This window comes from Ensifer sp. Root278, from assembly GCF_001429285.1.
Classification (GTDB): Bacteria; Pseudomonadota; Alphaproteobacteria; order Rhizobiales; family Rhizobiaceae; genus Ensifer.
In genome coordinates this window covers 280,399-336,651 of sequence record NZ_LMJJ01000023.1, presented here as the reverse complement: position 1 = coordinate 336,651, position 56,253 = coordinate 280,399, and the positions used below count along the sequence as shown (strand labels likewise).

Annotated in this window: 53 protein-coding genes and 1 riboswitch (2 of these 54 cut by a window edge); of the genes, 33 read left to right on the top strand and 20 right to left on the bottom strand. The window is 63.2% G+C overall.

Annotation, left to right across the window (positions count from 1 at the left end; genetic code table 11):
• On the bottom strand, positions 1–612 hold the start of the coding sequence (locus ASE60_RS18000) for a HAMP domain-containing sensor histidine kinase (protein ID WP_057251904.1). The gene continues 759 nt to the left of window position 1, outside the view; 612 of the gene's 1,371 nt are visible here — the first part of the coding sequence; its start codon is at positions 610–612; its stop codon lies off the left edge, out of view.
• The gene (locus ASE60_RS17995; RefSeq protein WP_057251903.1) at positions 609–1,283 is read right to left on the bottom strand and encodes a response regulator transcription factor; all 675 of its coding nucleotides are present in this window, start codon (positions 1,281–1,283) and stop codon (positions 609–611) included. The genes ASE60_RS18000 and ASE60_RS17995 overlap by 4 nt, the downstream gene beginning before the upstream one ends.
• A 292-nt stretch (positions 1,284–1,575) precedes the next feature.
• Here ASE60_RS17995 and ASE60_RS17990 point away from each other — a divergent pair, with 292 nt between their 5' ends.
• The 7 genes from ASE60_RS17990 to ASE60_RS17960 all read left to right on the top strand — a co-directional run bounded on the left by ASE60_RS17990 (position 1,576) and on the right by ASE60_RS17960 (position 9,272).
• Positions 1,576–3,069 carry a patatin-like phospholipase family protein gene (locus ASE60_RS17990; RefSeq protein ID WP_162261307.1) on the top strand — a complete coding sequence of 498 codons (1,494 nt, stop codon included), beginning with the start codon at positions 1,576–1,578 and terminating at the stop codon, positions 3,067–3,069.
• A gap of 225 nt (positions 3,070–3,294) precedes the next feature.
• Entirely contained in the window at positions 3,295–4,554 is a 1,260-nt protein-coding gene (locus ASE60_RS17985; RefSeq protein WP_057251901.1) for an ABC transporter substrate-binding protein, read from the top strand.
• 111 nt (positions 4,555–4,665) lie between these two features.
• Positions 4,666–5,589 (top strand): sugar ABC transporter permease, encoded by a 924-nt coding sequence (locus ASE60_RS17980; RefSeq protein ID WP_057251900.1) that lies wholly within the window; start codon positions 4,666–4,668, stop codon positions 5,587–5,589.
• Positions 5,590–5,593: 4 nt separating this feature from the next.
• Positions 5,594–6,460, top strand: coding sequence for a carbohydrate ABC transporter permease (locus ASE60_RS17975; RefSeq protein WP_057251899.1), 867 nt, complete (start codon positions 5,594–5,596; stop codon positions 6,458–6,460).
• A gap of 4 nt (positions 6,461–6,464) precedes the next feature.
• Entirely contained in the window at positions 6,465–7,526 is a 1,062-nt protein-coding gene (ugpC, locus tag ASE60_RS17970; protein ID WP_057251898.1) for a sn-glycerol-3-phosphate ABC transporter ATP-binding protein UgpC, read from the top strand.
• Entirely contained in the window at positions 7,513–8,286 is a 774-nt protein-coding gene (locus ASE60_RS17965) for an SUMF1/EgtB/PvdO family nonheme iron enzyme (protein WP_244495653.1), read from the top strand. The genes ugpC and ASE60_RS17965 overlap by 14 nt, the downstream gene beginning before the upstream one ends.
• Positions 8,265–9,272, top strand: coding sequence for a ScyD/ScyE family protein (locus tag ASE60_RS17960; RefSeq protein WP_057251897.1), 1,008 nt, complete (start codon positions 8,265–8,267; stop codon positions 9,270–9,272). The genes ASE60_RS17965 and ASE60_RS17960 overlap by 22 nt, the downstream gene beginning before the upstream one ends.
• A 109-nt stretch (positions 9,273–9,381) precedes the next feature.
• Here ASE60_RS17960 and ASE60_RS17955 read toward each other — a convergent pair whose 3' ends face one another.
• From ASE60_RS17955 to ASE60_RS17945, 3 genes are all read right to left on the bottom strand, one after another.
• The gene (locus ASE60_RS17955) at positions 9,382–10,455 is read right to left on the bottom strand and encodes a GH25 family lysozyme (RefSeq protein WP_057251896.1); all 1,074 of its coding nucleotides are present in this window, start codon (positions 10,453–10,455) and stop codon (positions 9,382–9,384) included.
• 178 nt (positions 10,456–10,633) lie between these two features.
• Positions 10,634–12,181 carry a radical SAM protein gene (locus tag ASE60_RS17950; protein WP_057251895.1) on the bottom strand — a complete coding sequence of 516 codons (1,548 nt, stop codon included), beginning with the start codon at positions 12,179–12,181 and terminating at the stop codon, positions 10,634–10,636.
• Positions 12,178–16,293, bottom strand: a complete 4,116-nt coding sequence (locus ASE60_RS17945) for an adenylate/guanylate cyclase domain-containing protein (protein ID WP_057251894.1) — start codon at positions 16,291–16,293, stop codon at positions 12,178–12,180. The genes ASE60_RS17950 and ASE60_RS17945 overlap by 4 nt, the downstream gene beginning before the upstream one ends.
• Positions 16,294–16,464: 171 nt before the next feature.
• Here ASE60_RS17945 and ASE60_RS17940 point away from each other — a divergent pair, with 171 nt between their 5' ends.
• Positions 16,465–18,150 (top strand): amidohydrolase family protein, encoded by a 1,686-nt coding sequence (locus tag ASE60_RS17940; protein WP_057251893.1) that lies wholly within the window; start codon positions 16,465–16,467, stop codon positions 18,148–18,150.
• A gap of 41 nt (positions 18,151–18,191) precedes the next feature.
• On the opposite strand, the gene ASE60_RS17935 is transcribed toward ASE60_RS17940, so the two are convergent.
• From ASE60_RS17935 to thiO, 4 genes are read right to left on the bottom strand one after another with little or no spacing between them, the layout of a single operon-like run.
• Complete coding sequence (locus tag ASE60_RS17935) at positions 18,192–18,797, bottom strand: thiamine phosphate synthase (protein WP_057251892.1); 606 nt, start codon at positions 18,795–18,797, stop codon at positions 18,192–18,194.
• On the bottom strand, positions 18,794–19,567 hold the full coding sequence (locus ASE60_RS17930; RefSeq protein ID WP_057251891.1) for a thiazole synthase: 774 nt from the start codon (positions 19,565–19,567) through the stop codon (positions 18,794–18,796). The genes ASE60_RS17935 and ASE60_RS17930 overlap by 4 nt, the downstream gene beginning before the upstream one ends.
• A gap of 3 nt (positions 19,568–19,570) precedes the next feature.
• Positions 19,571–19,768 (bottom strand): sulfur carrier protein ThiS, encoded by a 198-nt coding sequence (thiS, locus tag ASE60_RS17925; protein WP_057251890.1) that lies wholly within the window; start codon positions 19,766–19,768, stop codon positions 19,571–19,573.
• Positions 19,765–20,736 carry a glycine oxidase ThiO gene (gene thiO / locus ASE60_RS17920; RefSeq protein ID WP_057251889.1) on the bottom strand — a complete coding sequence of 324 codons (972 nt, stop codon included), beginning with the start codon at positions 20,734–20,736 and terminating at the stop codon, positions 19,765–19,767. Before thiO ends, thiS begins: the two co-directional genes overlap by 4 nt.
• Before the next feature lie 160 nt (positions 20,737–20,896).
• A riboswitch (TPP riboswitch) is annotated at positions 20,897–21,017 on the bottom strand.
• Positions 21,018–21,405: 388 nt separating this feature from the next.
• Between thiO and bioB the strand changes: the two genes are divergently transcribed.
• From bioB to ASE60_RS17895, 5 genes are read left to right on the top strand one after another with little or no spacing between them, the layout of a single operon-like run.
• A complete protein-coding gene (gene bioB / locus ASE60_RS17915) occupies positions 21,406–22,422 on the top strand; it encodes a biotin synthase BioB (RefSeq protein ID WP_057251888.1) in 1,017 nt (338 codons plus the stop codon).
• A complete protein-coding gene (locus ASE60_RS17910; RefSeq protein WP_057251887.1) occupies positions 22,419–23,564 on the top strand; it encodes an 8-amino-7-oxononanoate synthase in 1,146 nt (381 codons plus the stop codon). The genes bioB and ASE60_RS17910 overlap by 4 nt, the downstream gene beginning before the upstream one ends.
• A complete protein-coding gene (bioD, locus tag ASE60_RS17905) occupies positions 23,561–24,199 on the top strand; it encodes a dethiobiotin synthase (protein WP_057251886.1) in 639 nt (212 codons plus the stop codon). The genes ASE60_RS17910 and bioD overlap by 4 nt, the downstream gene beginning before the upstream one ends.
• Positions 24,196–25,464: an adenosylmethionine--8-amino-7-oxononanoate transaminase gene (locus tag ASE60_RS17900; protein ID WP_057251885.1), complete on the top strand. Its 1,269-nt coding sequence runs from the start codon at positions 24,196–24,198 to the stop codon at positions 25,462–25,464. Before bioD ends, ASE60_RS17900 begins: the two co-directional genes overlap by 4 nt.
• Entirely contained in the window at positions 25,461–26,450 is a 990-nt protein-coding gene (locus tag ASE60_RS17895; RefSeq protein WP_057251884.1) for a beta-ketoacyl-ACP synthase III, read from the top strand. Before ASE60_RS17900 ends, ASE60_RS17895 begins: the two co-directional genes overlap by 4 nt.
• A 63-nt stretch (positions 26,451–26,513) precedes the next feature.
• Here ASE60_RS17895 and ASE60_RS17890 read toward each other — a convergent pair whose 3' ends face one another.
• Positions 26,514–27,515, bottom strand: coding sequence for a LacI family DNA-binding transcriptional regulator (locus ASE60_RS17890; protein ID WP_057251883.1), 1,002 nt, complete (start codon positions 27,513–27,515; stop codon positions 26,514–26,516).
• Positions 27,516–27,811: 296 nt separating this feature from the next.
• On the opposite strand from ASE60_RS17890, the gene ASE60_RS17885 reads away from it, so the two are divergent.
• The 4 genes from ASE60_RS17885 (at position 27,812) to ASE60_RS17870 (ending at position 32,046) form a co-directional block, all read left to right on the top strand.
• A complete protein-coding gene (locus ASE60_RS17885) occupies positions 27,812–28,744 on the top strand; it encodes a sugar ABC transporter substrate-binding protein (protein ID WP_057251882.1) in 933 nt (310 codons plus the stop codon).
• A gap of 118 nt (positions 28,745–28,862) precedes the next feature.
• Positions 28,863–30,425, top strand: coding sequence for a sugar ABC transporter ATP-binding protein (locus ASE60_RS17880; protein ID WP_057252110.1), 1,563 nt, complete (start codon positions 28,863–28,865; stop codon positions 30,423–30,425).
• A gap of 1 nt (position 30,426) precedes the next feature.
• Positions 30,427–31,440, top strand: a complete 1,014-nt coding sequence (locus ASE60_RS17875) for an ABC transporter permease (protein ID WP_057251881.1) — start codon at positions 30,427–30,429, stop codon at positions 31,438–31,440.
• A 135-nt stretch (positions 31,441–31,575) separates the two neighbouring features.
• Positions 31,576–32,046: an RbsD/FucU domain-containing protein gene (locus ASE60_RS17870; RefSeq protein ID WP_057251880.1), complete on the top strand. Its 471-nt coding sequence runs from the start codon at positions 31,576–31,578 to the stop codon at positions 32,044–32,046.
• 57 nt (positions 32,047–32,103) lie between these two features.
• Here ASE60_RS17870 and ASE60_RS17865 read toward each other — a convergent pair whose 3' ends face one another.
• Genes ASE60_RS17865 through ASE60_RS17855 form a run of 3 tightly spaced genes read right to left on the bottom strand, consistent with a single transcriptional unit; the run spans position 32,104 to position 34,542 of the window.
• Positions 32,104–33,048, bottom strand: a complete 945-nt coding sequence (locus ASE60_RS17865; protein ID WP_057251879.1) for a U32 family peptidase — start codon at positions 33,046–33,048, stop codon at positions 32,104–32,106.
• A 7-nt stretch (positions 33,049–33,055) separates the two neighbouring features.
• Positions 33,056–34,033, bottom strand: a complete 978-nt coding sequence (locus tag ASE60_RS17860) for a peptidase U32 family protein (protein ID WP_057251878.1) — start codon at positions 34,031–34,033, stop codon at positions 33,056–33,058.
• On the bottom strand, positions 34,024–34,542 hold the full coding sequence (locus ASE60_RS17855; protein WP_057251877.1) for an SCP2 sterol-binding domain-containing protein: 519 nt from the start codon (positions 34,540–34,542) through the stop codon (positions 34,024–34,026). The genes ASE60_RS17860 and ASE60_RS17855 overlap by 10 nt, the downstream gene beginning before the upstream one ends.
• Before the next feature lie 127 nt (positions 34,543–34,669).
• On the opposite strand from ASE60_RS17855, the gene ASE60_RS17850 reads away from it, so the two are divergent.
• A complete protein-coding gene (locus tag ASE60_RS17850) occupies positions 34,670–36,181 on the top strand; it encodes a UbiD family decarboxylase (protein WP_057251876.1) in 1,512 nt (503 codons plus the stop codon).
• The gene (locus tag ASE60_RS17845) at positions 36,178–36,756 is read left to right on the top strand and encodes a UbiX family flavin prenyltransferase (protein WP_057251875.1); all 579 of its coding nucleotides are present in this window, start codon (positions 36,178–36,180) and stop codon (positions 36,754–36,756) included. Before ASE60_RS17850 ends, ASE60_RS17845 begins: the two co-directional genes overlap by 4 nt.
• Here ASE60_RS17845 and ASE60_RS17840 read toward each other — a convergent pair.
• From ASE60_RS17840 to ASE60_RS35230, 4 genes are all read right to left on the bottom strand, one after another.
• Positions 36,753–37,445 (bottom strand): NnrU family protein, encoded by a 693-nt coding sequence (locus tag ASE60_RS17840; protein WP_057252109.1) that lies wholly within the window; start codon positions 37,443–37,445, stop codon positions 36,753–36,755. The two genes, ASE60_RS17845 and ASE60_RS17840, sit on opposite strands and share 4 nt — an antisense overlap.
• Before the next feature lie 10 nt (positions 37,446–37,455).
• The gene (locus tag ASE60_RS17835) at positions 37,456–37,884 is read right to left on the bottom strand and encodes a hemerythrin domain-containing protein (RefSeq protein ID WP_057251874.1); all 429 of its coding nucleotides are present in this window, start codon (positions 37,882–37,884) and stop codon (positions 37,456–37,458) included.
• A 229-nt stretch (positions 37,885–38,113) separates the two neighbouring features.
• The gene (locus ASE60_RS17830; protein WP_057251873.1) at positions 38,114–38,797 is read right to left on the bottom strand and encodes a DUF1326 domain-containing protein; all 684 of its coding nucleotides are present in this window, start codon (positions 38,795–38,797) and stop codon (positions 38,114–38,116) included.
• Between the two features lie 279 nt (positions 38,798–39,076).
• Complete coding sequence (locus ASE60_RS35230; protein WP_089044838.1) at positions 39,077–39,232, bottom strand: hypothetical protein; 156 nt, start codon at positions 39,230–39,232, stop codon at positions 39,077–39,079.
• Positions 39,233–39,355: 123 nt separating this feature from the next.
• On the opposite strand from ASE60_RS35230, the gene ASE60_RS17825 reads away from it, so the two are divergent.
• The 6 genes from ASE60_RS17825 (at position 39,356) to ASE60_RS17800 (ending at position 44,977) form a co-directional block, all read left to right on the top strand.
• A complete protein-coding gene (locus ASE60_RS17825) occupies positions 39,356–39,913 on the top strand; it encodes a cytochrome c oxidase subunit 3 (RefSeq protein ID WP_057251872.1) in 558 nt (185 codons plus the stop codon).
• Positions 39,914–39,918: 5 nt separating this feature from the next.
• Positions 39,919–40,197, top strand: a complete 279-nt coding sequence (locus tag ASE60_RS17820) for a cytochrome C oxidase subunit IV family protein (protein ID WP_057251871.1) — start codon at positions 39,919–39,921, stop codon at positions 40,195–40,197.
• A gap of 170 nt (positions 40,198–40,367) precedes the next feature.
• Complete coding sequence (locus ASE60_RS17815; RefSeq protein ID WP_057251870.1) at positions 40,368–40,820, top strand: cytochrome c; 453 nt, start codon at positions 40,368–40,370, stop codon at positions 40,818–40,820.
• 24 nt (positions 40,821–40,844) lie between these two features.
• Positions 40,845–42,191, top strand: coding sequence for a nitric-oxide reductase large subunit (locus ASE60_RS17810; RefSeq protein WP_057251869.1), 1,347 nt, complete (start codon positions 40,845–40,847; stop codon positions 42,189–42,191).
• 63 nt (positions 42,192–42,254) lie between these two features.
• Entirely contained in the window at positions 42,255–43,067 is an 813-nt protein-coding gene (locus ASE60_RS17805) for a CbbQ/NirQ/NorQ/GpvN family protein (RefSeq protein WP_057251868.1), read from the top strand.
• A gap of 8 nt (positions 43,068–43,075) precedes the next feature.
• Positions 43,076–44,977 (top strand): nitric oxide reductase activation protein NorD, encoded by a 1,902-nt coding sequence (locus tag ASE60_RS17800; RefSeq protein WP_057251867.1) that lies wholly within the window; start codon positions 43,076–43,078, stop codon positions 44,975–44,977.
• Positions 44,978–45,056: 79 nt separating this feature from the next.
• Here the strand turns inward: ASE60_RS17800 and hemN are convergent, their stop codons facing one another.
• The gene (hemN, locus tag ASE60_RS17795) at positions 45,057–46,409 is read right to left on the bottom strand and encodes an oxygen-independent coproporphyrinogen III oxidase (protein WP_057251866.1); all 1,353 of its coding nucleotides are present in this window, start codon (positions 46,407–46,409) and stop codon (positions 45,057–45,059) included.
• 222 nt (positions 46,410–46,631) lie between these two features.
• Here hemN and ASE60_RS17790 point away from each other — a divergent pair, with 222 nt between their 5' ends.
• From ASE60_RS17790 to ASE60_RS17775, 4 genes are all read left to right on the top strand, one after another.
• On the top strand, positions 46,632–46,910 hold the full coding sequence (locus ASE60_RS17790; protein ID WP_093235290.1) for a DUF2249 domain-containing protein: 279 nt from the start codon (positions 46,632–46,634) through the stop codon (positions 46,908–46,910).
• 143 nt (positions 46,911–47,053) lie between these two features.
• Positions 47,054–48,433 (top strand): hypothetical protein, encoded by a 1,380-nt coding sequence (locus ASE60_RS17785; protein WP_057251864.1) that lies wholly within the window; start codon positions 47,054–47,056, stop codon positions 48,431–48,433.
• Positions 48,414–48,944: a DUF2249 domain-containing protein gene (locus tag ASE60_RS17780; protein ID WP_057251863.1), complete on the top strand. Its 531-nt coding sequence runs from the start codon at positions 48,414–48,416 to the stop codon at positions 48,942–48,944. Before ASE60_RS17785 ends, ASE60_RS17780 begins: the two co-directional genes overlap by 20 nt.
• A complete protein-coding gene (locus ASE60_RS17775) occupies positions 48,931–49,257 on the top strand; it encodes a metal-sulfur cluster assembly factor (RefSeq protein ID WP_057251862.1) in 327 nt (108 codons plus the stop codon). The genes ASE60_RS17780 and ASE60_RS17775 overlap by 14 nt, the downstream gene beginning before the upstream one ends.
• A gap of 68 nt (positions 49,258–49,325) precedes the next feature.
• Here the strand turns inward: ASE60_RS17775 and ASE60_RS17770 are convergent, their stop codons facing one another.
• Positions 49,326–50,549 (bottom strand): NnrS family protein, encoded by a 1,224-nt coding sequence (locus tag ASE60_RS17770; RefSeq protein ID WP_057251861.1) that lies wholly within the window; start codon positions 50,547–50,549, stop codon positions 49,326–49,328.
• Positions 50,550–50,889: 340 nt separating this feature from the next.
• Here ASE60_RS17770 and nirK point away from each other — a divergent pair, with 340 nt between their 5' ends.
• The 3 genes from nirK to ASE60_RS17755 all read left to right on the top strand — a co-directional run bounded on the left by nirK (position 50,890) and on the right by ASE60_RS17755 (position 53,917).
• Entirely contained in the window at positions 50,890–52,026 is a 1,137-nt protein-coding gene (gene nirK, locus ASE60_RS17765) for a copper-containing nitrite reductase (protein ID WP_057251860.1), read from the top strand.
• A gap of 100 nt (positions 52,027–52,126) precedes the next feature.
• Complete coding sequence (locus ASE60_RS17760; RefSeq protein WP_057251859.1) at positions 52,127–53,044, top strand: SUMF1/EgtB/PvdO family nonheme iron enzyme; 918 nt, start codon at positions 52,127–52,129, stop codon at positions 53,042–53,044.
• Positions 53,045–53,218: 174 nt separating this feature from the next.
• Positions 53,219–53,917 carry a Crp/Fnr family transcriptional regulator gene (locus ASE60_RS17755; RefSeq protein ID WP_063891491.1) on the top strand — a complete coding sequence of 233 codons (699 nt, stop codon included), beginning with the start codon at positions 53,219–53,221 and terminating at the stop codon, positions 53,915–53,917.
• A gap of 402 nt (positions 53,918–54,319) precedes the next feature.
• Here the strand turns inward: ASE60_RS17755 and ASE60_RS17750 are convergent, their stop codons facing one another.
• Positions 54,320–55,123 carry a class I SAM-dependent methyltransferase gene (locus ASE60_RS17750; protein ID WP_057251858.1) on the bottom strand — a complete coding sequence of 268 codons (804 nt, stop codon included), beginning with the start codon at positions 55,121–55,123 and terminating at the stop codon, positions 54,320–54,322.
• 105 nt (positions 55,124–55,228) lie between these two features.
• On the opposite strand from ASE60_RS17750, the gene ASE60_RS17745 reads away from it, so the two are divergent.
• Positions 55,229–56,253: the 5' portion of an ABC transporter substrate-binding protein gene (locus tag ASE60_RS17745; RefSeq protein ID WP_057251857.1), read on the top strand. The gene runs 109 nt beyond the window's last position; the window shows 1,025 of its 1,134 coding nt (coding positions 1–1,025); its start codon is at positions 55,229–55,231; its stop codon lies off the right edge, out of view.

The window sequence follows — 56,253 nt, the reverse complement described above, 5'->3', positions numbered from 1 at the left end:
TGCATGCGAGGCGGCGTGTGACAGGCCCGACAGCATCCTGCGAACGACGATCGGCGTGACCACCACGGTCGCAAACGCCAGAAGCAGCAGCATCGGCACGAAGATCGTGAGGAAGGCGCCGGTCGTGCTGAGCAGAAGGCGGCTCAAGGTCAGCTCCCCTTCTGTGCCGCTGAATATCTGGACGCTGCCGGCCGGGGACTCGAGCCATTTGACAACGGCTTCCGGGCGCGCGTTCTTGTCCGGGGAAAGCCTGAAGCGGGCGTCGTTCATGTGCTCGAGGCCGGCGGTCGCAAAGGCGAAGGCGTCGGGCACCTCTCCTTCGGAGAGACTGTATCCTTCCTTGTCACGCACGATGAACCAGATGTTCCCCGCCTGCTGACGCAACCGGGTCAAGTCAGGCGTTTCCTGAAGGACGAGGTCGCCGTTCTGATTGCGGGTGATGGCATCCTTTAAGACGTCGACATTGCCGTTCTCGTAGCCGTCAATGAGATAGCCGGTCACCCAGAGCAAACCGACGGCAATGGCGATCACGACCAGGGTCGCGACCGTCTCGAACAGCACCAGCCAGCCGACGAGACGCCATTTGAACGAATGCGAAGCGCTGCCGCTCATGAGCCTTCCCGCAAGAGGTAGCCGACGCCGCGGATGCCGTTGATGATCACGCCGGCGTCCGCCTGCTGCAGCTTGCGGCGGACGCGCGAGATATGGGTGTCGAGTGCGTTGGACTGGATTTCGTCGTCGAGGCCGAACACCGCTTCCATCAAGGCGGCGCGCAGCACCATCCGGCCCATGCGGCGGGTGAGGGTTTCGAGCACCAGAAGCTCGCGCCGCGGCATTTTCAGCGATGTGCCGGCCACGCTTGCCTCGCAATGCGCGAGGTCGAAGGAGAAGCGCCCGGCCGTGACTATGTCGGACTGCACAGGGATCGGCCGCCGCGCCAACGCCCGCAGTCGCGCCAGCAGCTCCTCAAAGGCAAAGGGTTTGCCGATGTAATCGTCGGCCCCACCATCGAGCCCTGCAACCCGGTCGGCGAGGTCGTCGAGTGCGGTCAGCACCAGCACGGGCACGTTGTTGCCGCGCGCCCGTATCTTGGGGATGAGCGAGAGCCCGTCACCATCCGGAAGCTTGCGGTCGAGCACGATGACATCGTAGACCGCATCGCGCAGGATCAAGGCCGCTTCGGCGAGGTCGCGCGCATGATCCGCGATCATCCTGTGATTGCTCAACGCCGCCCTCAGCGCATCCGCGAGTTCCTTCTCATCCTCGACCAGCAAGACCCGCATGATTGCGCTTCACCTCGTGCAAATGTCGTTACGCGCGCGCAACGTAGTGCCGCTTCATTGAGGGAACCTGTCATTCGTCCTATGGGGCAAATGCTGGTTCGATCGGTATCTTCAAAGAGGGCGTTCCTTCCGTAGGATGCCGCAAGCTAATCCCGATCGCCAGCATTGCACAATCATTCGTTGCGAGCGCGGCGCATGACATGCTGTCTCAATGTTGATCCTTAGGCTGTGCGACAATCGCTCGTGGGCATGCGTTCCGCGAGATATCGCCAAAGGGCCTGGATCAGGACGCATGAAAATCGGGAACCGAAGGTGGCGTTCGCGCCACGCACATGGAGATCGACCCGGCCGCAACCCAGCCACGGGGTGGGCTGCGGCGATCCATTCCTCAAGGCTTCTGCAGTACGCGGTTCTGGCATTCGCGCTTGCCATGGCTGGCTGCGTCGGCCCGGACGTGACGCCGACGAACAGGCGGCTGGAATTGACGACCGGAGCCGTCCCGCTGCAGCAACCGACGCCGGATGCCGACGACACGGGTATCATTCTTGCGTTTTCCGGGGGCGGCGCCCGCTCGGCTGCGTTCGGCTATGGTGTGCTGTCGGCTCTGGCGGAGGCGCCATCGCCAGGGGTAAGAGGACGCAAGCTCGCGGACGAGGTTGCCGTCGTCGCCGGCGTTTCTGGCGGGGCGGTGCTTGCGTCGTACTTCGCACTTTACGGCCGCCCAGGCCTCGCCGACTTCCGCGAGCGCTTTCTCGGGCGAAACGTCGAGGCGTCGCTCCGGTTGTCGTTTTCGCCGGGGAACATCCTGCGCGGCTATCAGGGCGGGGTGAACGACCGGTCCGGCTTGCCCGCCTGGCTTGATGCGAACCTGTTCAAGGGCGCAACGCTCGGCACGGTGGCGCGCCCGGGCCATCCGCGCCTGGTGATCCATGCGACCGACCTCTACAACCGCGCGCCGTTCATCTTCGACCGTGAATCTTTCACTGCCATTTGCAGCGATTTTGACGACTATCCGCTCGCCTATGCTGTCGCGGCCTCGGCCGCCGTCCCGGTCGTCTTTGCGCCCTTGACCTTGCAGAACTTCCGGACGGGTTGCGAGGCGCTGCCTGAAAAGGCTGCCCCGGTTGCCGGATCACGCGCAGCGGGTTCGCTTGTCGCAAGCGAGTACGCCGACGCCCTTCGGCGATACGAAACAGCAAAAGACCTGAACTACCTCAAGCTCTACGACGGCGGTCTGGTGGATGGCGTCGGAACACAGAGTCTGTTGCATCTGATGGTGCGGTCTGCACCCGAACCCATTCCCGAGGAGCGGGCCCAGCGCTTGAGGCACGTGATCGTCATCGTCGTGGATGCCTCGACCCGGATCGGAGGGGATCTGTCGAAAACCGTCGATAGCCCCAAGGCGCCGGACGCGATTGTCGCGGCCATCGACGCGATGATCAACATTCCCAATCTCCAGAGTTTCGATGCCTTCCGCAATCATCTGCCGGCATGGCGCGACAGGTTCGTGAAGTGGCGTTGCGGTAACGGGAGGGCGAAACGGAACTGCGGCGATCTCGATGTCGACGTCGTCCGGCTGGCCTTGACCGACATCGTCGACCCGCCGGTGGCACGGCGGATCATGACGCTCCACAACAGACTGACATTGGATGCGAAGGATGTCGATTTCCTGTCGGGCCTCGGCCGGCGGCTGCTTATCGAACATCCCGGATACCAGCGATTCCTGGACCGCATCAGGCGGGGCACCACGGATGGGCGTATCAGCGCCTTGTCGAATTGGCGCTGAGGCAATCTCAAATAACAGTAAATACTAATACAACCTCTCTGAATAAGGCTTTCGATGTGATAAACTCATCGCGGGAGCAACAGCCGGCTTAGGAGATGCCGGCCTCCGTTTCATCTCGCAGTTCAGTCGTTCGTGGATGTCGAGGCAGTGTCTCCACCATGCCGGACCAGGTCAGGCCGTCCGCAAAGTCGACCATTGACCGAAACTCGGATTGGGAGGTGTATGATGGTTCGCAAATTGTTTCTCATCTTGGCTGCCGCGGCGTCCGCGCTTGCGATCAACGGAGCCGCTTGGGCCGATTTCACGGTCCTCGTGCCATCGAGCAGCGAGGGGGACGGCCTTAGGGCTGCTGCCGACGACTACTCGAAGATGAAGGGCACGAAGGTGGAGATCGTGCAGGCGCCCTATGCCAACGTCTTCGAACAGGGAGCCAATGCAGGGGCAACCAAATCCGGCGTATTCGACATCATTCTGATGGATGACCCGTGGATTCCGTTTTTCGCCGAGAACGGACATCTCGAGGATTTGACACCATACTTCAAGAAAGCGGGCCTGGAGGGGCCGGACACCGACTTCCTGTCGAAGTCGCTGGCGATCTGCCGCAACCCTTACAATACCGGCCCCTATGTTTGCCTGCCCTATGTGGGAAACGCCCAGATGTTCTTCTATGACGCCGCCAAGTACAAGGAAGCCGGCGTCGACGCTCCCAAGACCTGGGATGACGTCTTGAAGGCGAGCCAGGCGCTGACCAAGGACGGCGGCGGCCGCTATTTCGGTTATGTCTTCCGCGGCGGTCAGGGTAACCCGGTCGTGGCCGACTTCATGCCGATCTTCTGGTCCTACGGCGCCGATATGTTCAACGCGGATCGCACAAAGGTGACGATCGACACGCCGGAAGGCGCGGCCGCGATGAAGACCTTCATGGCGCTCCGCGACGTTTCGCCAAAGGGGATCGAGAGCTACAACGCCAACGAAGTGGGCACTGCGCTTGCCGCCGGCACCGCCGCCTCGTCAATCAACTGGCCGAACTGGGTTGCGACCTTCGAGGATCCGAGCCAATCGAAAATGGTCGGCAAGATCTCCTACAGCCCGATCCCGGCGGGCACGAAAGCGGGCAGCTCGGAAATCGGCCATTGGACCATGGGCATCATGTCGGCCTCCAAGAACAAGCAAGAAGCCTTCGACTTCATGCTGTGGGCGACTTCGCCCGAGCAGATCAAGATCTCCGCCGAGCGCGGCAACCCACCGGTGCGGACCTCGGTCTTTACCGACCCGGAACTGACCAAGCAGGAGAAATTCCGCCACTACCCGGTGCTGATGGAGGCGATCCAGGCCTCGACGCCACGGCCGCGCCATCCGAAGTGGCCGGAGATCGAAAATGCCTTCGGCATCGAGCTTTCCAAGGTGGTCGCGGGCACGATCACGCCCGAGGAAGCGCTGAAGAACTCACAGGCAGCGGTCGAAGAAATCACCGGCCTTAAATAGGCGGAGGCATATATCGGCGGGGCCACAGACCCTACTCTCGCGGCCGCACCGGCATCGGTCCGGTGGGGTCGCACTTGAGGTCTGTATGGACAGCGCCTGCGGGAGAAATCGATGTTGAAGCCCGGCAAAGGCATACCGGCGGCGTCGCTCCGACTGGGTGGCGCACTCGAACATTGGACCGAGCGGCACCTGCGCTACCTGATGCTGGCGCCGACCATGCTCATCCTTCTGGCGCTGACGATCTTCCCCAGCCTCTACATGTTCTATGCGGCGGTCCACAAGATCAGCCCCAATCCCGACCTGCCCTGGCAATTCGTCGGTCCAGGCAATTTTGCGCGGCTCTTGACCGATGCACAATTTCACGCCGCGCTGCGCAACACTGCAGTCTTTACCATCGTTTCCGTGTCAGTGGAGTTCGTGCTCGGTCTCGGCCTGGCGCTGCTTCTTGATCGGTTCATTCGCCGGCTCACCTTCTTGAAGACTGTGCTGATGATCCCGATGATGCTGCCGCCAATCGCCGTCGCGATCACCTGGAAGATCATCTACGAGCCACAGTTTGGCGTCCTCAACGAAATCATGTTCCGTCTCGGCCTTCCACTGCAGGCCTGGGCGGGCGACGTGAACCTTGCGATGTTTTCGATCATCGTTGCCGACGTCTGGCAATGGACGCCTTTCATCTTCCTTCTGATGCTGGCGGGGCTGGCAAGTCTCCCGGTCGAGCCCTACGAGGCGGCCGCGCTCGATGGCGCCTCGTCCTGGCGGCAGTTCTGGGACCTGACGCTGCCGTTCCTCAAACCGGTGATTGCCATTGCCTTGCTGCTGCGCGTCATGGATGCGCTGCGCCTATTCGATCTCGTCTTCATCCTGACGGGAGGAGGTCCCGCCGATCGCACCAAGGTTCTGAGCCTCTATATCTACCAGGTCGCCTACCGCTTCGCCGATCCCGGCTACGCGGCGGCGATATCGCTGTTCGTCCTGTTCGTGACGATCGTTCTCAGCACCTGGTTCATGAAACGCATGCGGCTGGCGGATTGACGATATGGCGACGACGACCCTCCCCACACGCAGCCGCACCAGAGAATGGCTCATCCGCCTGTCCGCCTATCTGGCGATCCTCGTCGCCTTGGTGTTCACGCTTTTCCCGATCTATTGGATCGCCGCGAACTCGTTCAAGTTCGACATCGATATCTTCGCCGTGCCGCCCGAATGGCTGCCGCGCAACCCGACATTGAAGCACTATGACGAAGCCTTCATTCAGCGACCGTTCCTGCGTTACGCGCTGAACAGCTTCCTCGTCGCGGCCGGCACGACCATCGTTTCCGTGGTTTTTGGTACGATGGCGGGTTATGCGCTGGCGCGCTTCAGCTATCCCTGGCAATGGCGTAAGCAGATTTCCTTCTGGATACTGTCGACGCGGATGATGCCGCCGATCGTCAGCATCATCCCGCTCTACCTGTTCTTCAACTACTTCGACATGCTCAACACGAAGTCGGCGCTGATCATCGCCTACACAGCCTTCAACCTGCCGTTCGCCACCTGGATGATGAAGAGCTATTTCCAGGACCTGCCGGTCGAACTGGAAGAGGCGGCGATTGTCGACGGCGACACGCGCTGGGGCGCCTTCCTCCATGTCGCTTTGCCGCTCGCCAGGCCCGGGCTTGCGGCGACGGCCATCTTCTGCCTGATCATCTCCTGGAACGAGTTCCTGCTTTCCCTGATCATCACGCTCACCGAGCAGTCGCAGACGCTGCCGATCGGCATCGCCGGGCGGGTGACGCAGTACAAGACCTATTGGGGGGAAATCAGCGCCGCCGGCTTCATGGCCTGCGTGCCGATCGTCATCTTCGCTTTCATCGTTCAGAAGCATCTCGTCCGGGGGCTGTCTCTCGGGGCGGTCAAGGGGTGAGACGATGGCGTCCGTCACGTTCAACAACGTCTCCAAGAAGTTCGGCGAATTCGTCGCGGTGGCCGACTTCAATCTGGAGGTTCGGGACAAGGAGTTCCTGGTCCTGCTCGGGCCTTCCGGCTGCGGCAAGACCACGACGATGCGCATGGTTGCCGGTCTCGAGGAGGCGACATCGGGTGACATCTTCATCGATGCGGTACGCATCAATGGCGTGCTGCCGAAATACCGCGACGTGGCGATGGTCTTCCAGTCCTATGCGCTCTATCCGCATTTAACCGTCGAGGAGAATATCGGCTACCCGCTCAGGATCCGCAAAGTGCCTGAGGAGGAACGCAAGCAACGTATCGCCGAGGTCGCACGCCGGGTGGAACTCGAGACCATGCTCTCCCGCCTGCCGAAGGAGCTCTCCGGCGGCCAGCGCCAGCGCGTCGCGCTCGCCCGTGCGATCGTGCGCACGCCGCGCGTCTTTCTCATGGATGAGCCGCTCTCCAATCTCGACGCCAAGCTGCGCACCCAGATGCGCGCGGAGCTGAAACATCTTCAGCACGAGTTGCAGGTCACGACGATCTACGTCACGCATGACCAGATCGAGGCGATGACGCTGGCGCATCGGGTGGCGGTCATGAACAAGGGTGTGATCGAGCAACTGGGAACGCCGCGGGAAATCTACAGCAATCCGCGCACGCTGTTCGTCGCCGGCTTCATCGGCTCTCCGCCGATGAACCTCATCCCGGGGGAGGCACGCGACGGAGTGTTCACAAGCGCCGGCTTCAGGGTCGGCGGGCTTGGCCAGGCGACCGTTCCCCGCGCCGTCCTCGGTGTTCGCCCGGAAGATGTCCAGGCAACGAGCGCCGCAGACGCCGATGTCAATCTGGTTGCGCCCATCTATTCGGTCGAGCTCACCGGCGAGAACACGCTGGTCAGCCTGCGGCTCGGTGCTCAATTGCTGACCTTGCGTGCAGACAAGAATTTCGCCGGCCAGATCGACCAGCCGATCGGCATCAAGGTCGTGGCCGACCGGGTGTTTCTCTTCGATGGCGAGTCTCAGCGTCGTGTCGACTTCTGATTTCCGGTTGGCGGCCGCAGTCGTCGCGATCACGTTTGCGGCAGGGGCTGCCGTCGCTGATGACGGCCCGATCACCGGCAATCCGCTCGTCGATATTCCCGCCGGCACCTTCGTCTTCGGTCGCGATAATGGCCCGGACAACGAACGTCCGCGTCGGCAATTGCTAGGCGGTGCGTTTGCGATCAACCGCACCGAAATCACCAATCGTCAGTATCAGGATTTCGTGGCTGCGACGGGTCATCGCCCCGCCTTCTATGCCGGTCACCCGCTTCTCGGTTTGGACGATCATCCTGTCGTCGGCGTAAGCTGGGCGGACGCCGATGCCTTTTGCCGTCACTACGTCCTCACCCTTCCGTCGGAGCAGCAATATGAAAGAGCGGCGCGCGGAACCGAGGGACTGGCGTTCCCTTGGGGCATGGCGCCGGCGGATTATCGGCGGGTCAATGCCGGCACGACGATCTGTTGCTCCGGCGATGCGAGCGACGGCTATCCGATGACCGCGCCGGCGATGTCATTTGCCGCCGGCGCGAGCGGCGAGGGGGTGCTCAATCTCATCGGCAATGTCTGGGAATGGACCAGCGATCTCTATGTGCCCCATGAACCCAAGGGAGCCATGGGTGGCAGATCGTATCGCGTACTGCGCGGCGGGTCCTGGAACAGCGATTCCGCGCATCTTACCACAACCTATCGTTTGGCCTATGATCCGGATTTCCGGTTCTCGGCCAATGGCGGCTTCCGATGCGTCCGTTCCGGCAGATGACGATCCTCGTCGCCTTTTTGCTTCTGGCAGCAGGTGCCGCTGCCGAGCCGAAGGTCGCGCCAGGCTATCGGCTCGAAAGCTTCAGCAAAACCGGCGCCGCCTTCGCCGGCCTTTCTCGCGATGGCGAGGCTCTGCTCGTCACCGATCTCGCCAGTGGCCGGCTCTATCGCGGCACGCCGGGCGGCGATTTCGATGCGTTCGGTCCTGTCTTCCCCCATGGGCTCGATGTGATCGGCGATCCGACCGGTCCCTATCGCGTGTTTCGCGTCGGTGACAAACTGATCGTCGCCCAAGGCTGGACGCCCGCAAACGGCGATGAGGGACCCTATGACCATGCGCTCATCGCGATCGACGGTACCGGCAGACGCCATGTTATCAGCGCCGATTTCTGGAACCCGTTCGACCTTGTCGCCGTCGAGGATGCCTATTACGTCGTCGACTCCGCGCGCAACAGTGTCGAGCGTCTTGGGGTCGATGGCCGCAAGCAGACGATGATGAGCTTCCGCCGCCTGCAGCAACAGGCGACCGCGTTGGAGACGCTCTCGCCGACGGAGTTCAAGGGTGAAGACAGCTACGAAGTCGACGCCGTGCCGACCGGTATCGCGCTTCGCGAGGGGCGCCTCTATGTCGCGCTGTTCGGCGGCTTTCCCTTCCTCGCCGCTGCCGGAAAGGTCGTTTCGATGGCCGAGAAAGGCGATCGCACGGAGGTGCGGCCGGACGTTGAGGGCCTGAACGCACCGGTCGCCATCGCCTTCGACGACGAAGGACAGATGCTCATCCTCGAACACGGCCTATACGACCAGCAGCAAGGGTTCCGGTCAGGAAGCGGCCGGCTGTTGCGGCTCGACAAGGCGACGGGCCGCCGCGAGACGGTTGTCGGTGGGTTGACGCGACCGGTCTCCATCCTCGTCTGGGATGTGAGGCAGATCGTCATCTCCGAACTTGGCGGCACGCTCCTCTTCCTGACGCGCGAGGAGAGGCGCTGACGTCGCAGTTGCCGGGGCTGACTATCGTGACCTCATGCAGCAAATCAAAGTGCTACGGCGACCTTGCGCGTCTGATATGACGCGCGGCGCTGCAGAGTGTGACCGAGCCTCAACTCGCCCGCGCCTCCAGCCAGTTTTGCCACTCCGCCTCGCTGCCGTGGAAGACGTTGAGGTCGATCTTGCCGTCGACGCCGTGCGACAGGCCCGAGCCCGAATACTGCCAGAACAGCCACTTGCGGTTCGGGTAGACCTTGGACGGATGCTGGGCCACGGCGCGCAGCCAGAACGGATACTTCTGGAACGCGCCCTGCAGGTTGTCGGCATAAAAGTCCGGGGCGGTGTAGATGATCGGGCGCTGGCCGTAATGCGCCTCGAGCTTGTCCATGAACACCTGCATCTTTTCGCGCACGCGTTCGGGCGACAGGCGGCGCTTGCAGCTCGATTCGCCGTTGTATTCGACGTCGATCACGGGCGGCAGCGCGCCGGGCTCGCGCGGAACGTTGCGAATGAACCAGTCGGCCTGCTCGCCGGCGGTGCGGCACCAGTAGAAGAAGTGATAGGCACCGCGGCGCATGCCGGCCGCCTTGGCGGCGCGCCAGTTCTTCTTGAACATCGGGTCCAGATGGTCGCCGCCGTCGGTCGCCTTGATGAAGGCGAAGTTGGCCCCTTGAGTGCGCAGCTTCGGCCAGTCGATCTCGCCCTGCCAGCGTGAGACATCGACGCCGTGAACGGCCATCTTGCGCGGATTTTTGGCGCGGCCGAAATTGATCGGCTTGGCGTCGCGGAAACGGTGACCGTAGACCCGCGAACGGCCCTGCGGCATCGCCTGCGTCACCGGATTGTCCGGCGCGACGAAGGCGACCGGACGCGCGCCCGGAACGGGCGTGGCCAAGGTCGTCGTGGTCGTCGTGGTATTGGCCGCGGGCGCGAAGGCTTCGGGTTCGGGAACCGGGCCGGCCCAGGCGAGCATTTCCTGCGGCGGTGCGGATTGGACGTTCTGCGGCGGCGTGACCTCGGCCACCCTTGCGCCGACATTGGCGGCGGGTACCGGCGCGGCCGAAAGCACGACCGAGCTGGTCGTTTCGCGCGAGGGCCGCGGTGCGATCGTGTCCAGGCTCGAACTGGAAGAGCAGCCGGAAACTAGGCCGGCAAAGATGATTGCGGTCGCAGCTGAAAGACGCATGGGCACCCGTACGCAAAACAAGGTCGACGGCGATCGCCGGCCGACAGGTGTGAAATAGCTAACGGAAGCTTACCCAAAAAGTTTGAATCCAATCTTACCAAGCCGACCCAACTTCACGCACTGGAGGTTGCAATTACGGGGCAGATTGACGCAGACGCCGGGACGCTCTCAACCAGGGCTATTTAACGCCGAGGCTCGTTCGTTGTCGCTGGCCGGTCCGATATTCGAGATTGCGGGCAATGGTCTCGTCAAGCGCGCCCGAGGCGTCGGTGATCATCGTTGGCGCAAAATGCGCACGGAAGCCTTCGCCGACCCGAAAGGCCGGCGTGTAGAGCGGCCCAAGCGGCTGCGTCGTCGTGACATAGGTGAGATTGCCGTCGCTGCCCGAACGCGTCGGAAGACCATGGCGATGCATGACCGAGGGCAAGGCGAGGCGCAGGCTGTTGGCCAGCAGATGGATCATCTGCCGGCCCGAAAGCGAGCGACGGTAATTGCGGTAGAAGCCCAGGCAATGGCGCAGGATTTGGGTCCGATTGCCGTCGAGACGCGACAGCTTGCGGGCAAACAAGGCGACGTCGTCAAGGTTGTCGAGGGGATGGGTCATCAGCGTGAACCCATCCATGTCGCGCAGTTTGGCAGAAGGAAGGAAGCGGCCCTCTGCGGCGCATTCGTCAAACAGGGGTGTGCCCAGCAGCGGGATCGTCAGGCTCAGGAAGGCCGGCAATGGCATTCTGCTTTCGCCGGTGATGAAGGCGAGTTCGTCCTGCATCGCCTGCATCGTCTGCGACGACGGATCGAACATCAGCCCGTACTGGAAGGCGACACCGGCCTTCAGGCAGGTCTGAATGGCTTCCAACTGCGGCACCACCAGGTTCTGTTTCTTCTGGTAGCGCTTCAACTGCGCTTCGTTGAGCGTCTCGACGCCGCTGAAGAGGCCGAGACAGCCGGCCGCGCGCACCGCTTCGAGATTGTCGGGATCGCGAAAGAAATCTCCGGTGACGAGCGCAATCCATCCCTGAAACAGTCCCTCTTTCCAAAGCGAGCGGATCAGGTCGAGCTTGGCATGGAAGGCGTCCTTGCTGTTTCCGTAGAAATTGTTGTCGATGAACAGCACGTATTTCTTGGCCGGGACATTGCGCAATTGCGCTTCGATATAGCCGAGGTCGTAGCTGTGATAGCGCCGGCCTTCGGCGGTGAGCGCACAGAAGCTGCACTTGAAATTGCAGTAGCGGCTCGTCTCGACATAGCTGACCGGGCCGCCCCAGCCGGCGAGGTCGAAGCGCGGCAGGATCGTCTCGGAGACGGCCCATTCGCCAAAGACCTCCTTGATAACCGCCTGCATCTCCTCGACGTCACCTTCGCAGGCGTAGTCGAAGGTTTCGGCGCTCGAAACCGGCAGATTGCGGACGACCGGTCCGCCGGCGACGATGACGCAGCCTGGAGATTTCGTGCGGGCATAGGCGGTCAGATGGCGCATCCGGTCGAAGGCGGCGGTGACCCCGGTCAGCACCAGCATGTCCAGTTCCGCGAAGGCCGCCTCGTCGACGAGCGGCCCGTCGTGAAATTCGCTGTAGGCGCGAAGGCTCACGCGATCGCGGGCAAAGGCGCCCGCCAGGAACAGGTGGCCGGTTCCCTGCGGGATGAAGTCGGGGCGACCTTCCGGATTTCTGGTCTCGTCGAAATGCGCAAGCACGATTAGGACGCGAGGCACTCGATACTGGTTCACGCATGGCCTCCCTCAAACGCAACAACCGGGACATGGGGCGGAAACGCGGCCTGATCGAGCTGGAGGACCTCGCCCCAGGTGTTTTGCCGAACGGCAAACATTGTCTCCAAGGCCTGCCACGCCGCAGCATCCTTCGGCCCCGCCGGGTGGCGCAACGAGGCGAGCGCCACGGCCGGCATCTCCAATTGTATCGCCTCTGCGAAGGCGTATCGCGCCACCCGCTCGGCGCGTCGTTGCTGGCCGAGATGCAGGTAAATGGTCGCCTCGCCGAGTGCTGCCGTTGGGCGGCCGATCGGATAGACGCGTGCGAACCGCTCGAGCTTTCGCAGGACAAGCTGCGCCGCTGCCGGGTCGCCGCCCTCCGTGTCGCTCGCGACGTCGAACAGCCGGGCGAGCGCCGGCAGGGTTCGCGTCTTCATCGCCGGGTTGAGCGTCTGGCACCAGGAGAATGCCCGTTCGAACCACGCCTTTGCTTCGCCTCCATCACCTTGCCGCCGGGCGGCTTCCGCGAGAAGAGACGCACCCTCGATGCAGTGCACGAGTTCCAGTCCGTCGGCCTTTGCGGTGATGATCTGCCTGAGTTCATCGAGATCGGCGTCGATGGCGGCCCATCGGCCAAGCGCCGCATGGCCCCTGAGGCGGCCGAGCAGGCCGCAGCCGAGCACCTGGGTGTCGCCGCGCCTGCGGCCCTCTTCGCAGATGCGCTGAACCAGGATTTCCCATGGTGCAATGCCTTCGAAAGCGGAGGTCAGCAGCCAGGGGCCGGAAATCGTCTCGAGGCCAACGGCCACTTCGCACCAACGTCTCAAATCGCCGACGGTCGAGGCGTTGTTGAGGCCGGCCTCGAACGCCCGCTTGCCTTCGCGCCAATGGCCTATGCCGATTTGGTACATGCCCGACAAAAGGTCGACGCGCACGCGCGTTCCCAGTTGATCCACGCGCTCCGAAAGGGCGGCGGCCAATCGGCTGTAGTGCTCGGCCTGTTTGTGAAGCGGGATCACGCCGCATATGGCGCCGAGGCTCGCGTAATTGGTGGCGGTCGTCGGCGAGACATATTTGTTTCTTTCGGCGAGGTTCGTCGCCCGAAGCGTCGCATGGATCAGCCGCAGCTTCTCGCTGGTGAAGTAGTAGATCCGCGTCAGGTCCTCATGCGCCTTTGCCGCGAGAAGGAAAGGATCGGATGGTGACCGCGAGATCTCGCGTTCCAGGATCCAGTCCTTGTCTCCATGGGTCACGCGACGCCACACCTGTTCGGCAAGATCGAGAACGAGATGCAGCGCAAGGCCGGCCGAGGTGCGCGGAAGCGGCAGGCCGGAAAGCCGTAGGCCCTCCTCATAGGCATGCCTTGCAGCTTCGGCCCGGCCGAGATTGAGACTGGCCTCCCCGAGCAGGAAACAGGCGGCCGCCCGCCGGGCAGGCGTGATCGTGATCGAGAGCTCGCGCGCGGTCTTGAAAAAGCGCTCGATCAGGTCGACGACAGCGGCATTGTCGAACTGGCGCAGACGCAGCTCGGCTACACGATCCAGGTAGTTGAATGCCTGCGCTGCATCGCCGGCGCGCTCCCAATGGCTCAATATGCGCGGCAGATTTTCCGCATTGTCGGGCTGCCCGCTCTCTTCCATCGCCTGGGCGATGGCGCGATGTGCCTCACGGCGCTGTTCCGACAGCATGCTGTCGTAAATGGCCTGGCGGATGACGGCGTGGCTGAATGTGAAACGGCCCGGACGGTCGTCCATGGGTTTGATCAGATGGGCCGCCTGCAGCCGCTCGATGCTTGCCTCGATGTCCAAGGCGGACTTCCTGATCGGTGAAAGCGCCTGGAGTTCGGCGATGGAAAAGGTCGCGCCCATGGCGCTTGCGATCTTCAGGAGAGCCTGGAGCTCAGCCGGGAGCTGGTCGGTTCGGGCGATCACGGTGACCTTGGCCGTATTGAGCAAGGTCGCTTCGTTCGAACGGGCTTCGGCGAGCGACAGGGGGACCTGGGTTTCCGCAGCCTTCGGCAATCGCCGTTCGCCGATCATCCGGCAGATTTCGCGTATGAGCAGCGGGTTTCCCGCCGACTGTGCATAGACCGCTTCGCAAAAGCCATCTGCCGGGGAGTTGCTGCCGATCGACGCGCGCACCAGTGAAATCGTGCCCTCGAAATCGAGGGGCAAGAGATCAAGTGTCTGCGCACCATTGTAATGTTGTCCGGTCCACCGCGTCAGGTCCTGTTGCGTCCTGGCCGTGCGGGTTGACACAACGACCGGGATCGGCGCCGTTCCGGAAACCAATCGGCCGAGCAGCTGACCGGATGCCTCGTCCAGCCAGTGGACGTCCTCAAGCACTACAAGGCCGCGCCCCCAGGAAAGGCTGTCGGTCATCAGATCGCGCAGCAATTCACGCAGCCGGTGCGACCGCCCGTCGCCTGACATCGCCCGGGTCTCGACCGTGTCGGTCAAGGTGAGGTTGATGGCATCGTTCAGCAACGGCGCCAGATGTGCGAGTTCCGGTCGGTGGGCGAAGAACTGCATCACCTGATCCGAGGCTTCGGCGCCGCGCAGGTCGCCGATACCAAGCAGGTCGCGGATCACTCCGCGCCAGGCAAAATAGGGCACGTCGCTTTCGATATCGTCGGCATTGCCGACCAGAACCTGGCTTCCACGGTCACGGCAGGTTTCGACGAAGGAACGAAGCAGCGCCGATTTGCCGACGCCGGAATCACCCTTAACGATCATCACGCCGGTGGCCTGTCCTCTGCCTGCGCGCTCCACATACGCGTTGAGTGCTGCAAGTTCGGCCGCCCGGTTGAAGAGAACGGGGGACTTGGTGTCGATGGTCGCGACGGTCTCGGCAAATGGCGCGAAGGCGACCACGCCGCCGCGCATGCCGGGCACGGCAAGTGTCCAGGGACCGGAAAAAGCAATCTGGCCGGCAGTCTCCTTCGCCGTTGCCTGGTCGACGAGAATGCGGCCTGCGGCAACGCTCGCCAGCCGGGAGGCCATGTTCACGGCGGCTCCAACGACAGTGTAGTCGGCACGATGGATCGTCCCGAGCGCGCCGCAGAAACTCTCGCCGGTCGAGATGCCGGCCGACAGGCCGAGATCCGGCTCGTCGAGTTCGTTCGACAGGCGAAGGGCGGCGATGATCGCCCGGCGCGCATTGTCGGCATGTTTTTTGCCGGGCAGGCCGAAAACGGCGAAGACTTCGAGCCCGCCGGAATGGAGCGCTGTGTGCAGGATCTCTCCACCGGTGCGGCCGACGACGGCAATCGATCGTGCTACGAGCTTGTTCAACCGATCGAGATCCGTATCGAGATCGCGCCCGACGATATGCACGAAAAGCGCGGTCACGATCCTGAGGTCTGCGAGCCATTGTGAAAGCGGTGAGAGCAGGCGGCTGCGCAGCGAAAGCGGTAGATAGGCTTCAAGCCGGTCGGTTGCGGAGCCCGGCTGAGTGCGGGGCGCTTCCTTCGTGGTCGAGCAGGGCTCGATGCTTTCGAGGCGTGTGGTCCCCTCCCGGTTCAACCCGCCCTTGGCGCGCCTGCCGATCAGCTGCCACGCGGCATCGGAGACGAGAATTTCTCCGGCGTCGCTCAGTTGGCCGCCATGATCGGCCTGGGCCAGGCAGTCGCCTCCGACGATCAGCCAACGCTGGTCCGCGCGCGGCAGCAGATGCAGCAGCGTGATGGCGCCGGCACCGACGGCGATGCGCAGTTGAAGCGCGTCTTCGGGATTGCCCGGCCCGCCGATTTGCTCGCGGATACGTTCGGCGCAATAACAGCTGCGCCAGGCCGTCTGTTCGAGCTCATCCGGGGACGGTGCCCGCCAGCCGGCAATCAGGCTGTCGCCGGCGAAACTCAAGACCGTGCCGCCATGCTCCTCGATATGGGTGATGAGCTCGCCCATGAAGGCGTTCAGAAGCAGGCTGACGCGTTCGGCGCCGGCAGCGCGGTCGCTTTCGGACCATTTGGCGGTCAAACGCGTAAAGCCGGAGATGTCGGCGAAAAGCAGCGAGCCGAGAAAGTCTTCCCGAGCGGGGGCAGCCGATTCCGTTGCTGCCGGGGAGGACCATTGGACCAGGGCTCCGGACAGGTAACGTTGGAACTCATATTTGCCGGCGCCACCAACCACGCAAAATTCTCCCCAAGATTTTAGAGTAACACGCCTCCTGTCTGACTGAAAGTCGACTCACGCTGATCTACGGGACCCCAGTAACGGCAAGTAAATATCTGTTTCGCGCGGCTTTCGGACGGAGTAATGTTTGCCCGATTGTTCGAGGGGGTCTCGCAACAGGAGGGGACAATGGAGGTCGACTGGGCTGGTCCGGTCGCCGCCGTGACGCGCCGCGATGTCTTGCGGCTGGTTTCGGCGGGCGTGCTTGCAAATGTGCTTTCCGGGTGCCGGCATCTGCCTTCGCCCGGCGCCTGCAGTCTCAGTCATCCGATCATCGACGTCCATTGCCATTTCTTCAACGCGGCCGATGTGCCGGTGGATGGACTGGTTCGCTATGTGGCGCTGCGGGAGAAGATGCCGGAGAAAAGGCTCTCCGCGAACGCTGAGGAGGCGAAGGGGCTGGAAAATGCCCTGGTGGTCTTTCTCGTGACAGCGCTTGGCGATGTCGCGCCCAAAGCCAAACATGAACTTGCTGTTCTGAAAAAAGGCGCTCGGCGCCTTTCCGACGCCGAGCTCGCGCGGCGCAAGGACGAGCAATTGCGCGTCGCGGTAAGGGATCTGATCGCGCGCGCAGGCGAGCAACGATCGACGTTTTCGAGGCGCAGTCTTGGCGAATCCCCTGACTATGACGGTTTGCTGCGTCAGCTCGGCGGAACTCCCGATCTGCCCCAGACATTCCAGCGGCGTTCGGGCGGCGGCGTGAGTGAAGCGGATGTCGATACCGTCGCCACCGCCGCAAAGGCGCACGACCAGATCGGAACCTATCTTTCCTTCGTCCGGCTGATGCAGGACTACCGGGAAAACCTGGCGGAAGCCTATGTCAAGATCTTCGCTTCCAAATGTCGGCTCTCTCTGATCACGCCGAGCATCCTGGACTTCGATAAATCGCTTCACGGGACATCATCGCCACAGCGCGACCAGATCGACGTCATGGACGAGGTCCAGCAGATCGTCACCAGGAAGCACGGCATCCGCATGCACAGCTTCGTCGGCTTCGATCCGCATCGGGAAGCGCAAAGGCCGGGTTCATCGCTGGCAAACGTCCAGTACGCGATCATGGAAAAGGGCTTCATCGGTGTCAAAATCTACCCGCCGATGGGCTTCAAGGCATGGGGCAATGCGGATCCGGCGATCGATGGCGCGCTGAAGCGGCTCTACGCCTGGTGTCGCGACAACGATGTGCCGATCATGGCCCATGCGGAAAACAGCATCGGGGCCGGCTGCGGCTACGGCAATCTTGCAAGCCCCGCCTATTGGAAGAAGCTGCTCGACACGAACCAGTACGATAAGCTGCGGATCAATCTCGCGCATTTCGGCGCCTTCGACGAAATCCTGCGCCCGGGGGCGCCGACAGGCGTGATGGTCTCCTGTGCCCAGGACAAGTTTTCCGGGCCGCCGACCTGGGAAGAGATCATCGGCAGGACGATCGATCACGAGCGTCGCCCGAACCTGTTTGCGGATCTGAGCTATCTCAGCGAACTGGTCAGCAGCGACGACAAGAATCTTCACACGAAGATCCGGCAGCTGTTGGACGAATGGCTTGATGATTACGACCCGGACGCCCGCCATCTCATGTTCGGCACCGACTGGTCGATGATGGCGCTGGAGAAGGACTACAACGCCTATGTTTCGAGAATAGTCGAGCAACTGACGCTCGCCAGCGTCAGCGACGAGCACCAGCAGAATATCCTCTGGAGGAACGCTTCCCGCTTTCTCGGTCTCGACCGGCCCGGCAAAACGCGCGACCGGCTTACCGCCTATTGCGACAAGCACGGCCTGGGTTCGGCCTGGCTTTCAGAACTGGCGATTGCCTGAGGCAGAGCCACGGCGTCAGGTGATCCCGCTGTTTTCCTCGATCAGCGCCACGGCGCCGTGCGTGCAATCCACTCCCGCGTCCGCCCCTCTGGATCGGCATTCAGCGTGATATCGGTGACGACCGCGGCGCTGTCGGCGCCATGCTCGAAGACGCCGGCAATCCGGTCGATATTGAGGCCGCCGATCGCAACGAGCGGCAGCGGCGTGACGCGCTCCCGCCAGGCGGAGAGGCGCGGCAGCCCCTGCGGATCCCATTTCATCTGCTTGAGGATCGTCGGATAGATCGGTCCGAGCGCGACATAGTCGGGCTTGGCGGCAAGCGCCGTCTCCAGCTCCCTCTCGTCGTGGGTGCTGAGGCCGAGCTTCAGGCCGGAAGCGCGGATTGCGGCAAGATCCGCATCCGCGAGATCCTCCTGGCCGAGATGGACGAAATCGCAGCCTTCCTCGATCGCGAGGCCCCAGTAGTCGTTGACGACGAGCTGGCACCCATGATGGTCACAGATCGCCTTGGCCGCGCGGATCTCGTCGCGAAGCTCTGCTTCCGGACGGTCCTTGACGCGAAGCTGCACCAGTTTCACGCCGAGCGGCACCAGCCGCCCGATCCATTGGGCACTATCGACGATGAGGTAGAAGGGGTCGAGTTTCACGCGAACACCGCCTTTCCGATGACGGGCGTGGAGGGAACGGCAAAATCGCGCGGTTCGAGCATGCCCGCCTCGAAGGCATCGCGTCCGGCGTCGATTGCTCGGGCGAAGGCGGAGGCCATGAGGGCCGGTTTCGTTGCCCCGGCCACGGCGGTGTTGAGCAGAACCGCGTCGAAGCCGAGTTCCATCACTGTCGTTGCGTGTGAGGGCCGGCCGATGCCGGCATCGACGATCAGCGGCATATCCGGAAAATGGGCCCGCATGGCGCGCAGCGCCGGGATGTTCTGTGGCCCCATGGCGCTGCCGATCGGCGCGCACCAGGGCATCAGCACCTTGCATCCGGCCTCGACGAGATGCTCGCCGACCACGAGGTCGTCGGTCGTGTAGGGGAAGACCTCGAAGCCTTCGGCGCAAAGGATGCGTGCTGCTTCGACCAGCCCGAAGACATCGGGCTGAAGCGTATCCTGATGGCCGATGACTTCGAGCTTGATCCAGTTGGTGCCGAAGACCTCGCGCGCCATCTTGGCGGTCAGCACCGCCTCCGCCACCGAGTGGCAGCCGGCGGTGTTGGGCAGCACGTGCACGCCGAGCGACCGGATCAGGTCGAAGAAAGCGCCGCCCTGACGGCCGCCGGCGGTTTCGCGGCGCAGCGAAACCGTGACAATCTCGGTCGCCGACGAACGAACCGCGTCTTCGAGCGCGGCAGGCGAGGGGTAGCGGGCGGTGCCCAGAAGCAGGCGGGAACGCAGTTCCTGTCCATAAAGCGTCAGCATGTCTCAGCCTCCTTTCATCGGCGAGAGAATTTCGATCCGGTCGCGATCGCTGAGGGAATGGGCCGAGCGGTCGGCTCGGTGCACCAGCTCGCCGTTGACGGCGGTGGCAAGCCAATCCCCTTCGAAGTCGAGTGCGGCCAGGAGTTCGGCAAGGGTCGTGACTGTGAGGTCGTGATCCTCGCCGTTGACGGTCAATTTCATGCGGCGTCTCCCTTCAGGTTCCGGGTAAGGGCAAGGTTCGCCGCTTCCTCGGCCAGGGCCGGTGAAAGCAGGAAGCCGTGGCGATAGAGCCCGTTGAGCGTGATGGTGTTTCCGGCGCGCATGACGCGCGGCAGATTGTCGGCAAAGGCCGGCCGGACGCCGGTGCCGGTTTCGAGAAGGCGCGCCTCGCCGAAGGCGGGGTGAAGCGCATAGGCTGCGTTCAGCAATTCCATCAGCGAACGGGCGGCAATCGGACCGCCGTCGTCGGTTTCGATCATGGTCGCTCCGCACATGAACAGACCATTGCCGCGCGGTACGATGTAGAGCGGGATGCGCGGGTGGATGAGACGGACTGGCCGCGACAATTCCACTTCGCCCGTCTGCAGATAGAGCATCTCGCCGCGCACGCCGCGCAGGCCGGCGATGGCGCCGATCCGCGAAGCGCCGCTGCAGTCGGCGATCAGATCGCTGTCGCTGCTATTATCCGCCTCGCCGATGAAGGCGACGCCGTTCTCGACGAGCTTTTGCCGCAGCAAGACAAGCGCCCGGCGCGGGTCGAGATGCGCCTCGCCGGGGAAGAACAACGCCTCTCGGAAGCGACCGGCAAGCGCCGGCTCCAGCCTCGCGATCGCTTCTCCGCCGAGCCATTCGAAGCCGGACGTGCGCGAAGCGAAGCGTTTGAGTTCGCCGACGTCTCGCGGCGGAGCGACGACGAGGGTGCCGTTGCGTGACACTTCGCCCGGAAGCGCGCGGTCCCACCAGTCGATGGCGCCGATGCCGCGCGTCAGCACCGTTTCCTCGGCGCTCTCGCGTTCGCACCAGGGCGCCAGCATGCCGCCGGCAAACCACGAGGCCGCCCCGCCGAAGTCTGGCTGCCGCTCGGCAACGGCCACCTCGACGCCGCGGCCCGCCAGCTCATGCGCCAAGGTCAGCCCGCCGACGCCGGCACCTTTGATCAGGACACGCATGGTCAATGCGCCCAGCTGCGGCGAGCCGAACGTCGGCCAGAAGGAAGCAGAATCGCGATGAAGATACGCATTGCCGAGGCTCCATTGTTGGAGACCCAGCTCGGACCGGAAGAGAGGGAAGGACGCCTTGCCGAGATCTGCTCGCGCGAACGCGAATGCGGCAGCGATGTCTGCACCGTCCCTACGCCAGTATGAACTGGATCAGGTTCAACGGGTCACTGCGCCGCGGAAACCGCCTAGCAGAATCTCAGCCCCTTGTCGGGACACCCCTGGTGAATGCTTCAAACTGAGCGGCTGGATCGGATTTTGTCAAGGGCTGCCGGTGTGTACCTCGTGCGCAAAAAATTATCTATAAAAAGTGGAAGGACATGTGTTCTTGAGGCTCGCTGGTGTCGGTAGCGGGCATCGGTCGAGAGATCTACGGCTAGTGCAAGGCGCAAGGTCCCGAAAATCCGGGCATCTGGCCGTTGCTGTCATCGCCATCAGCTGATGCCGCCGAGGCGGAAAGTCGCGGTATTTGCCCTTCTGACCGCAGCCGTCGAGGCACGAAAAAGCACGACAAGGTTGAGTCATTGCAATTAGGTCTCCTTTTAGATGGTTGCTCGATGCAGTGTCCGTGAAAATTATAGATAATAATGGATTCTATCTATTCTGGGGAAGTGAACGAACATGCTCGACACAAACAGTTCGACTGAGCCGACCTCCGGAGCTACGAAGCCCGGCAAAACCGGTTGGAATCTGGGCGACGCGCAAAAAATCTATAATTTGCCGTTCAACGACCTTCTGTATCGTGCGCAGTCCGTTCACCGCGCCCAGTTCGACCCCAATGCCATCCAGATGAGCCGCCTGCTCTCGATCAAGACCGGCGGCTGTGCCGAAGACTGCGGCTATTGCAGCCAGTCGGCACACTACCCGACGGGGCTGAAAGCGTCGAAACTGATGGAAGTCGAACAGGTTCTTGCAGAGGCACGCAAAGCGAGGGATGGCGGCGCGACGCGCTATTGCATGGGCGCCGCCTGGCGCAGCCCGAAGGAGCGCGACATGGAGGCGATCGTCGCCATGGTCCGCGGCGTCCGGTCGCTCGGCATGGAGACCTGCATGACGCTTGGCATGCTGACGCCGGAACAATCCGGGCGGCTCGCAGATGCCGGGCTCGATTACTACAACCACAATGTCGATACGTCGGAGCGCTTCTACGGCGAGATCATCACCACCCGCAGCTTTGCCGACCGGCTGGAAACGTTGGCGAACGTCCGCGACGCCGGCATCAAGGTCTGTGCCGGCGGCATCCTCGGCATGGGCGAGACGGCTGACGATCGGATCTCGATGCTGGTGACGCTTGCCAATCTGCCGGTGCCCCCCGAAAGCGTGCCGATCAACATGCTGATTCCGATCCCGGGCTCGAAGCTTGCCGATGCGGCGCCGGTCGATCCGATCGATTTCGTTCGCACCATCGCCCTGGCGCGTATCCTGATGCCGCAGTCGCATGTCCGCCTTTCGGCCGGCCGCACCGATATGAGCGACGAGATGCAGGCGCTCTGTTTCTTCGCCGGCGCCAATTCGATCTTCGTCGGCGAAACGCTGCTGACCGCCGACAACCCCGGCGAGGATCACGATGCGGCACTCTTCCGCCGGCTCGGGCTGAAGCCGATGCCGCTTACGGCAGAACCGGAAGCGGCCGAATGACCGCGGGCTTGCTCCACCGCTACGAGAAGACGCTTCACGGCCTTGAACGCAAGGAGCGCCGCCGCGAACTCGCCTCCGGCAGTGGGGTCGACTTCACCTCGAACGACTATCTGGCGCTTGCCGGTTCGCCGCGTCTCAAGGCGGCGATCATCGCGGCGATCGACCGCGGCCTGCCGGTTGGATCAGGCGGTTCGAGACTGTTGCGCGGCAACCACAGGGAACACGAGGCGCTGGAGGCGGAGGCGGCCGCCTTCTTTGGCGTGGAGCGAACGCTGTTCTTCGGCAGCGGCTATGCGGCCAATGCCGCCTTGTTTTCGACGCTGCCGCAGCGCGACGATATTATCGTCCACGATGCCCTGATCCATGCGAGTGCCCATGAGGGTATCGCCGCAAGCAGGGCCGGTGCGATCGCGGTCAAGCATAGCGACGTTGACGCCTTTGCCGATGCGATCGGTGCGTGGCGCAAGCGCGGCGGCATGGGACATCCGTGGATTGCCGTCGAAAGCCTCTATTCGATGGACGGCGACCGGGCGCCGCTTGCAGACCTCGCCGCGCTCGCCGATCGGCATGATGGATTTCTGGTGGTCGACGAAGCGCATGCGACCGGCGTCTTCGGGCCAGATGGCCGCGGTTTGACGGCCGAATTGGACGGCAGGGAAAATCTCGTCGTGCTGCATACCTGCGGCAAGGCGCTCGGCGTTTCCGGCGCCCTCGTTGGCGCAAACGCCGTGCTTTGCGACTATCTCGTCAACCGTGCTCGCAACTTCATCTATGCGACGGCGCCTTCGCCGCTCATTGCTGTCGCCGTCCGCGAGGCTCTTGTGACACTGGCGGATGAGCCTCAGCGCCGGGCAGCGTTCGATGATCTCAGGACCTTCGCCAATCGGGCGCTTGCCGAGACCCTCGGCATCGAAGGCAGCGGCTCGCAGATCCAGCCCGTCCTGATCGGCGACAACGGTCGCGCCGTGAGGATTGCCGCGCGAATGCGCGCCGAAGGTTTCGATTTCAGGGCGATCCGTCCACCGACCGTTCCCGAGGGGACGGCGCGGCTTCGGATCGCGATCACGCTGAATGTCGACCGGCCGATGATCACGCGCATGCTGCAGGGCTTGAAGGTCGCAATGACGGAGGAGCGGTCATGATGCGCCGTTTCGTCGTCACCGGCACGGATACCGGGATCGGCAAGACGATATTCTCCGCGGCGCTGACCGACGCGCTTTGCGGTTGCTACTGGAAACCGGTGCAGTCGGGGCTCGATGAAGAGACCGACAGCGAGGCTGTAGCGCGGCTCGGTCGGATCCCGCCCGACCGCATCCTGCCTGAGACCTATCGGCTGCGGACACCGGCTTCGCCACATCTGTCGGCGCGGATCGATGGTCAGTCGATCCAACCTGAACATCTCTTGCCGCCCAAGGTCGACCGCCCGCTCGTCATCGAGGGGGCAGGCGGGCTCCTGGTGCCTCTCACCGAGCGGAGCGTCTTTGCCGATGTGTTCGCGCGTTGGCACATCCCGGTCATTCTCTGTGCCCGCACGGGGCTCGGCACGATCAATCACACGCTGTTGTCGCTCGATGCGCTCCGGCGCCGTGCGATCCCGGTCCTGGGTGTCGCCTTCATCGGCGACGAGCAGGCGGATAGCGAAGCGATCATCGCGGAACTGGGGGAGGTTCGACGGCTTGGGCGGCTGCCGCGGCTCGACCCGTTGACGCCGGAACGGCTGCGGCAGGCGTTTCGCGAGAATTTCAACGTCGACGATTTGCTGGAGGTGCCGGCATGAGAAATTCCACCGTCTGGTATCCCTTCACCCAGCATGCATTGGAGCCGGCGATGCGACGCGTCGTCCGGACCGAGGGCGCCTATCTCATCGACGAAAACGGGGCGGCGATCCTCGATGCGATTTCGTCCTGGTGGGTCATCACCCACGGCCACCGGCATCCCGCCATCATGGAAGCGATCCGCGCCGCCTCGCAAACCTACGATCAGCTTATCTTCGCCGAATATACGCATGCGCCGGCGGAGAACCTGGCGCGCGGGCTGATCGAGATCGCGCCACCCGGGCTCGCCCATGTGTTCTATTCCGACAGCGGCTCGACCGCGGTCGAAGTCGCGCTGAAGATGGCACTTGGTTTCTTCCACAATCTCGGCCGGCCGCGGAACCGCATCTGTGTGCTCGAACACGGCTATCATGGCGATACGATCGGCACGATGTCCGCGGGAGAAAGGGGCGTCTTCAATGCGCCTTACGCACCGTTGCTCTTTGCCGTCGATCGGCTGACGTTTCCGGAGCCGGCTCAAGAGCAGGCGACGCTTGATGCCTTCGAGGCGGCCTGTGCCACCGGCGAGGTCGCGGCCCTGTTGATCGAACCACTGCTCCTCGGTGCAGGCGGCATGAAAACCTACCCGGCTTCCGTGCTTGCCGAGTTGAAACGGATTGCCGAACGGCATGGCAGCCTGTTGATCGCCGACGAGGTGATGACCGGATGGGGAAGGACGGGCAGCCTGTTCGCCTGTGATCAGGCCGGCATCACGCCCGATATTCTCTGCACGTCGAAGGGACTGACCGGTGGCGCGCTGCCCTTGGCGGCGACACTCTGCACGGCCGAGATCTTCGAGGCGCATCTCTCGACCGATCGACGCAAGACGTTCTTTCATTCGAGTTCCTATACGGCCAATCCTATCGCCTGCGCGGCAGCGCTCGCCAATCTCGCCGTCTGGAAGGGAGAGCCAGTGCGGGAACGTATCGCCGCGTTGTCGGAGGAGCAGCGTCGGCATGGCGCCCGCCTCGCCGACGATCCCCGCTTCAGCGATACCCGCCAGCTCGGAACGATTGCTGCCCTTGATCTCAAGGTTCCGGCCGGCGGCTATCTCTCCGAGATCGGCCCGCGGCTCAGGGCCTTCTTCCGCGAGCGGCGATTGCTGATCCGCCCGCTCGGCAATGTCATCTATCTGATGCCACCCTATTGCGTGACCGCTGAAGAGCTCGACCGGGCCTATGGCGCGGTCGACGAGGCGGCATCGCTTTTCGCGGCAGGGCGGCTGTGAGCGCCGCACGGTCCTCCCGGCTCGCCGGCTTCGGCCATGCCGTGCCGGCACGGCGCGTTGCCAATGCCGAGATCGAAACGAAGCTCGGTCTCGAGCCCGGCTGGATCGAGCGTCGTACCGGCATTCGCGAGCGGCGTTGGGTCGAGGATGGCGAGACATTGACGGGACTTGCGTCGAGCGCCGGCGCGGCGGCGCTCGAGGATGCCGGCATGCTGCGGGGCGATGTCGCCCTGACCCTGTTGGCGACCTCCACGCCCGATCATCTCCTGCCGCCTTCCGCACCTTTGCTCGCCCACCGGCTCGGGCTCACCCGTTCCGGCGCGATCGATCTGGCCGGTGCGTGCTCGGGGTTCCTCTATGCTTTGACGCTTGCCGACGGCTTTGTCCGTTCGCAGGGAAAACCGGTATTGGTGGTGGCGGCCAACATTCTGAGCCGACGCATCAACCCGGCGGAAAGAGCAAGCACCGTTCTCTTTGCCGACGCGGCGGGTGCGGTCGTCGTTGCTCCTTCCGATGATCCGCAGACCGGTTTGCTTGGCGTTGACCTTGCCGCCGACGGCAGCCGCTACGACCTGATCTCAATCGCAGCCGGCGGCAGCAGCCAACCGTTCTCACCGGGCCTGCAGCCCGAGGATTTCCTGATGACGATGCGCGACGGGCGGGAGATGTTCGCCCAGGCGGTGGAGATGATGACAGCCTGTGCCGTCCGCGCAATGGATGCCGCCGGCTGCAATCCCCAAGAGATCAGCCGCTTCGTGCCGCATCAGGCCAATGCCCGGATCTTTGACGCCGTCTGCGATCGCCTTGCCATCGAGCCTGCAAGAACCGTACGGACCATCGCGGACTACGGCAACTCGTCCGCCGCGACGATCCCGCTGTCACTATCGCTGACGCATAAAAATCGGCCGTTCGCTCGCGGGGAGAAGCTGCTGTTGACGGCAGCGGGCGCCGGGCTCACCGGAGGCGCGGTGGTGCTTGGCTGTTAGCCGGTGCGAGACGGGTGCGGAAATCGCGCGCAATTTTCGCGCCTCACTTGGGCAGGCTCGCAGTCAGGGCGTCCCAGGCGCTGCGCAGGATCCGCGGCGTATGAGGACTGGCTGCAGCTTGTATTCCTCCTGCAGCGCGTGGCTGCCGAGCACGCCGTCCAGCGCCAGCCGTGCGATCTCGTCGATCGGCTGGCGGATCGTCGTCAGGCGCGGCAGCACCAGCGAGGCAAGCGGGATGTCGTCGAAGCCGACGATCGAAAGATCGGTCGGCACGCGCACGCCCATGTCGCCGGCGGCGCGCAGAAGACCGATCGCCTGCTGATCGCTCGCAGTCGCGATCGCCGTCGGGCGCGTTGCTGCCGCTTGTGTCAGCATCTGCTTACCGATCTCTTCGCCCGAGCGGTAGTCGAAGTGACCTTCGACGACCTGCGGTGCGACGTATTCGCCTGGATGGGTCGTGCGGAATTCCTCGAGCCGCTGCTTAAAGCCATCGCGGCGCTCGCCCGACACCTCGGTCGAACTCGGTCCGCTGATGTAGCCGAGCCGGCGATGCCCGAGTGCGAGCAGATGATCGGCGGCGAGGTAGCCGCCCTGCCTGTTGTCGACGGCAACGAGTGCATGCCCGCTCAAGGGCCGGTCGACGGTTACCGTCCGCGTGCCGGCGACAAGTCCGTCGACGAGACTGTTGCTGACGGGAACGAGGATCAAACCGGCGGGCAGGCGCCCGAGCAGTGTCTCGATCTGCTGCCTTTCGGCCTCCGGATCGTCATGGGTGTTGGCGAGCAGGACCGAATATCCCTCGGCCGAAGCAAGCATCTCGACATGCTTGGCAAGCTCAGCGAAGAAGGGATTGGTGATATCGGGCACGACGAGCCCGATGATGTCGGTTTTGGCGAGCCTGAGACTGCGGCCGAGGATGTTCGGGCGATAGCCGATTGCCTCAATCGTTGCTTCCACTTTCTTCCGGATGTCTTCGCTGACCGTCTTGTTCTTGGCGAGGACGCGCGAAACAGTGCCCACGGAGACACCGGCACGCTGGGCAACATCCTTTATCGTCGGGTTCAAACGGTCGGCTCCAGTCCCATTTTCTGCGTCCGCTGCGGTTAGAAATCATGCAGCAGATCAAAGCGTTATCGCAAGCCCCCGGGGTATCGGGTGGCGGCTGGTTTCTTCCTTTTAAATCAGAGAATGCCGGCAACAGATAGCGACTTCCAGCACAAATTTCACCGTGATGAAACGTTTCATATTGACAGCAGAGAGATGTTTCGCTTTTCTTGGCGGCAGAAGCGGTTCATTCGCATTCACTTGATGAAACGTTTCATCGATGGTTGGAGGACCGTCGTTTCACCGGAGGAGAACCCATGAAGCTTTCAAGATTCGCATCTATCGTCGCGCTCACTGTTGCCACTGCGCTCCCGACGATCGCGATGGCCGCCGACAAACCCGTCGTTGGCCTCGTCATGAAGTCGCTTGCCAACGACTTCTTCAAGAACATGCTCGAAGGCGCAGAGGCGCATGCAAAGAAGCGGGGCGACTACGAGCTCAAAGCCATCGGCATGCAGAACGAGACGGATTTCGAGAGCCAATTGAACGGCGTCGAAAACTTCATCACCCAAGGCGTCGACGCGATCGTCATCGCACCAGCCGACTCCCGCGCCATGGTCGCGCCGCTGAAGAAGGCGATGGACGCCGGCATCGTCGTCGTCAACTTCGACGTCTCGCTCGACGAGCAGGCGAAGAAGGATGCGGGTGTCGACCTCGCCTTCGTCGGTCCTGACAACCGCGGCGGCGCCAAGATGGTCGGCGATGCGCTCGCCAAGGACCTTGGCGCCGGCGGCAAGGTCGTGATCCTCGAAGGCAACCCGGGCGCCGACAATGCGGCGCAGCGCAAGCTCGGTTTTGAAGACGCGGTCGCCGCCGGCAAGCTCGATCTTCTCGATTCCCGCACGGCTCATTGGGAAACGGAAGAGGCGAACGCCGTCTTTTCCACCATGCTGACGGCGCATCCCGATATCCAGGGTGTGCTCGCGGCCAACGATTCGATGGCGATCGGGGTGGTCAAGGCGCTCGATGCGGTCGGCCGCAATGACATCAAGGTCGTCGGCTTCGACAACGTGCCAGCGGTCGCGCCCATGCTGAAGGACGGCAAGCTGCTCGCGACCGTCGACCAGTTCGGCTCGGAGATGGCGGCCAATGCGATCGACAAGGCGCTCGCCGTCGTCGCCGGCGGTCCCAAGCTTGAAGGCTGGGTCAAGACCGACATCAAACTCGTGACCAAGGACGACGTGAAATAGCCCAGAGATTGCTTCTACCGCACCGGGTGTCGCCCGGTGCGGCTTAGGCAGGAACAGCGGACGCGGGATGCGATTGGCTCCCGTTCGGAATTGCTGCGTTTCAAAGGGCTAGATTATGATGAACACGGAATCAGTGCGCGCGGATGCGGCTGACATTTCGACGCGGCCCGTTCTGGAGCTGCACGATGTCAGGAAGGCCTTCGGCGGCACCAAGGCGCTGAACGGCGTCAGCCTTTCTATTGAGCCAGGCGAAGTGCATGGCCTGATCGGCGAGAACGGCGCCGGAAAGTCCACGTTGATCAAGGTGCTCTGCGGCATCGTCCGTCCGGACGAGGGCGCGATCAACCTGTCCGGCCGCGCTTACGCGCCGACGACGCCGCGCGAGGCCAAGGCCAACGGCCTCCAGGTCGTGCACCAGGAATTCAACCTGCTGCCCTATCTCTCAGTGGCGGAAAACATCTTCATCGAACATCTGCCGCGCAATGCACTCGGCGTTGTCAGGCTGCAGGAGATGCATGCCGGCGCGCGTGCCGCGCTCGACGCCATCGGACTCAGCGACATCGACGTGTGCTGGCCGGTCGAGCGGCTCGGCATCGCCCATCGCCAGCTCGTCGAAGTTGCCAGAGCGCTGATGACGGAAAGCCGCATCCTCATACTGGACGAACCGACGGCAACGCTGACGTCGCGCGAGACCGAGCGGCTGTTCAAGATCATCAACGAGCTTCGCAGTCGCGGCGTGTCGATCATCTTCGTTTCCCATCACCTCGACGAAGTCTTCCGCATTTGCGACCGAGTGACGGTGCTGCGCAATGGCGAGACGGTGTTCTCGCGGCCGATTGCCGAAACCAACCAGGACGAACTGGTGCGCGCCATGGTCGGCCGCAAGCTGCAACAACAGATGGCGAGCGAAATGGTGTCGTTGGCGCGCCCCGAAGAAGCGCTGTCGCTCGTCAACTTCCGCCATCCGCAATCGCCCCATGCCCAAGGCATCTCGCTTCAGTTGCACAAAGGCGAAATCCTCGGGATTGCCGGTCTCGTCGGTTCGGGGCGCACCGAGCTCTTGCGCGCGATCGCCGCTGCCGAGCCACCGCTCTCCGGCGCGCTTCGTCTTGAGGGTGCGCCCGTTTCCTTCCGCTCGCCGCGCGAGGCGATCAATGCCGGCATCGGTTTCGTCACCGAGGACAGGAAGGAAGAGGGGTTGATCCTCAACATGCCGATCGCCGCCAATGTCACGCTCGCGTCTCTCTCGGACGTGTCGCGCGCCGGCATCCTCGACAGGAAGGCCGAGATCGCGGTGACGGAGCGGCTCGGTGCCGAGCTCAAGCTGAAATATGGCGGGCCGGGCAGGAATGCCGCGACCCTTTCCGGCGGCAACCAGCAGAAGGTGGTGCTCGCCAAGTGGCTGGCGCGCAATCCGAAAGTGCTTTTGCTCGACGAACCGACGCGCGGCGTCGACGTCGGCGCGAAGGCTGAAATCTATGCGCTGATCCGCCAGTTCGCCGAGCGTGGCCTGGCGTTGCTGGTCGTCTCCTCCGAACTGCCGGAGCTGATGACGCTGTCGGACCGCATCCTGGTGATGTCGCAGCACCGCGTCGTCGGCGAACTGTCGCGGCCGGAATTCTCCGAAGAACGTATCCTGCAATATGCCTACCAGGGCGAGCAGCAACAGGCGAGGCACTGAGATGCAAGCACTCGAAAAGACACAAGCAAGCGACACCGCCGATACGCGCCGGCTGACGGGCTGGTCGCCGAAGGTGCTCCTGCGCGATGCCGGTATCGGCCTGGCGCTGCTGCTTTTGATCGTGTTCTTCTCGGTCAGCACCGAGCATTTCCTGACGCCCAACAACATCTCCAATATCCTGACGCAGATCACCATCAACCTGATCCTCGCCGTCGGCATGACCTTCGTCATCCTGATCGGCGGCATCGATCTTTCCGTCGGCTCGATGCTCGCCTTCTGCGCCGTCGTCGGCGGCACGGTGCTGACGATCCCCGATCTCTCTGTGTTTCAGGCAGTAGCCCTTGCGACCCTTGCGGCCGTCGGCACCGGCGTGGTCTGCGGCTTCCTCAATGGCTGGATCAGCGCCTTCTGGGGGCTGCCCTCCTTCATCGTCACGCTCGGCATGCTGAATATCGCGCGCGGCGCAGCACTTCAGGTGACGGATGCGCGGACGATCTATTCCTTCCCGCCGAGCTTCAACGCCTTCGGTTCGCAGATGATCCTCGGCATACCCGTGGTCTTCCTGATCGCACTGGTGCTCGTCGCGATCGCCTGGTTCGTGCTGTCGAAGACGGTGTTCGGCCGGCTGCTCTATGGCATCGGCAACAACGAGGAGGCCGTGCGCCTCGCCGGCCACTCGCTGATGTTCTACAAGGTGGCGGCGTTCACCATCGCCGGCGCGCTCGTCGGCATTGCCGCCATGGTCTACATGGCCCGCCTCAACATCGCGAGCCCGATCATAGGCATCGGCTTCGAGCTCAATGCGATCGCGGCAGTCATCATTGGCGGCACCAGTCTCAACGGCGGCCGGGGCACGGTCATCGGCACATTGCTCGGCGCCTGCATCACCGGGGTTCTGGCCAACGGCCTCATCCTGTTCGGGCTCAGCGACTTCATGCGCCAGATGATAACAGGCGTCGTCATCATCCTCGCCGTGATCATCGACAAATATCGCGAGCGGCTGACGGGCATTTGATCGGGGCGGCTTGCCGCCCGCTCCCAACCAACGAGAAACGTTCATGCGCGCTGCTGGGGCGATAAGGCCCGCATGCATCGCAGTTTCGTGCCCGGATTTCCGTGGGCAGAGACAAGCTGAGGAAAGGATAGGCTGATGCTTATGAATGTTGACCCGGCACTGAATGCGGACGTGTTGCACGCGCTTCGCTCCATGGGCCACGGAGACCGGATCGCGCTCGTCGACGCGAACTTTCCGGCCGACACGATTGCCCGCAACACCCGGCTTGGCCTGCCGTTGCACATTGCCAATGTTTCGGCTGCGCGCGCAGCCAGAGCCATCCTCTCCGTCATGCCGCTCGATACGCCGCTGCAGCCTTCCGCCGCTCGAATGGCGCCAGAAGCCAAGGCGGGGGAGTTGCCGGATGTCCAGCTGGAGGTGCAGGCCGAAATCGCACGGGCGGATGGCGACGCGCCGAAGATGTACGCGATCGAGCGCTTCGCCTTCTACGAGGAAGCAAGACGCGCCTATTGCGTCATCGTGACCGGCGAGGCGCGCCTTTATGGCTGCTTCCTGTTCACCAAGGGCGTAGTGCCGCCCACCAGCCGTTGGGACGAGGCGATGTGACGGAAGTCGGCATCGTTGCTTCCTCGCCGCCCGGCAGAAGTGTGGCCGGCCCGCGACTCAGGCAGCCGGGATCGCCAAGGACGCTGGTACCTTGACCCAGGCCGCTCCCGTCTGGCCGTGGTGGAAGCCATTGGAAAACGGGACTCCCGGATAGACAGACTCGAGGCGTGCCAGGCTTTCGTCGATGGCGCGCCGGCCGGCGATCGCGTCGCCATAGATCTCGGCGACGGCGACCATGTCGCAGTCCTGTGGGGACAGCCGGATCCGGGAGACGCCGGCGGCGGCAAGTTCAGGCAGTTCCTGCATCAGCGCCTGGCAGGTGTGCGACATGGTCTGCACGCCGTTCAGTGCGAGGAAAGGTTGACGGTCGAGCGTCTCGACGGTCAGGCCATCCGTGTCCTCGCCGCAGATGAACTGGCAATTGTCCTTGATCAGGCCCTTGGAACGGGCATGGGCGCAGCGCGCCGAGATCGCCAGCGGCACGCGACCGAAGGCGAAGATCTCGAAAGCGAGGCCCGGATTGTCCTTGATGATGCCGCGCACCGATGCCATCGGCAGTTCTGGCGGCAGACAGATGCTCGTCGCGCCCCTCGATGCCAATAGCCTGGCGGTTGCGCCGTTGTAGACGTTGACCAGCGGCCCGACCGAATGCGGCCTGCCGGCAAGCAGGTGCAGCGCGGATAGGTCGTTGGCCTCGATCGGGTAGGTGCTGTCACGCACCAGCCCGCGCACGAGCTGGCTTTCGCGTTCCAGCGTCACCAGCGCCAGCGAGGCGAGGCTAACCTCTTTGCCGGCACTCTCCAGCCGCTCGATGACCTCTCCGACATGCGGCTCGATGAAATGCAGCCGCTTCGAGCACACGGCCTCGCCGATCGTTACATGGGCGATCGGCGCCTCGTCGGCGATGCGAAAGTAGAAGTCGCGCCACTTGGGGCCGTCCCAGAGATAATAGACTGGGCCGAGGCTCAAGGCGGGTTTGGATGGGCTCGTAGATGTGGTCATGGGCCGATTACCTCCAGCGCTTTTCATAGGCGCCTGTTGTCGTCTTCTGGCCTTCGCTAAGCGCTTTCAGCCGCGATACCAAAGCGGGCCGCTCGGCGGCGCCGGCGGTCAGTGCCCGCCGCATGACCGAGACGACCTCGGCAACATAGGCCTTGCCGCGCTGCCGCCCTTCGATTTTCAGCGCGCTGACGCCCGCGCTGCGCAGCGCATCGATATGGTCCATCACGTCGAGCGAAACCGGATCCTCGAAGGCATAACCGCGTTCGTCGGCAATATCGAAGCGCCCCTTGCAGAGCGTCGGGTAGCCGGCGGCCTCTCCGGCCGGGAAGCGGTTGATCGTGTAGTCGCCGAGCTCGGAGACGAGTTCGCGCCCGTCCTGGCGGTAGCGCACATGGCTTGCGGGCGAGCAGACGCCGTTCATGTTGGGCGACTTGCCCGTGGCGTAGGAAGAGAGCGAGCAACGCCCCTCGGCCATGACGCAGAGGCCGCCAAAGGCGAAGACCTCGATCTCGCAATCGATCTGTTTGGCTAGTCGGGCGATGTCGGCGATCGTCAGCGTGCGTGGCAGCACGACGCGTTTTGCCGCGAAAGCCTCGACAAGGAACCGAACGGCATCGGCATTGGAGGCGGAGGCTTGCACGGAGACATGCAGCCGCTGTTGCGGATGGCGTTCGACCGTGTAGGCCATCAGGCCGAAGTCGGCGAGGATGACGGCATCGGCGCCGAGTGCCACGGCGTCGTCCACCGCCTGGTGCCAGAGCGTCTCCTGGCCGGCGCGCATGAAGGTGTTGATCGCGACGAAGGTCATCACCTTGCGCTGCTTGGCATAGGCAATTGCCGTCCGGAGTTCCTCTCGGGAGAAGTTCAGCCCGGGAAAATTGCGGGCGTTGGTTTCGTCGCGAAAACCGCAATAGACCACGTCGGCGCCGGCATCGACGGCTTCGCGGAAGGCGGCCGGCGTGCCGGCGGGGCAGATCAGTTCCATTGGGGAGCCTCCTCCTTGACAACACGGCCAAGTGCGCGCTCGCGGATTTCCTCCGTGGCGCGGCGCACGAGCGGTGCGAACGGCCCACTCATCCGCGCAAGATCGCGTGGGAGATCGATTTCGCAATCGTCGAGTGCGTTGCGCAGCGCCAGCATCGCCTCCATGTCGCCGCTGACGGTGAGATCACGCGAGAAGAAGACGGCGTCGCCATCGACACGGCCTTCGAGCAGGGCCAGCAGCAGCACCAATTCGCCTTCCATGCAGGCATCGGAAGCCGGCGCGCGCTCCTTGCGATGGACGGAAATGCGCGGCACGGCCGGTTCGACGAGAAAGCCGATCGGCAGATCGGAGGGCAGGAAGGCGTAGCGTTTGTTGGCATGGTCAGCCAAGCGATCGAAGAGGCCGGGATGGGTCTCGATCACGCGGGTGAAGACACGTTGCACCACGCTTTCGATGGCGATGATGGGAACGAAGCTGAGAGGTGCGGTGATCGCGAGCGGAAGTGACATTGTTACCTTTTGGGGCTACCTGCGAAGCGACGGAATCGGACGATGCGGCGCATGCTAGTCGCCCGCCGCCGCCGGTTGTTTGCGCCACGTCAAAGACAAGGGCCATTCGCCGCCACAAACAGGCTCCATGAACAGGACCTTCCGCCCGTCCCAGGGCTTTGCAACGCTTCAGGAATTTGTCGATACGCTCGAGCGCGAGGGCGACCTGAAGCGCATCTCACGGCCGGTTTCGCTGGTGCACGAGATGACCGAGATCCACCGCCGCGTGCTTGCGGACGACGGGCCGGCGCTTCTTTTCGAGCAGCCGATCGATGCCTCTGGCGCCGTGCAGCCGATCCCGCTTCTCACCAATCTCTTCGGGTCGGAACGCCGGATCGAACGCGGTTTCGGCCTGATGCCGGGAGGGCTCGATGCGCTTGCCGCCGAACTGGCGGAACTGCGCGACCCCAGAGCGCCGCAGTCGCTGCGCGACGCCTGGGATCGGCTGCCTCTATTGAGATCGGCGATGTATATGCGGCCGCGAAAGGTAACGCGCGCACTCTGCCAGGAGGTCGTCTGGCGTGATCACGAAATCGACCTCGGGCGCCTGCCGGTCCAATGGTGCTGGCCGGGCGAGCCGGCGCCGCTCATCACCTGGCCGCTGGTGATCACGCGCGCCCCGGATGATCCGCTGGATGTCAATGTCGGCATCTATCGCATGCAGGTGCTCGGCCCCGATCGTGCCATCGTGCGCTGGCTCGCGCACCGCGGCGGCGCCCGCCACCACCGTCTGTGGCAACGGCTGGGTCAGGATATGCCGATAGCGGTCGTTATTGGCGCCGACCCGGCAACGATCCTAGCTGCCGTCATGCCGCTGCCCGACGGGTTGAGCGAGCTGAATTTTTCAGGACTGCTCAGGCGCGGCAGGACACAGCTTGTGAAGGCGAAGACCGTGCCGCTTTCGGTGCCGGCCAATGCGGAGATCGTGCTGGAGGGTACCGTCTCTGCCGTCGAAACGGTAGAGGAGGGTCCCTATGGCGACCACACCGGCTACTATAATTCGGTCGAGCCGTTCCCGGTCATGCGTCTGTCGGCGATCACCATGCGCCGGAACCCGCTTTATCTCTCGACCTATACCGGCCGGCCGCCGGATGAGCCCTCGCGGCTCGGTGAAGCGATGAACAGGCTGTTCGTGCCGCTGGTTCGCAAGCAGTTTCCGGAGATATCCGATCTCTGGCTGCCTCCGGAAGCCTGTTCCTACAGGGCCATGGTCGTCTCGATCGACAAACGTTACCCGGGACAGGCCAAGCGTGTGATGATGGGGCTTTGGTCGATGCTGCCGCAGTTCAGCTACACCAAGCTGATTATCGCCGTCGATCCCGATATCGACGTGCGCAACTGGTCCGATGTGATATGGGCCTTGGCGACTCGTTTCGATGCCAGCCGCGACGTGACCGTGATCGAGGGTACGCCGATCGACTATCTCGACTTCGCCTCGCCGCGCTCTGGCCTCGGCGGCAAGCTCGGGCTCGACGCCACCAACAAGATAGGCACCGAAACCGATCGCGACTGGGGGCGGGTCCTCGAAATGTCGCCAGAGGTCATCGGTCAGGTCGATGCGATCTGGGCCGGTCTCGGGCTTGGAGGACTGACACGATGACCCGAATGAAGATCGTGCTCGGCGTCACCGGCGCTTCCGGTGCAGCGATTGCGGTGCGCATCGCCGAGCGGCTCAGCGATATCGAAAGCGTCGAGATGCATCTCGTCCTGTCGCCGGCGGCGCACCGCACACTCGCGCACGAGGTTGGCGCGGAGGCGCTTCCGTCGCTGTTACGTAGGGCTACCCGAACCTATGATCACGCCGACATCGGTGCGGCGATTGCGAGCGGGTCGTTTTCGACGGCGGGCATGATCATTGCTCCGTGCTCCATGCGTACGCTCGCGGCTATCTCCGCCGGCATGGCCGACAATCTCGTGGTTCGCGCCGCCGACGTGCATCTGAAGGAGCGCCGCAGGCTGATACTGATGGCGCGAGAGACGCCGCTGCATCTCGGTCACCTGCGCAACATGTGCGCCGTCACCGAAATGGGGGCGATCATCATGCCGCCCGTGCCGGCCTTCTACCATCGACCTGAAACCGTGGACGCCATCGTCGACCATCTGGCGGCGCGGGCTATCGACCTCCTGGCGCTGCCGATCGCCCCGCTGGCAAAGGCCTGGCAAGGTGAAGGCTAGTCGAAGGCAGCAGCCTGGAGCAGCGGGTCGGCGCCGAAGAGGACCTCGTGACCGCCAAGCAGCAGCCAGACGGCAATCGCCACGGTGGCAAAGGCGGCGATGATCATCACCGGATCGGCACGCAAACGGGTTTCGCCCCGAATAATCGCTGCGAAGGGCCAGACCGATGTGCCCTTCGAGGCCGCTTGCCAGCCGTCACCGAGACGACGGCGTGCGCGCTTTTCGAGCATGAAAAAACCGCCGACGGAAAACAGCGCGAAGCCGCCGAAAAGCACGAGCGAGCGCAGGTCGCCATTGGGCACGATGTGACCGGCGGCCCAGAGGAGGAAGCCCCAGAGCACCGGATGACGGGTGATCGTCACGATGGCGCCGGGCCGCTCGTTGCCCTGGTAGATCGAGATCGACAGCGCGTTCTCGCTGAAAAGGCCGGCCAGCACGAGAAAGATCCCTAGCGGCGCCAGCATGAAGGTCATCCACGCCTGCCAGGCGGCCGGTTCCCAGAGCGGGATGAAATCGAGCTGCAGCGCTGCGTGAAAAATGAACCCGAGAGCGAGCAGCGACAGCAGCGAGTAGACCGCGAAATAGGTCGAGCGGCCGAGCCGGTCGATCAGGCCCTGGCGCAGCGCCGGCCAGGCCGGCACCAGATGGAGCAGGAGGAAGACGGCGAAGGCGAGGAGGAAATAGGTCATGTCGATCTCCTCACGCATGGCGCCAGAGAAGCAGGCGTTCCGTTGCCACGTGGCGGCGAACGGTTTCGAAGAAGCCCCGCAACATGTAGCCGATCGCATCCCAGCTGAGCGAAGCCCTGTTGTCGAGAACGGCCTTCAGCACGTGCACCAGTTCGGCGGCTGCCCGATCGTCCTGGTCGTGTTCGGCGCGCAGTCGGGCGATCAAGGCGTCGCGATCATCAGTCGCTCGCCGGTCTTCGACTGCAGGAAACAGGATCATTTCCTCCAGCGCGTGGACGCGCCGGAGCTTTTCCGGAAGTTCCGTCATGATCACGCGGCAGCTTGTCAGGTCGATGCGGCGCGGAATGGAATCGGCGAGCGTCTCGAGGCGATCGCACAGCGAAAGAAGCTCGCGGTAAGCCTGTCCCAGCTCGTGGTGTTCCGAAAATTGCTGCTGCATCGATCTGCTCCGTTGAGTGTCGTGCTTGAACTACACCCAACGGCAACGGTCCTCTTTGACATTTCTCAAAGTCTGCGGCGTGACCGTTCATGGCTCGGACGCTTGTCTCGCGCGATACGAACGCGTTGGCGACGGGCGTCCTTGTCACAGCAATCAGATTGTGACTTGGAGTTTGCAAGCCCGGAACACGGCCGCGGCCTTTGGCCGGGCTTGGCTCCGTCGCCGTCATTCACGGACGCGGTGTCAATCGATCAAGCCATGCAGTCAGTCTTGATCTTTCGCGGACCAAACCATTCTGATTGAAGTGGTGAACACAAAAATGCGCCCATGAATCCTCGTAGGCCATCTCCATACTTCCGGTGACCGCAGTCGTACCTAGCCCGATCTCTGCGTAGGTAAACTCGAAACTGCCACTCGGACGTGCCATCGCAATGTGGAACGGTTGACCAGTAAACTCGTTGATCATCGGCCGACCGCTGCTGCGCATGACGCCGGGTATCTCTACTCTGGCGGTTCTGAGTTCCAGGTCCGCTTCAAGATGAATCGGCAGGAACAATGTCTCGCAAAACTCCGAGCATGTGGATGCGAACACGGAGAACAGATTGCTGAGTGGTTCGCCTGCTTCGCCCGAGATGATCGCTTCAAGCGCGCTCCGTTGCGCTTGATCCGCACGCTCGTCGATAACGATCAGGCGCTGGCCGTTTCCATCCTTGATTTCACCTGGCCACTTGTACATCGCCGCCCAGTTCAGGCCCGCTATCGGCGTATCGCCAAAGTAGCCTTCCACAATGTTGCCGACGAATGCCGACTGACAATAGCCGTGGGTGCTCGGCAGGTTGAACTGGCAGCCGCAGTTCATGGCGCAATTGCAGTTATCGTAAGTCTCGCTCTTGAATAGCCATTGGTCGATCATACCCTGATCCTCCCCTAGTCCGTGAGAGAGGGCAGCTCGTCAGGCTGAACTCTTCTGCATCGCTCCGCGCCCGCGACACGCGCCCAGTTTGGATGCGGAAGAAACCGAAGCTGAGCAGTGCTGACATGTGTCAACCGCGAGGCTCGAACTCCGATTATAGCATGACTTGGAAGGGCGGCTCATCGCTCCAAAAGCGGAATCTGACAAGCCGTCCGCGAGCGTGGTTATGAGTCCACTCCCTTAGGTCCAGGCAGCTGGCGCCGCGGAAGACTTCGCGCCTTAGCGATCGAGGAAGAGAACGATCGCGATTGCAACGGAGGAGAGGATCGCCGACAGCGTCGCGCCGCGCTGAAGCACGCCCATACGATAAAGCACCAGGGCGAAGACGATGATGATGGGGGTGGCGACGGAAAGGCCGATCTGTGCGTCTGTCATCGGAAGGCTCCTTTGTTTCCCGCCAATAGCCCCGCCCCCTGCCGCCTTCTTTGCTCAATCGCAAAGACAGGGTGGGCGCCCGTGCCTAGCTCAAGCCTCAAGTTTTTTGACGGAGGCGCTGACATGGATGCGCGCAGTCATCCGATTGCCGCGACGGCGGAAGAGGACACGACGGACACACTGCTGCTCTGGGTGCTCGTCTGGAGCGAACTTGCCGCCTTCGGCATTTTGCTTGCCGGTTTTCTGCTTGTCGGTCTCGTCCAGCCGGACGCGTTTGTTGCCGCCCGTTTGCATCTCGATCCGCTGCTTGCCGGTATCAACACGCTTGTTCTTCTGACCAGCGGCTGGCAGGCGGCCCTGGCGACAAGGCCGCGGGCGTCGCTCGGGCAGCGCCGGCGGGCGCTGGTGAATGCCGCGCTTATCGGCTTTGCCTTCGTGGCGATCAAGCTCTTCGAATACAGCACGGAGGCGGGCGTCGCCGGCGATCCTGCATTCGGCTCCTTCTTCGAACTCTATTTCCTCGTCACCGGTTTCCATCTGCTGCACGTCGTCTTCGGTGCCTTTGTGCTGCTCATCGTTGCGTGGCGCCCGGCATCCGGCAACGTCACCCTGATCACCACTCTGTGGCATGTGATCGATCTCGTCTGGATCGTGATGTTTCCGCTCGTCTATCTCGTGTGAGTGCCATGACCGACCGAAATCCCCGACAATTGTTCAACACCTGGCTCGTGCTCGCCGTGGTCGTGATCGCGGGCATGGCGTTGATGGCGATCGCCGGGCCGACAGCTCCCGTCATCGCGGTCTTGCTCGGGCTCGCCGTCGTCAAATGCCGGTTCGTCGCGCTCGATTTCATGGGGCTCAGGCAGGCGCCGTCCGCCCTTCGCTTAGGCCTTTTGATTTGGCCCGTAACGCTCGTCCTGCTCGCCGCAGCGAAGCAGGTGTTGAGCACTGTTCTCTTCATCTGAGCTCACCCGCCGACTTGTTTGCCGAAACGCAAAGAAGCCGCCGCCGATTTCCCTAGACATGGGTTCGCCCCGATTGTTGCCGGCGTTGGAAGTACCGACGCCACACGGGGAGGGGATCAGATCAGCCGGCCGCGCTCTTCGCGGCCAACTGAAATCGAAAGGACCACGTGATGGCAGAACGCCTCACCAAAACCGGGGCCCGTAACGTCTTTTACGGCGGGTCCTTCTTTTTCTTCGCAATCTTCGTCGGGCTGACAGCTCACAGCCACTACTACATGCGGACGACCTCGACGGATGAAACGACGCTGACCGATGCGGTCGCACGCGGCAAACACGTCTGGGAAAAGAACTCTTGTATCAACTGCCACACGCTCCTGGGCGAGGGCGCCTATTTCGCGCCCGAGCTCGGCAATGTCTGGAAGCGCTTCGGCGGCGAGGCCGATCGAGACGGCGCCCGCGAAACGCTCAAAGCCTGGATGGCCGCCCAGCCGACCGGCATCGAGGGGCGGCGACAGATGCCGCAGTTCAACCTCTCCGAACAGGAACTCAACGACCTCGCCGATTTCCTCGAATGGACGAGCCGCATCAAGACCCAGAACTGGCCGCCGAACGAGGCGGGTTGAGCAGAGCAATTGGAGTGTGACACCATGAAATACCAAACCCAGAAGGTCGCGATGCTCTACTTCTACGGAGCGCTCGGCCTGTTCCTCGCCCAGGTGCTGTTCGGCGTGCTTGCCGGCACCATCTATGTCCTACCCAATACGCTCTCCGAGCTCCTGCCCTTCAATATCGTGCGCATGGTCCACACCAACGCGCTGATCGTCTGGCTGCTCATGGGCTTCATGGGCGCGACCTATTACCTGCTGCCGGAAGAGGCGGAAACCGAACTCTACAGCACGAAGATCGCCATTGCGCAGTTCTGGATCTTCCTGATCGCCGCGGCCGTCGCCGTCGTCGGCTACCTCCTGCACATTCATGAGGGGCGCGAATTCCTCGAACAGCCCTTCGCAATCAAGGTGGGAATCGTCATCGTCGCGCTGATGTTTCTCTACAACATCACGCTGACGGTGCTGAAAGGCCGCAAGACCACCGTCACCAACATCCTGATCTTCGGGCTCTGGGGTGTGGCGATCTTCTTCCTTTTCGCCTTCTACAACCCGATCAACCTGGCGCTCGACAAGATGTACTGGTGGTACGTCGTTCACCTCTGGGTCGAAGGCGTCTGGGAGCTGATCATGGCATCGGTGCTCGCCTTCCTGATGATCAAGCTCAACGGCATCGACCGCGAAGTCGTCGAGAAGTGGCTCTATGTCATCGTCGGCCTGGCGCTCTTCTCCGGTATTCTCGGCACGGGCCACCACTATTACTGGATCGGTGCGCCGGGCTACTGGCAGTGGATCGGTTCGCTGTTCTCGACGCTCGAAGTGGCCCCCTTCTTCACCATGGTGATCTTCACCTTCGTGATGACCTGGAAGGCCGGCCGCAAGCATCCGAATCGCGCAGCCCTCCTCTGGTCCATCGGTTGCTCGGTTATGGCCTTCTTCGGTGCCGGCGTCTGGGGCTTCCTGCACACGCTGTCTTCGGTGAACTACTACACCCACGGCACGCAGGTGACCGCGGCCCACGGACACCTCGCCTTCTTCGGCGCCTATGTGATGCTGAACCTGGCGGTCATGGCCTATGCCATCCCGGAGATCCGCGGCCGCGCGCCCTATAACCAGTGGCTGTCGATGGTGAGCTTCTGGACCATGTGCACCGCCATGTCGGTCATGACCTTCGCGCTCACCTTCGCCGGTGTCCTCCAGGCGCACCTGCAGCGGGTGCTCGGCGAAAGCTACATGGACGTCCAGGACCAGCTCGCGCTGTTCTACTGGATCCGCCTCGGCTCCGGTGCCGTCGTGCTGATCTCGGCGCTGATGTTCATCTGGGCGGTTCTCGTCCCCGGCCGCGAGCGCAGCGCAAAGCTCGCCAGCATCGTCCAGCCTGCCGAATGACCAAGCAACCGGCGCGGCTTGCCGCGCCGGCACCCCCAAGAAATCCCACCATGGAGACTTGCCATGAGCCCTGTCCAAACCGCCGTCAGCCGCGCGGCGCTCGATATTCCCGCCTATAGTCCCTCCGGCAATGAATGCGCGCTTTTCGAAAGCGCCTGGGTGCGGCAACTGCCGCTGCTCCTCAAGGGACCGACCGGTTGCGGCAAGACCCGTTTCGTCAGCCACATGGCAGCGAAGCTCGGCCTGCCGCTTTCGACCGTTTCGTGCCACGACGACCTTGCCGCCGCCGATCTCACCGGCCGCTATCTCCTGAAGGGCGGCGACACCGTCTGGGTCGACGGCCCCCTGACCCGCGCCGTGCGCAATGGCGGCGTCTGCTATCTCGACGAGATCGTCGAGGCCCGCAAGGACGTGGCCGTCGTCCTGCACCCGCTCACCGACGATCGCCGCATGCTGCCGCTCGAACGCACCGGCGAACTGCTCGAGGCTCCGTCGAGCTTCATGCTGATCGTCTCCTACAATCCCGGCTACCAGAACTTGCTCAAGAGCCTGAAGCCCAGCACAAGGCAGCGCTTCGTGGCGATCGAGTTCGACTTTCTGCCGCGGAACGAAGAGATATCAGTCGTTTCCCAGGAAAGTGGATTGCTGGAAAGCCAGGTGGCGCCGCTCGTCAACCTCGCGCAGCGGCTGCGTGCGCTTAAGGGGCATGATCTGGAAGAAGGCGTGTCGACCCGGCTGCTCGTCTATTGCGCCTCGCTGATCGATGCCGGCATGCCGGTCAGGGACGCGGTGCGCGCCGCGATGATCGAACCGCTCACGGATGAACCGGATGTGCGCGCAGCACTTCTCGAAGTGGCCGGTTCGCTGATCGCCTGAGGTGGACCATGCTTGATTTCCTCGAGCTCGAAGAGACCGTCGGACGGGCCTGGCACCGCTTCGTCGGTAATACCAGAACCTGGCGGCGTTACCCGGAACACGCGGTGAAGCTCGCCGATATGATGCCGGTGCTCGGCGTCTCATTTCGCGGACACGGCGGCGAGGCGGCGGTGCAGATCGTACCCGCCCGCGGGCGCACGTCGGGCCATCGCTTGCGCTGGCGGCAGCGCATGGGGCTCGGCGAAGAGAAGCTCGTCCAGCCGGCGCGCGACCACGCGTCGCTGATGCTGCCGGGCGAGATCGATATTTTTCCGACGAAAGACCTGAACCGGGATCTCTATCACTGGCTCGTCGCCTATATGGCGACGATGCCCGTTGATCCCATCGACGAAACCGATCCGCTCCGTCGCGACCTGGCGCTGGTATCGCGCGCCCAGGAAACGGTCGAGGAAGTATTCCAGCGGTTCCCCGGTCTCCGGCGGCGCTATCGGCGCCTGGCCGAGGCGACGCTTGCCGAGCGCCAGCGTGGCGCGCTGCCGTCGATCGAGCAGCATCTCGAAAACCGTATCCTGCGCCTGTTGCGCAAGGTCGTAGGTGAGGCGGATGCGACGCTGCCGGTGATCTTCCCGCATCGCGCGCCGCCCGGCTACCTGCCGATGCTGCCGATGCCGCTTTGGCCAGACACGCTGCTGCGCACAGAAACGACGACCACGCGCGACGAGGATGTCGCCGCGACACCGGGCACTCAGAGTGCGGTTGCCGAAGTCGAACGCCACGTCGCCGTGCGCGAAAATCCGGAAAACCGCAAGGGGGAGCGCAGCCCCTTCATTCTCAACCGCTTCGAGAAGATCCTCGCCATGGCCGAAATGGTCAATGTCGACCGTCCCGGCGACGACAGCGACGACCACGACAGCAAGGCGGCCGAGGAACTCGACGACATGACGCTTGGCGAGCGCAAGGGACGCCCCTCGGCACGCTTCCGCTTCGATCTCGACCTGCCGCCGGAAGCCGTCGATGCGACGCCGTTGACGGCCGAGCTCACCTATCCCGAATGGAACTACCGAACCGGACAATACCTCAAGGACCATTGCCGGGTGCTGGCGACGCCTGCCTGGGCCCAGGAAGAGCGGACCGAGCTCACGGAGGAAAGCAAGAGCCTGATCCGCCGGGTGCGGCGCCAGTTCGAAGTGCTGCGCCCGCGGCACGAGATGCTGCGCGCGCAACTCGACGGCGCCGATCTCGATCTCGATGCGGTCGTGCGCGCCCGCACCGATCTCGCCGCTGGCGGCCAGGGCAGTGATCGCATCCATCTGATGAGCCGGCCGCAGGTGCACGATCTGGCGGTGACGATCCTCGTCGACGTGTCGCTGTCGACCGATTCCTGGTCCGACAACCGGCGAGTGCTCGACGTGGAGAAGGAGGCGCTGCTCATCCTGGCGCACGGGCTGTCGGCCTGCGGTGACAACCACTCGATCCTGACCTTTACCTCGCGACGGCGCGACTGGGTGCGGGTCGAAACGGTGAAAGCCTTCAACGAGGCGATGGGACCCCTGGTCGAGGCGCGCATCGCGGCGCTGAAGCCCGGCTATTACACCCGCATCGGCGCCGCGATCCGTCATGCCTCTGCCGAGCTTCGCCGACAACCGAACCGCAAGAAGCTTCTCCTGGTACTGACCGACGGCAAGCCCAACGACATCGACCATTACGAGGGGCGCTTCGCGCTCGAAGACAGCCGCCGTGCGGTCACGGAAGCACGGCGCAGCGGCATCAACACCTTCGCCGTCACGGTCGATCGCGAGGCGAAGTCCTATGTGCCTGCCATGTTCGGCCAGAACGGCTACGCCGTGGTCGGCAACATCTCGCGCCTGCCCGCGGCACTGCCGGCGATCTACCGCAATCTGGTGGGATAGTGGAGGTGGAAATCAGCCGAGAAGACAAGAAGGCCCGGCAATCGCCGGGCCTTTCGCGTTCAAGACGGGATAAGATCGCTCAAGCCGCCTTGCTGTGTACTCTCTGGGACTCGTCGATATAGGCATCGAAGGCGGCCGCGACTGCGCGGATGACGAAGCGGTGTTCGGGGCGGACGGTGATGACGCCATCAGCGATATCGATCACGCCATCCTGCCGCAGCTCCGCCAATTTGCCGTTGCCTTCGACGAGCGACTGCCCGTCCCGGCCGTGCGCCGCGGCGATCGCGGGAATATCGACACTGAAATCGCACATCAGCCGTTCGATGATCGCGGCGCGCAGCCGGTCCTCGTCGGTCAGCCGGTAGCCCTTGGTGGTTGCGAGGCGGCCCGAGGCGATTCGGCTCGCATAGACACCGGGCGGCACCTCGTTCTGGACATAACCGTCGCGCGAGCGGCCGATCGCCGAGGCGCCGAAACCGATCAGCGTCTCGCAGTTGTCGGTGGTATAGCCCTGGAAGTTGCGGCGAAGCCGGCCGGTCGCCTGGGCGGTGACGAGGTCGTCGTCAGGCAGGGCGAAATGGTCGAGGCCGATCTGCCGGTAGCCGGCCTTGATCAGCGCCTCGCCGATGGCCAGCGCCTGTTCGGCGCGGGCGCTACTGTCCGGCAGTGCCGTCTCGTCGATCATGCGCTGATGCTTCTTGAAGCTTGGCACATGGGCGTAGCCGAAAACGGCGAACCGCTCCGGACGCATCGTGACGGCCGCTTCGACAGTCTCGATGCAGGAGCGCACCGTTTGATGCGGCAGGCCGTAGATCAGGTCGAAATTGATCCCGCCAATGCCGGCGCCGCGCAAATGGGCGACCGCTTCGGCCGTCTGCTTCTCACTCTGAATGCGATTGATCGCCTTCTGCACAACGGGATCGAAGCTTTGCACGCCAAGGCTGGCGCGCTTGACGCCGCCTTCGCCGAGCGCCTCGGCCATGGCGAGTGTCAGCCGGCGCGGATCGATCTCGACGGCGACGTTGGCCGACGGCGACAGTGCGAAGCGCTCACGCATCAGCGTCATCAGCGCGAGGAATTCGCGCGGCTCGATGATCGTGGGCGTGCCGCCCCCGAAGTGCACTTCCGCGACAGGCAGCGGCCTGCCGACGGTGTCGGCGACCATGCGGATCTCGTCTCTCAGCACGTCGAGATAATCGAGGATCGGATCGTCCTTCTTGGTGATCGTCGTGTGGCAGCCGCAGTACCAGCACATCGAGCGACAGAAAGGGATGTGCAGATAGAGCGACACGTCCTCACCTGCGGGGATAGCCTTCAGCCAGTCGCCGTAGGTGTGGTCGTCGACCGTTGCGGCAAAGCGTGGGGCGGTCGGGTAACTCGTGTAGCGCGGCAGGCGCATTTCACCGTATTTCAGGAGCGCGGAAGCTAACATTTCGTCCTCATCTGGGTGCCGATGGATGCACCTTTCTAGGCCTCGCGGCCCGGCAACTCTTTGCGAAAAGTCAAGGACGGGGGTGGTCTCGGCCAAACCGGGATTTGTTTGCGCTTCGACAAAATGTCGCGGTGCCGCCGCCGCTAGGTTGCGGAAATCCGGGGCGTGTGCGCCGGCGTTTCCCGGACCATCATCAAACGACGGCGCCTAGAGCGGATGACTATGACCATTGCAGAGACCGACAAGCCCTTCATCGATGTGCGGACCATTCCGCCGGTGGAGCGCCATCCGAAAATCTTCGGCATGCTGAATGCGCTTGCCGAGGGTGGTGCCTTCATCATCATCAACGATCACGATCCGCGTCCGCTGCACTACCAGCTGGAAACGCGCTATCCGGGCGAGTTCACCTGGGAGTATCTCGAGCAGGGACCGGCTGTCTGGCGTGTCGAAATCGGCCGGCAGCAGTCCTCCGGCTGCGATTGCTGCTGCGGCGGGCACTGAGCCCCAGTGCGCCTCAAGAGCGGGATCGGGAAAAGTGGATGCGGATTTCCGCTCACATCCCGCTCTAACTTACGAGAATCGGTCACGTTTATGGCTTTTGGTCGGCTCGGCCAAAACCATCGTGCTCTAGGGGATGAACCACCATGTTCGCAGCAACGCTATCCCGCTGGACGATGTCCTACTTCGCGGCCGCGCTGATCTTTCTCGTCCTTGGCGAGATCATGATGGTTCTCGGCTACGGCTACCCGGTCTCAGCCCTTGAGGCGCCCGAAACGCTGGCGCTCGTCCATGCCGTCGTCCTGGGCTGGTTGAGCCTGTTGATGACCGGCGCGCTGCTGCAGTTCGTGCCGGTCCTCGTCGGCCGGCCGCTTTCCTTCCCAAGCGTCGCACTGCCGGCGCTCCTCTTCCTCATCGCCGGCATCGCCGGCCTGACACTTGGTTTCGTCAGCCTGTCCGGCGCGATAGATCTTCCGGTAACAGTGCTTCCTGTGGGAGCCGCTTTCTCAATTGTCGGGTTTTCGGTGCTTGGCTTTGCTTTCGCAGCCACGCTCTGGCATGCCCGCCCCCTGCCGCTCCCGGCCCGCTTCGTCGCGGTCGGTCTTGCTGCGCTCTTCGGCACGATGCTGCTCGGCGGCGTCTATGCCGGGGTACTGTCGGGGTTGATCGATGCGGAAGCTGCGATCGACCTGACGATCGATGGGCTTTCACTGCATGCTTCCCTGGGCCTGTGCGGCTGGTTGAGCTTCACCACCATGGGCGTCAGTTATCGGCTTTTGACCATGTTCATGCTGTCGCCGGACAAGGAGCGGACAAGCAGTCGCGTGGTCTTCGCGCTTGGTGCCCTTTGCCTCGGCCTTCTTGCAGCGGCTGTGCCGGTCATTCTCGCGGGTACTTTCGGTCGCTCCTCGCTCCTACTCCTCGCCGTTGGCTCCGGCGCTGCCGTGGTGGCGATCTATATCGCCGATATCCTGCGGATCTATCGGGAGCGTCGCCGCAAGGCGATCGAGCTCAACAGCCGCGCCAGCATCGGCGCCTTCGCGTCGTTGATCGCTGCGACTGCGCTGTTCGTCGCGCTGCTCGCGACCGGCCGTCTCGACGCGGGTTCCGGTGCCGTTATCTATCTCGTCGCCTTCGGCTGGCTGACGGGCATGGGCCTTGCCCAGCTCTACAAGATCGTGCCGTTCATGACCTGGCTCGAATGCTACGGGCCGGCGCTTGGGCGTATGCCAACGCCAAGGGTTCAGGACCTCGTCGTCGAGGTCTCGGCCCTTCGCTGGTTTTGGCTCTATTATCTGACGGTAGCGCTCGGTACTCTGGCCCTGCTGATCGGTAGTGTTGTCCTCTTTCGCTTTGCGAGCCTCGGCCAATTGATTGCCGTCAATGCGCTCATCCTGGAGTTCGTGCGAACACGGCGTCTGATCAACGTTCCGGCTGAACTTCGATTGCCTGATGGACTTGTTCGACCAGGCCTGTTTTTGCCATCCATTCCTCACGGAGGTTCCCATGAGCCAAGATCCCTATGAACTCGATGTCCGACCGCTGTTGCGCGGTGGCAGCGACCCGTTCCAGGCCATCATGAATGCCGTTGACAATCTGGCGCCGGGCCAGGCGCTGAAGCTGATTGCAACCTTCCGGCCCGTTCCGCTCTACAGCGTCATGGCCGGACGTGGTTTCACCCATCAGGACCGCCCGCTCGACAATGGCGACTGGGAGGTTCTGTTCACGCCCGAAGGAGACGTAGACGAAATCCGGCTTTCGGTCGGCGAAACGGATCTCGACACCTGGCCCGACCCGAGCCGCCAGCTCGACCTGACCGAGCTCGATCCGCCCGAGCCCATGGTGCGCATTCTGGCGACGGCCGAGAAGATGGCGGAGGGTGAAGTGCTCTTCGCCTTGCTCGCACGCGAGCCGCTGTTCCTCTATCCGGAGCTCGCCAAACGCGGGCACAAATGGGCCGGCAATTTCGATGCGACCGGCGAGACCTACCGGATCCTTATTCGCGTCGGCGGGAGGCGCTCCCATGTCGGCGCCTGATACCCTGGACCTCGAAGCGAAGATCCGCGATGCGCTGCGCATCATCATCGACCCCGAAATGGGCAAGAACGTCGTCGATCTCGGCCTGATCTATGACATCGACGTCCAGGAGGGTGGCATCGCCCGCGTCACCATGACGACAACGATCAAGGGGTGCCCGGCGACGGCCTTCCTCAAGGAGGCCGTACAGAACTGCGTCTGGTATGTGCCAGGCGTCGAATATGCCGAGGTCCGCCTGACCTACGAGCCGCCCTGGACGCCTGAGATGATGGCCGAAGGCGCGATCGAATTCGCGCAAGGCGGCATCTTCTAAGAGTTGTCCTGCAACAAACAAAAGGCGCCGCTGATGCGGCGCCTTTTGTTTTGGGTTCGAACGTGCAGTCAGGATGACGCGCGGGGCGATCGGCGATCGCAGACCAGCATCGGCCCGTATTCGAGCGCGAACAGCGCGAAGGCGGCAATCCACAACACGCCCGAAAGTGCAATCAGATGATGATAGTGTGCGGGCAGCACCTCTGCCAGCGGCCGGATCAGTGCTGCGGCCATGATGGCGACGTAGGAGGCGGTGGTGAGTGTTGATCCCACCAGCGGTCGTCCGGTGTGGCCGCGGCTGGCGCGGGTCATGACGGCGAGCATCATCGAGGCAATCACGCCCACGGTGAGCACGTGCATGACCGGGTATTCGCTCAGGAGTTCGACCGCTCCGGCGGCGACGGCCAGGAAGCCGAGCGGCACGAAGGCATAGGCTGCGTGCAGCACGAAGAGTAGCGTCTCCGGCCGGGTCGCCCATCCGCGCCAGCGGAACAGCCGCACCATGTGGAAGGCGCAGGCGACAAGCGCGATCGTCCCCGTGACGATGTGATCAGGTGCGAAGGTCCAGGCAGCGAGCGCCGCGACACCGATCAGGATCGCCGCGGTGTCGAAGCGGTTATAGGGCACCGGGAAATTTGTGCGCCCGACCTTGTTCAGCCAGTTGCGCGTGAAGCTCGGCACAATGCGTCCACCAACGATCATGATCAGCATGGTGTAGGCGCCGATCGCCAGTCGCGCCGCGGCATCGACGTCGAGGTCGCTGAGAACCGAAAGGTGAAAGCAGATATTGGCGGCAGACAGGAGCACCAGCCCGCCGATGACTTTCAGGTCTTTCCATTTGCGACCGACGATCACCTCGCGCGCGCAGATCAAAAGGAGCACAGGCAGGAACAACGCTTCGATACCGGCCGCGACTGGCAGGCCGATCAAACCGCTCGATAGCAGAGCGATCCGTCCGACCACCCAGAGCCCAAAGAGGCCGGCGAGCGGACCGCCGGAGACCGGCAGCCTTCCCGTCCAGTTCGGGATCGCCGTCAAAAGGAAGCCGCCGAGCACGGCGGAGGAGAAGCCGAACAGCATCTCGTGTGCGTGCCAATGGGCGGCGCCGTAGTTGCCGGCAAGGTCGAGCCCGAGAATCAGTGCCGAGATCCACAGCACCATGGCACCGATCGCCCAGAGCGCGGCACCGAGAAAGAACGGCCGGAAGCCATAGGAGAAAAGCACCGGCCCGGTGGTGGAGAGTCCGCGCGGGATGCCGCCGCTCGGTTTCGGTCTTATGAGTCTGTCCAACATGATCGTCGTCCTCATCGTGCGTGCTTGCGGACTTGCGGATGAGGCTTGATCTATCAATGGCTTCAGAGGGGCTCTTTGCGAAAACGCAAGTATCGCGGCCCCGCTCCGCCAGGTGTGTTCATGCGGGGCAAAGAAAAACGATCGCCTCGAAACGATTTGTTCCAAGACAAAGACGCGATTCGTCTGTGGTTCTATTTCTTTTGTGACTGCTGGGGGACCCGTGGTCGAGACCGGAGGTGAGGCCGCCCAAGTCGGCGCCGCCCACCCTAACTCGTTGAATACAGGCGCGTTTCGCAGAAAGGCCAATTCCGGCCGCTGGAGCGCGTCGAAGGAGAGCAAGATGACTGAACAACTTCAGATGACCCGCCGGACGATGCTTGCCGGCGCTGCCCTGGCGGGCGCGGTTGCGCCGCTTCTCCATACCGCTTCGGCACAGGCGGCCGGCGCCGCCACGGCAGCGGGTGCTGCCCCCGTCGACATCTCGACCCTGCCGCGCGTGAAGGTCGATCTCGTCAAGCCGCCTTTCGTCCACGCCCATGAACAGGTCGCCAAGACCGGACCGCGCGTCGTCGAGTTCACCATGACGATCGAGGAAAAGAAGCTGGTGATCGACCGCGAGGGCACCGAGATCCACGCAATGACCTTCAACGGCTCGGTGCCTGGCCCGCTGTTGGTCGTGCACGAGAACGACTATGTCGAGCTCCGGCTGATCAACCCGGCGACCAACACGCTGCTGCACAACATCGACTTCCACGCCGCAACCGGCGCGCTGGGCGGTGGTGCGCTGACGCAGGTCAACCCGGGCGAGGAAACCACGCTTCGCTTCAAGGCCACCAAGCCCGGTGTCTTCGTCTACCATTGCGCGCCCGAAGGCATGGTGCCCTGGCACGTCACCTCGGGCATGAACGGCGCCATCATGGTGCTGCCGCGCGAGGGCCTGAAGGACGAGAAGGGTCAGCCGTTGACCTATGACAAGATCTACTATGTCGGCGAGCAGGATTTCTACGTGCCGAAGGACGAGGCCGGGAACTACAAGAAGTACGAAACCCCCGGTGATGCCTACGAAGATGCGGTGAAGGCGATGCGCACGCTGACCCCGACCCACATCGTCTTCAACGGCGCGGTCGGCGCGCTGACCGGCGACAACGCCCTGACAGCGGCTGTGGGCGAGCGCGTGCTCGTCGTCCATTCGCAGGCCAACCGCGATACGCGGCCGCACCTGATCGGTGGGCATGGTGACTATGTCTGGGCGACCGGCAAGTTCCGCAACCCGCCGGACCTCGACCAGGAAACCTGGCTCATTCCGGGCGGAACCGCGGGCGCTGCCTTCTACACATTCCGCCAGCCGGGTGTGTACGCCTATGTCAACCACAACCTGATCGAGGCCTTCGAACTCGGCGCTGCCGGCCACTTCAAGGTCACCGGCGATTGGAACGACGACCTCATGACTTCGGTCGTCAAGCCGGCGTCGATGTAGACGGCTGAAGCAAGGTGATTGCGGGGCCGCGATCTGCGCGATCCCGCACGCGAACAAAGGCACGCGCTCGTCAGCGCGTGCCCTTCCCCGGAGGCCTCCCATGACCAGCAACAAGAAATCTGCGGTTTCGCTCCTCTCGCTCGCAGCCCCGGCCGTCCTTTTGGCCGCAATCGGTGGCGTGCTTTCGGCGAAGGTGGGGCTGTTCGACGATCTCAAGGACGGCGTCGACCTGTCGATCAGGCCGCCGGTGACCGTGACGATCGCACCGCGTCAAATGAGCTATCGGGCGGAGGGACACTTCCTGAAGAACGGCTTTGCTGTCGATGCGCCCATCGTCGTTGCGGCGCTCGAGCAGCCGCTCGAGATCATGAAGTACCAGGTGACGCGTCAAGATTTTGAACGCTGCATCGCCGACGGCGCCTGCCAGCAGCCGGAGGGCGGCCATGGTGCCGGCCTGTCGGGCGTGCCGATGACCGGGGTCAACTATACCGACGCGAACGACTATGCGGCATGGCTGACCAGGAAGACCGGCGAAATCTGGCGTCTGCCGACCGACCAGCAATGGGCCTTTGCCGCCGGCTCCAAGTTTCCTGACGATGCGCTCGGGATCGACGGCAGCAAGGAAAATCCGGCGCTGCGTTGGTTGGCAGACTACGAGCGCGAGGCGAGCCGGCAGCGGGCGAAGGACCCGCTGCCGCAGCCTTCGGGCGCTTTCGGCGAGAACGAGTACGGCGTTGCGGACCTGGACGGCAATGTCTGGGAATGGACAGAGACTTGCCACCGCCGCGTGACGATCGGCGACGATGGCGAGGTGCTGAAGGAGCAGCCCGCCTGCGGCATCTTCGTCGTCAACGGCAAGCACCGGGCATCGATGAGCTTCTTCATCCGTGATCCGAAGAGTGGCGGCTGCGCCGTCGGCGTGCCGCCCGATAATCTCGGCTTCCGGTTGGTGCGCGACGGCCGCTGGTATTCGGGCTTCCTCTACGCCTTCGAACGCCGGCTCCAGGGCGCCGGGTAACATGGCGCAGGCAGTGGACCCGCTGGGGCTCGCACCTCTCAACCGGCAAAAGCATGTGGCAATCGCGGTGCTATGGCGTCCTTTGCACATCTGACAGGACGTGCGGCGCCGTGGTCCTTTTGCAGGGTTCCGGGCTGTGCTAGAGCAGAGCAACTCAAACGGCAGGATGCCAAAGTGGCTGCACTCGATCGCACACTCGTCAAATCGCTCCCTCTTTTCCAGAAAATGAGCGATCAGGAACTGGATTCGCTGCTGACGCGCGCCACGGTGCGGCGTGTTCCGCAGAACGAAGCCGTGTTCGAGCAGGGTGCGCAGGCCGACTTCTTCTTCCTGCTGCTGCACGGCCGGCTGAAGGTGACCCAGGTCACCAAGGACGGGCAGCAGATCATCGTCCGGGTCGTCAATCCCGGGGACCTCTTCGGCTTTGCCCGCGCGCTGCAGCGCAGCGACTATCCGGGAACGGCGACAGCCGCGACCGAGAGCCTGGTTCTCGCCTGGCCGACGGAGCTTTGGAACGTCTTCGTCGAGAAGAACCCTCACCTCGCCGTCAACGCCATGCATACGATCGGGCAGCGTCTCGACGAGGCGCATACCCGCATCCGCGAAATGTCGACGGAAGAGGTCGAGCGCCGTGTCGCCCACACGGTTCTCCGCCTTGCGGAGCAGGCGGGCAAGCCGGAAGGCGGCGGCGTCCGCATCGACTTCCCGATCTCGCGCCAGGATATCGCCGAGATGACCGGAACAACGCTGCACACCGTCTCGCGCATCCTCAGCGCCTGGGAAGGGCAGGGCCTCGTCCAGGGCGGACGACAGAAGCTGATGCTCAAGGACATTCCAGGCTTGCGGCGTCTGGCTGAACGGATTGGCAGCTAGAATGGCCGGCCGTACACCAGCGCGCGATCCTGCGACGTTCTTCCACATCGCATGACGGCCATTCACTTGCGAGTGACGAGCTATTGAGAACCCACCCCGCCAATCGCAGGATTGCACAATGTCGACGGGAAGGGATCTTAGATCACGGTTTACGGTGGTTCAGCGTCTACTTTGGAGCGACGATCCCAGGATAGAAGTCACCGTCGCCGCCTTCGTAGTTGCCGCTGTAACCGCCACCGCCGGTTTGGGAGCATGCGGCGAGGCCCAGAACTATTGCCAACAAGATTGTAGCGCGCATTTTTCTACCTTTTTCAGTTCATCGTTCACGACAGGGCTGTCGAAATTCCGTCCTATCATGTGGGGGATCAACCGATATCGGGCAATCCCAATGGCAGGATTTTGCTAGGGTTTTTCCGCGCGCACAGCGTAGCGATGCTGGGACTGCCGTGCCAGACCCTTGAAGACATTCCAGTTCTTGGCCTGGGTGCGATGGATTTCGCGCAGGTCCCTGTCGACCGTGATGTCGACGAAGCCGGCCTTCTGCAACAGTTCGACGACGGCCTCGGCGTGGGCGCCCTTGGAGAAATGCACGCGGGAGAGAATGCTGCGATGCGTCGCCATCATCTGCGGTGAACCGGTCGGCGTTTCCGCCCTGAAGAGGCCGAGGCGTTGTCCCCAGGCGCTGAGCTTCGAGAACAGCCGCTCGAGTGCCGTCGAGTTGACGAAGTCGCCGTCGACGACGAGCAGCGTGCCGCCCGGCTTCAGCACGCGCAGCCATTCGGCAAAGGCTGCGGCCGGATCGACGAGTGTCCACACCAAGTGCCGGTTGACGATCACATCGTAATGGCCGTCGGGCTCCATGGTATTTTCGGCGTCGCCGAGGGCAAAGCGGATCGAGCGGCCACGATTGCGGGCCTTTTCGCGGGCGCGTTCGAGCATGGGTTCGGCCCAATCCAGGCCCTGCACCTTGAAGCCGAGTTCGTCGAGCAGGTGCGAGATGACGCCCGTCCCGCTGGCAAGGTCCAACGCGGCGCGGCCGGCGCCAGGTCCGAGGTGGCGTAGAAACAACGCGTGCCAGGCAGCGCGCTCCTCCTCCGAGAAGATCTCATGTCCCGGTGACAGATCGAAAGTTGCGGCGCGCTCCGACCAGTAGGCCTTGATTTCATCCCGCAGGTTGTAGTTCTGCCGATCCGTTACATCGCTCATGTCGACACCGCCGTCTCTGTTTGGAGGCGTTCTAAAAGATAAATGTTGACTAATAAAGTCATGAAACATTAGATCGCGTCGATTTTCCCAGCGGAGCAGAAAACAATGCGGTTTTTCAACAGGGTGGCTGCGGCCGCCACGGGCTTTTGCGTGCTTTTTTCAACGGCAGCCTTCGCTGATGTCGTGACGCTGAAAGACGTGACCGGCCGCGATGTCGAGGTCAATGTACCGGTCGAGCACGTGATCCTCGGCGAAGGGCGCCAGATCTATTTCCTCGGTGCGCTCGACCGTGACGAGCCGTTCAAACGCGTCGTCGGCTGGCGTGACGATCTCTCCAAGGCTGACCCGGAAAGCTACGCCGCCTATCTCGCGAAATACCCTGATGTCGCCAAGCTGCCGACCTTCGGCGGCATGAAGGACGGCACTTTCGACATCGAGCAGGCGGTCGCGCTGAAGCCCGATGTCGTCTTGATGAATGTCGATGCCAAGACCGCAACGGAGGAGGCTGGCTACATCGAAAAGCTCGCCAAGGTCGGCATCCCGCTCGTCTATGTCGACTTCCGCGAAAAGCCGATGGAAAACACCGAGCCGAGCATGCGTGTGATGGGCAAGCTGCTCGGCAAGGAAGAGAAGGCCGAAGAATTCATCAAGTTCCGCGCCGAAAGCATCGCCAAGGTGACCGACGTTTTGGCGAAGGCCAACCCGAAGAAGCCGCTGGTCTTCGTCGAGCGCGCCGGCGGTTATTCCGACGATTGCTGCATGTCCTTCGGCAACGAGAATTTCGGCAAGATGGTCGAATTCGCCGGCGGCGTGAACATGGCCAAGGACATCATTCCCGGCACCTTCGGCACGGTCAATCCGGAGCAGATCATCGCTGCGAACCCGGACCAGATCATCGTCACCGGCGGCAACTGGCAGGGTTACGTGCCGGGCGGCGCCTGGGTTGGGGTCGGTTATGGCGCGGATGTAAAGGAAGCGGCCCGCAAGCTCGAAAACCTGACCAAGCGCCCGGCCTTTACCGGCGTCCAGGCGGTCAAGGACGGCCAGGTCCATGCCATTTGGCACCAGTTCTACAACAATCCCTACCAGTTCGTCGCGATCCAGCAGATCGCCAAGTGGCTGCATCCGGA

Bases quoted from the DNA above. Each gene is read 5' to 3' on its own strand.
- ASE60_RS35230 (WP_089044838.1), bottom strand. From the start codon at position 39,232: ATGACAGACGCACAGATCGGCCTTTCCGTCGCCACCCCCATCATCATC.
- ASE60_RS17885 (WP_057251882.1), top strand. From the start codon at position 27,812: ATGAAGCTTTCAAGATTCGCATCTATCGTCGCGCTCACTGTTGCCACT.
- ASE60_RS17785 (WP_057251864.1), top strand. From the start codon at position 47,054: ATGTTCGCAGCAACGCTATCCCGCTGGACGATGTCCTACTTCGCGGCC.
- ASE60_RS17900 (WP_057251885.1), top strand. From the start codon at position 24,196: ATGAGAAATTCCACCGTCTGGTATCCCTTCACCCAGCATGCATTGGAG.
- ASE60_RS17850 (WP_057251876.1), top strand. From the start codon at position 34,670: ATGAACAGGACCTTCCGCCCGTCCCAGGGCTTTGCAACGCTTCAGGAA.
- thiO (WP_057251889.1), bottom strand. From the start codon at position 20,736: ATGCGTGTCCTGATCAAAGGTGCCGGCGTCGGCGGGCTGACCTTGGCG.
- ASE60_RS17775 (WP_057251862.1), top strand. From the start codon at position 48,931: ATGTCGGCGCCTGATACCCTGGACCTCGAAGCGAAGATCCGCGATGCG.
- ASE60_RS17750 (WP_057251858.1), bottom strand. From the start codon at position 55,123: ATGAGCGATGTAACGGATCGGCAGAACTACAACCTGCGGGATGAAATC.
- ASE60_RS17875 (WP_057251881.1), top strand. From the start codon at position 30,427: ATGCAAGCACTCGAAAAGACACAAGCAAGCGACACCGCCGATACGCGC.
- ASE60_RS17840 (WP_057252109.1), bottom strand. From the start codon at position 37,445: ATGACCTATTTCCTCCTCGCCTTCGCCGTCTTCCTCCTGCTCCATCTG.
- bioB (WP_057251888.1), top strand. From the start codon at position 21,406: ATGCTCGACACAAACAGTTCGACTGAGCCGACCTCCGGAGCTACGAAG.
- ASE60_RS17910 (WP_057251887.1), top strand. From the start codon at position 22,419: ATGACCGCGGGCTTGCTCCACCGCTACGAGAAGACGCTTCACGGCCTT.
- ASE60_RS17825 (WP_057251872.1), top strand. From the start codon at position 39,356: ATGGATGCGCGCAGTCATCCGATTGCCGCGACGGCGGAAGAGGACACG.
- hemN (WP_057251866.1), bottom strand. From the start codon at position 46,409: ATGTTAGCTTCCGCGCTCCTGAAATACGGTGAAATGCGCCTGCCGCGC.
- ASE60_RS17855 (WP_057251877.1), bottom strand. From the start codon at position 34,542: ATGTCACTTCCGCTCGCGATCACCGCACCTCTCAGCTTCGTTCCCATC.
- ASE60_RS17845 (WP_057251875.1), top strand. From the start codon at position 36,178: ATGACCCGAATGAAGATCGTGCTCGGCGTCACCGGCGCTTCCGGTGCA.
- thiS (WP_057251890.1), bottom strand. From the start codon at position 19,768: ATGAAATTGACCGTCAACGGCGAGGATCACGACCTCACAGTCACGACC.
- ASE60_RS17830 (WP_057251873.1), bottom strand. From the start codon at position 38,797: ATGATCGACCAATGGCTATTCAAGAGCGAGACTTACGATAACTGCAAT.
- ASE60_RS17930 (WP_057251891.1), bottom strand. From the start codon at position 19,567: ATGCTGACGCTTTATGGACAGGAACTGCGTTCCCGCCTGCTTCTGGGC.
- ASE60_RS17790 (WP_093235290.1), top strand. From the start codon at position 46,632: ATGACCATTGCAGAGACCGACAAGCCCTTCATCGATGTGCGGACCATT.
- ASE60_RS17975 (WP_057251899.1), top strand. From the start codon at position 5,594: ATGGCGACGACGACCCTCCCCACACGCAGCCGCACCAGAGAATGGCTC.
- ASE60_RS17880 (WP_057252110.1), top strand. From the start codon at position 28,863: ATGAACACGGAATCAGTGCGCGCGGATGCGGCTGACATTTCGACGCGG.
- ugpC (WP_057251898.1), top strand. From the start codon at position 6,465: ATGGCGTCCGTCACGTTCAACAACGTCTCCAAGAAGTTCGGCGAATTC.
- ASE60_RS17995 (WP_057251903.1), bottom strand. From the start codon at position 1,283: ATGCGGGTCTTGCTGGTCGAGGATGAGAAGGAACTCGCGGATGCGCTG.
- ASE60_RS17760 (WP_057251859.1), top strand. From the start codon at position 52,127: ATGACCAGCAACAAGAAATCTGCGGTTTCGCTCCTCTCGCTCGCAGCC.
- ASE60_RS17810 (WP_057251869.1), top strand. From the start codon at position 40,845: ATGAAATACCAAACCCAGAAGGTCGCGATGCTCTACTTCTACGGAGCG.
- bioD (WP_057251886.1), top strand. From the start codon at position 23,561: ATGATGCGCCGTTTCGTCGTCACCGGCACGGATACCGGGATCGGCAAG.
- ASE60_RS17805 (WP_057251868.1), top strand. From the start codon at position 42,255: ATGAGCCCTGTCCAAACCGCCGTCAGCCGCGCGGCGCTCGATATTCCC.
- ASE60_RS17835 (WP_057251874.1), bottom strand. From the start codon at position 37,884: ATGCAGCAGCAATTTTCGGAACACCACGAGCTGGGACAGGCTTACCGC.
- nirK (WP_057251860.1), top strand. From the start codon at position 50,890: ATGACTGAACAACTTCAGATGACCCGCCGGACGATGCTTGCCGGCGCT.
- ASE60_RS17990 (WP_162261307.1), top strand. From the start codon at position 1,576: ATGAAAATCGGGAACCGAAGGTGGCGTTCGCGCCACGCACATGGAGAT.
- ASE60_RS17770 (WP_057251861.1), bottom strand. From the start codon at position 50,549: ATGTTGGACAGACTCATAAGACCGAAACCGAGCGGCGGCATCCCGCGC.
- ASE60_RS17955 (WP_057251896.1), bottom strand. From the start codon at position 10,455: ATGCGTCTTTCAGCTGCGACCGCAATCATCTTTGCCGGCCTAGTTTCC.
- ASE60_RS17780 (WP_057251863.1), top strand. From the start codon at position 48,414: ATGAGCCAAGATCCCTATGAACTCGATGTCCGACCGCTGTTGCGCGGT.
- ASE60_RS17980 (WP_057251900.1), top strand. From the start codon at position 4,666: ATGTTGAAGCCCGGCAAAGGCATACCGGCGGCGTCGCTCCGACTGGGT.
- ASE60_RS17960 (WP_057251897.1), top strand. From the start codon at position 8,265: ATGCGTCCGTTCCGGCAGATGACGATCCTCGTCGCCTTTTTGCTTCTG.
- ASE60_RS17820 (WP_057251871.1), top strand. From the start codon at position 39,919: ATGACCGACCGAAATCCCCGACAATTGTTCAACACCTGGCTCGTGCTC.
- ASE60_RS17940 (WP_057251893.1), top strand. From the start codon at position 16,465: ATGGAGGTCGACTGGGCTGGTCCGGTCGCCGCCGTGACGCGCCGCGAT.
- ASE60_RS17985 (WP_057251901.1), top strand. From the start codon at position 3,295: ATGGTTCGCAAATTGTTTCTCATCTTGGCTGCCGCGGCGTCCGCGCTT.
- ASE60_RS17860 (WP_057251878.1), bottom strand. From the start codon at position 34,033: ATGGAACTGATCTGCCCCGCCGGCACGCCGGCCGCCTTCCGCGAAGCC.
- ASE60_RS17865 (WP_057251879.1), bottom strand. From the start codon at position 33,048: ATGACCACATCTACGAGCCCATCCAAACCCGCCTTGAGCCTCGGCCCA.
- ASE60_RS17800 (WP_057251867.1), top strand. From the start codon at position 43,076: ATGCTTGATTTCCTCGAGCTCGAAGAGACCGTCGGACGGGCCTGGCAC.
- ASE60_RS17870 (WP_057251880.1), top strand. From the start codon at position 31,576: ATGCTTATGAATGTTGACCCGGCACTGAATGCGGACGTGTTGCACGCG.
- ASE60_RS17815 (WP_057251870.1), top strand. From the start codon at position 40,368: ATGGCAGAACGCCTCACCAAAACCGGGGCCCGTAACGTCTTTTACGGC.